The sequence below is a fragment of the Cupriavidus sp. CuC1 genome, assembly GCF_044627735.1.
GTDB classification, from domain to species: domain Bacteria; phylum Pseudomonadota; class Gammaproteobacteria; order Burkholderiales; family Burkholderiaceae; genus Cupriavidus; species Cupriavidus ulmosensis.
In genome coordinates this window covers 1-55877 of the sequence record NZ_JBIUHC010000048.1, presented here as the reverse complement: position 1 = coordinate 55877, position 55877 = coordinate 1, and the positions used below count along the sequence as shown (strand labels likewise).

Sequence of the window (55877 nt, the reverse complement as noted above, 5' to 3'; positions counted from 1 at the left end):
GGCGCACGCGGCCATCAGCAGGCTGTGCTGCGCGCTCGACTTCTCCCGGTTGAACCACACGAAGCGTTCGCCGGCGATATCGGCAAGCCGCCGTGCTTGCTTCGCTGGCGCGAAATGCTGCGCCGGCACGGCCAGCACAAAGTGCTCCCGGTACAGGGCGATGCCGCTCAGGCTGGCGTCGTCCGGCGTGCGCCACGCCATGATGCCGCCGTCCAGTTCTTCACTGCGGATCGCCTGTGCCTGCTGCAGTGACAACAGCGGCTCGATCGAGAGCAGTATTTCCGGGTTCTGCTCCCGGAAGTGCGCAAGAATCGCCAGCGTCACGGGCGAGGCCAGGTAGCTGGGCATGATGCCGAGCGTGAACGTGCCGGTCTGGCCCTGCGCAATGCGATGGGCCCGGTCACGTGCCTGTTCCAGTTGCAGCAGCGACTGCTTCGCGTCGTGCAGGAAGCTGGTGCCGGCATCGGTGAGTTGCACGCCCTTGGCATGCCGCTCGAACAATGGGGCGCCGATACCCGCCTCAAGATCCTGGATCTGCCGCGACAAGGCTGGTTGCGTGATGTTCAGTGCCCGGGAGGCCGCAATGATGCTGCCTTCTTCCGCGACGGCGATGAAGTAGCGCAAGTGCCGCGTTTCGATGTTTCGCATGCTTTGCCGGTTACCCTGTGAATATTGCTATGCCTTGCAAGTATAGCTTTCAGGCTTGATCGGCATTTGACCGCATAGGCGGCAGGCTTCTAGCATTCAAGGTTCTTCATGCCAGAACCAAGAAGCGCCACCATGCCCCATGCTGAAAAAGCCCTGCCCGTGAGCCTGCACATCGTCACGCCACTGCTGCGATCCACGTCCTGCTCGGCGCGGCTGGGGCGCTCGGTGTGGTTCAAGATGGAGGCGCTGCAGCCCCCGGGCTCGTTCAAGGCGCGCGGCATCGGCCATGCATGCCAGACCTACAAGGAGTGGGGCGCAACGCGCTTCGTGTCCTCCTCGGGCGGCAACGCCGGCATTGCCGTCGCCTACAGCGGGCGGCTGCTTGGCGTGCCGGTGACCGTCGTCGTGCCCGAGACCACCTCGGCCGCGGCGCGCGAGCGCATCGCGGCGGAAGGCGCCGAGCTGGTGGTGCACGGGCGTGCATGGAGCGAGGCCAACGAGCACGCGCTCTCGCTGATGAAGCCGGACTACGCGTTTATCCACCCCTTTGACGACCCCCTGCTGTGGGAAGGCCACGCGACGATGATCGACGAGGTGGCTGCCGCCGGCGTCAAGCCGGGCGCGGTAGTGCTATCGGTAGGCGGTGGCGGCTTGCTATGCGGCGTTCTTGCCGGGCTTGAACGCAATGGCTGGCACGATGTGCCCGTCATTGCGGCCGAGACCGTTGGCGCGGATTCCTACGCCGCCTCGCTGGCGGCCGGCGCGCAGGTCGAGCTGCTGCCCGCCATCACCAGCATCGCGACATCGCTGGGTGCCAAGAGCCCTTGCGCCAAGGCGGTCGAGTGGTCAAGGGTGCATCCGATCGTCAGCGAGGTGGTCACGGACAAGGAAGCCGTGGGCGCGTGCCTGCGCTTTTTGGCCGAGCACCGGATCGTGGTGGAGCCGGCGTGCGGCGCGGCGCTGGCCGCGCTGGAGCGCAAGCCCGCCGCGCTGATGGCGGCAAGCGACGTGCTGGTCATCGTCTGCGGCGGCGCCGGTGCCACTGCCGAACAACTGCAGGCCTGGGATCGCGCAGCCTGACGCCTGGCCGGCGGAGTTCACCAGGTACGCGCGGGCCAGTCGGGTTTCGCATGCGTGGATGGCAGCCGTGCAGCTATCCGTCTGCCCCGCATTCGCCCCGCATTCGCTACCCGCGCGGTTTTCTATTGTGAAAAATCCGACTGGAACCGAGACGTTTAATTCATCCCGGGAATGACTCGCCGTGACTACACTGTGGCCTGTACCGCGCTGCTCAACGCATCGAACGCGCAGTGCAGCTCAAAAGGCGAAACAGACGACATGCGGGACGCAAGAATCCGCCTATCCCGTTCCACACCCAGTGGAAAGTGCCGCCCAATCTGGAATCAAGCAGCAATCATGAATAAGAAGCGCTTCACGCCCCTTGTTTGCGCAGCCGCCTTCGGCGTCTGCCTCCTGGCCTCCACGCAAGCCAGCGCAACGGGTCCGAAAGATAGCACCAACGCCGGCGACAAGTACGGCTACGCACTCCACAACGGCAAGCGCGACCCCTTCACCGACGGCGCCCGCGTTGGCGACCGCCGCGACCCGTTCACCGATGGCGCCCGCGCTGGCGACCGTCGCGATCCGTTCACGGACGGCGCGCACGGCAGCGCCGTACTGGACCTCGCCGGGCGCGACCTGACCGGCGTATCGGCCCCGCCGGCGCATAGCGCGGCAGCCAGCCGCCAGGCCATCGCCTGATACAGCGGATACAGCGCTGCCGGTCCGGCCCCGGGACCCCTCCACCTGCGGCCGGACTGGGAAACATCAAGTTCCTCCACGCATTGTCAATGCCATTCCTGTCCAAAGACAAATCATGAAAACCATCGTGCTGGCGCTGCTGAGCGTCACGGCCATCGCTGCCTCGCTGCCCGCTTTTGCCGGTCCCGACTGGACCGTTATCGAACGCGCGCGCGCCCAGAAGCAGGCGCAGGCAAAGCAGCAAGCGCAGACGCCCTGCGCACTGAAGTCCAACCAGGCAACGGCCACGTCCGGCGCCGACGGCAAGCAAGGCTAAGCCTTACCTCTGCCTTTACCGCTTGCCCGGGGGCCGGCGCCCAAGGCGTTCATCGGAACACCAGCGTGCGGCCCCCATTGCGCAGCACGCGGTGCTCCGCGTGCCATTTCACCGCGCGTGCCAGCGCCACGCATTCCACGTCGCGCCCGATGGCGGCCAGCTGGTCCGCATCCATGGCATGGTCCACGCGCGACACTTCCTGCTCGATGATGGGCCCCTCGTCCAGTTCCGCCGTGACGTAGTGCGCGGTGGCGCCGATCAGCTTCACGCCGCGCTCATAGGCCTGGTGATACGGCCTGGCCCCTTTGAAGCTCGGCAGGAACGAGTGGTGGATATTGATCGCGCGCCCCTCCAGCCGGCGGCACAGGTCGTCTGACAGCACCTGCATGTAGCGCGCCAGCACCACCAGGTCGATCCGGTATTCGCAGAACAGATCCCACAAGCGCGCTTCCTGCGCCGCCTTGGTATCGCGTGTGGCTTGCAGCAGCGGCAGGTGGTGAAACGGAATGTCGTAGCTCGCGGCCAGCTGGTAGAAATCCTTGTGGTTCGACGCAATCGCCGCGATCTCGATCGGCAACTGGCCGGTGCGGTGGCGGAACAGCAGGTCGTTCAGGCAGTGCCCGATGCGCGACACCAGCAGCATCACCCGCGGCCTGCGCGCGGCATCGTGCAGGGCCCACTCCATCTCGTAGTCCGTCCCCAGCCCGGCAAACGCCGCGCGCAGATGCGTCAGCGCGTCGTCCGCGCTGCCGCCCGGGGGCAAGGCGCGCCGGAAGTGCACGCGCATGAAAAAGCGCGCGCTAGGCCGGTCGCCGAACTGGGCCGAGTCGAGGATATTCGCGCCCGCTTCGCACAACAGGCTGGCCACGGCGTGGACGATTCCCGAGCGGTCCGGGCACGACAGGGTCAGGATGTAGCTGGCGCAGTCGGATAGGTTCTCGGTTGCGTTGTCCATCATGCCTTGGCCCTGGCGCTGGTTGGGTCGTAAGGTGCGCGCAGGTGCACGCTGGCGGGCAGCAGCTCGCCGGCCAGGTCGACGTGGTAGGTGCCTTCGGCGATCCACTGGGCGTTGGCCGCGCCGTTTTCACGTTGCAGCAGCGCCATCCCCACCGGGCAACCCAGCGTATGCCCGAAGGCCGCCGAGGTGACGAAGCCGGCCGGGCGCACTGTGCCATCCGGGCCGGTGCGCAGCACGGCTTCGCCGCCCCACAGCATGGCCTGGCTGGCGCCGTCGAGCGTCACCACGGCCACGCGGCGCCGCGCCTGTGCCGCGCCGCCGGCCGCGCGCAGCTTGAGCAGCGCCTCGCGGCCCCGGAACGGGATCGGCTTGTCGAGCTTGCAGGCAAAGGACAGCCCGGCCTCGAACGGATTGATGTCGGTGGTCAGCTCGCGGCTCCAGGCGCGGTAGCCTTTTTCGATGCGCAGGGATTCAATCGCGTAGTAGCCGGCGTTGGCCAGGCCGAAGGGTTTGCCCGCGGCCTGCAGCGTCTCGTAGACGCCCACCGCAAACTCCACCGGCACGTAGAGTTCCCAGCCGAGTTCGCCCACATAGGTCAGGCGCGTGGCGCGCACCGTGGCGTAGCCCAGGTCGATCTCGCGCGAGCTGCCGAACGGGAAGGCTTCGTTGGAGAAGTCCGCGCGCGACACGCTCTGCAGCAGCTCGCGCGAGCGTGGGCCCATCACCGCCAGCACGCTGTACTGGCCGGTGACATCGACGATGGCGCAACGCTGGCCGGCGGGAATCAGGCGCTCGATGTAGTCGAAGTCGCGCGTGGTCTGGGCCGAGCCGGTCACCAGCAGATACTGGTCGTGCGCGAGCCGGGTCACGGTCAGGTCCGATTCATAGGTGCCGCGCTCGTTGAGCATCGCGGTGTACACGGTCTGGCCGGCGGGCACGGCCACGTCGTTGCTCATCAGGTGCTGCAGCACCGCCTCGGCATCGGCGCCCTTGACGATGTATTTGGAGAACGAGCTCATGTCGAACAGCGCCACGCCCTCGCGGCAGGCGCGATGCTCCGCGCCGCTCCACGGCAGCCAGTTCTGCTGGCCGAAGGAATACTCGATCTCAGGCGCGACGCCCGGCGGCGCGAAGAAGTTCGGCCGCTCCCAGCCCATCTTGCTGCCGAAGTTGGCGCGGGCGTCGCGCAGGTGCGCATACAGCGGCGAGCGGCGGAAGGGCCGCGCGGTATCCAGCTCGCGGTTGGGCCAGGGCATGGCGTAGTGCAGGCCCAGGGTTTCCTTGACGCGGTCGTGCAGCCAGCTTTGGTTGCCGTTGAAGCCGGCAAAGCGGCGGATATCGACCGGCCACAGATCCATGGTGGGCTCGCCCGCCACGATCCATTCGGCCAGCGCCATGCCAGCGCCGCCGGCGGAGGCGATGCCCATGGAGTTGAAGCCCGCGCCCACGTAGAAGTTGCGCAGTTCGGGGGCTTCGCCCAGGATGAAGTTGTTGTCAGGCGTGAACGATTCGGGGCCGTTGTAGAACTGCTTCACCTGGGCCGTCTCCAGCGCCGGCACGCGCTGCAGCGCGTTCTGCATCAGGATCTCGAACTGGTCCCAGTCGTCGGGCAGCAACTGGAACTCGAACGGCTCCGGAATGCCTTGCATGCCCCAGGGCTTGGCGTTGGGCTCGAAGCCGCCCATCACCAGCCCGCCCACCTCCTCCTTGAAGTAGATAAAGCCGTCGGGGTCGCGCATCACCGGCAGGTCGGGATGCACGCCGGCAATGCGCTCGGTGACGATGTAGTAGTGCTCGGCCGAATGCAACGGCACCGTCACGCCGCACAGCCGGCCCACCTGCCGGGCCCACTGGCCCGCGCAATTGACCACGATCTGCGCGCCGATGGTGCCTGAGGCGCCGTCCTTGTCTTGCCAGCTGACGCCGCTGGCGCGGCCGTCCCGGGTATGAATGGCCGTGACCTTGGTGTCCTGCACGATCATCGCGCCACGGGTGCGCGCGCCGCGCGCCAGCGCCTGGGTGAGGTCGGTGGGATTGGCCTTGCCATCGCCCGGCAGCCACACCGCGCCGTGCAGGTCGTCGGTGCACATCACCGGCCACAGCTCGCCAGCCTCGCGCGCCGAGATGACCTGGCAGTCCACGCCGTAAGCACGCGCCACCGCCGCGGTGCGCTTGAGCTGCGTCATGCGCTCGGCGGTACGCGCCACCGAGAGCGAGCCGCACTGCTTCCAGCCGGTGCCCAGCCCGGTCTCGGCCTCCAGCTCGCTGTACAAGCGCGTGGAGTAGCGGATCAGCTTGGTCATGCTCTCCTGCGCGCGCAGCTGCCCCACCAGCCCGGCCGCGTGCCAGGTGGTGCCGCACGAGAGCTGGCCCTGCTCGAGCAGGACGACGTCGGTCCAGCCGAGCTTGGTGAGGTGATAGGCCACGCTGCAGCCAATGATGCCGCCGCCGATGATGACGACGCGGGCGTGCTCGGGAACGGGGCGGCGGGGAGAAGCAGACATGGAGGCACCTGTGGAAAGATCGCGCCGGAAGGCGCTGGGCTTGTTTGCCACAGTTTGCCAATAAAAAACACAAAATGCAACATAACGAGACATGAAAAAGCCACGCCAGGGTGACTGGCGTGGCTTGGCTCAGTGGGATGCAGCGCGGCTCAGGACTCCAGGACGATGACCATCCACATCAGGCCAAAGCGGTCCGCCGTCATGCCGAAGCGCGGCGAGTAGAACGTCTTGCCCAGCGGCATCATTACCTGCCCGCCCTCGGCCAGGGCGTTGAACACGCGGTCGGCGCTGGCCACATCAGGCACGGTCACGGACAGCGAGAAGCCCTGGAAATCGGGCTTGCCCGTGCACCGTCCATCGGACATCATCACCGTGGTCTCGCCGATGCGCATCGACATGTGCATGATCTTTTCTTCAGTGCCGGCCGCGGGCGCGCAAGCGCCCTCGGGCGGGGGAGACTCCGGCGGGGGGGCCTCCTTGAAGCGCATCATCATGATCACTTCCGCGCCCACGGCGCGCTTGTAGAACTCAGCCGCCTCCTCGCAACGGCCTTCAAAGAACAGATAGGGTTGGACTAGCATCTTGTCTCCTTTCCACTTTCAGGGTTGAAACGCGTCAGGCGTTGAAACTCACCGGCATCGATGCGTGCTCGTGCACAACCAGCCATCGGCCGGCGATCTTGCGAAAACAAACGGTGGCGCGCACCCAGGCTTGCTGAGGGGCGCCGCCCTTGGGCGTGCTGCTGATCCGGCCGACGCTGTACCAAAAAGCCAGGTCCTCGCCGGCCGTCAGGTGCATCTCGGCCATCTCGAAACCGACTGGGCCTTCCAGGCTGTCGAACCACTGCTGCCAGCGCTCGCGGTATGGCGCCACGCCACGGGAGTGCACAGGCGGCACCACATCGAAGATGACCACGTCTTCAGCATAGTTGCGCATCATGACAACGGCGTCTTTCGCGCGCACGGCGTTGACCCACGTGTCGACCAGGGCACGCACCTCGGCTTCGCTGCCAGGGTGCGACGAGGGCTGGGAGGTGGAGGTATTTGCCATCCTTGCTCCTTGCATGAAGGGAACGCGGGGGTCGTGGCGACGATCCGGCCAATCATTGTGTACACTGTCCACTACAATAGTAAAGAAAATGGACGCTGTCCACATGGTGAGGAAATGACCGGCGCAAAGCGCTCTTCACGCATCCCGCGCATCGCGAGCTCGACGGATTCGGCCGATGCCAGCGGCACTGCCGTTCCTGCGGATTCGGCGGTATCCACCACCTCTGCCACCTCTGCCACCCCAACGGCCCGCAGCACCTACCGGCATGGCGACCTGCGCCGCGCGCTGCTCGACGCCGGCATGGAACTGGCGCGCGATGGCGGCCCGGATGCCGTCGTGCTGCGCGAGGCCACCCGGCGCGCCGGGGTCGTGCCCAACGCCGCCTACCGGCACTTCGCCAGCCGCCAGGACCTGTTGCAAGCGGTGCGTGCCGCTGCGCTCGCGGCGCTGGCGCAAGCCATCGAGGCCGAGCTTGCCGTGCTGGACGACAGCGCGCCGCCCGCGGATTTCGCCCGCGCCAGCCTGCGCGCGGTCGGCACCGGCTACATGCAGTTCGCACTCGCCGAGCCCGGGCTGTTCCGTACGGCATTCTCGGTGCCGGATGAGCTGGAAGGCGTGCCGGTCCCGGATAAGGCGGGCAACAGCGGGCTGAACCCCTACCAGTTGCTGGGCGCGGCGCTGGACCGGATGGTGGCGGCCGGCGTGCTGCCCGCCGCGCGCCGGCCCGGCGCCGAATACCTCGCGTGGTCCGCCGTGCATGGCTTGTCGATGCTGGTCATCGACGGGCCGCTGCGCATGGTGGCGATGTCGCCGGGGCAGGCGCACCAGATCGGGCAGCGGCTGCTGGAAATGGTGGAGAAGGGGCTGTAGGGTGCCTTGGCACTAATCACTAATCACTAATCACTAATCACTAATCACTAATCGAGCTGCGAGCCGCGAGCCGCGAGCCTCTAACCCATCTCCACCCGCTCCGCCAGAAAATCCAGCAACGCCCGCACCCGTGCCGGCAAATGGCGGCCCTGGCCAAGGTACACGGCGTGCACCGCTTCCAGGTCGCCGGGGTTGAAGGCTTCCAGCAGCGGCACCAGCCTCCCTGCGGCGATGTCCTCGCGCACCTGGAACACGGCCATCCTGGCCAGGCCCAGCCCGCCCAGCACGATCCGCCGCAGCGCGTCGCCATTGCTGGTCATGGCATTGCCGATTGGCGCCACCATGGTGGGTTGCCCGTCTTCCAGCATCGGCCAGCCTTCGATCGCGCGCGCATAGCCCAGCTTCAAGCAGTTGTGCCCGGCCAGGTCGGCGGGCACGCGGGGCGTGCCGCAACGCGCCAGGTAGGCGGGCGCGCCCACCACCACCATGCGGGTCTCGCCCAGCTTGCGGGCCACCAGTTGCGAGCTCTTCAGCGCGCCGGCGCGGATTGCTACGTCGGTGCGCTCCTCCATCAGGTCGATGACCTGGTCGGTCAGCACGATATCGAGCTGGATGTCCGGATACAGCGCCAGGAAGGCCGGCACCAACGGCAGCAGGAAGTGATCGCCAAAGGGCACGTTGGCGTTGATGCGCACGCGGCCATGGGGCGCGGCGCTGGCGGCGGCGCCGCGCTCAGCGTCGTCCAGGTCGGCCAGCACGCGCACGGCGCGCTCGTAGAAGGCGCTGCCTTCCGCCGTGAGCTCGATGCGGCGCGTGGAGCGGTTGACCAGGCGCGCGCCGAGCCGGGTCTCCAGCCGTGCCACCAGCTTGCTGACGGCCGACGGCGTCATGCGCAAGGCGCGCGCGGCGGCGGAGAAGCCACCCAGCTCCACCACCCGCACGAACACTTCCATCTCGCCGGAGCGGTTGACATCGAGCCTGGGCATTGTGAATTCAATTCATAAATGTTGTTCGTGCGGGCATTCTACCGCACCAATCTCCCCGTCCCCATACTCCGCTCCATGCTGCACCGACTTCCCGGGGCGCACGTAATCCGCTTCACATACTCCCTATGCCACTCGCTCTCTATGCCTTGACCGCCGGCGCCTTCGGCATCGGCGTCACAGAATTCATCATCATGGGCCTGCTGCTCGAGGTCGGGACCGACCTTGGGGTCTCCATCGCGGCGGCGGGCCTGCTGATTTCCGGCTATGCGCTCGGCGTGGTGGCCGGCGCACCGATCATGACCGCGCTGACCGCCCGCTGGCCGCGCAAGACGGCGCTGCTGGGCCTGATGGTGATCTTCACCATCGGCAACGCGGCCTGCGCGCTGGCGCCGAACTACGAGTTGCTGATGGCAGCGCGGGTGCTCACCGCGCTGGCGCACGGCACCTTCTTTGGCGTGGGCTCGGTGGTCGCCACCGGGCTGGTGGCGCCGCACAAGCGCGCCTCGGCCATTGCCGTGATGTTCACCGGGCTGACGGTGGCGAGCGTGCTGGGCGTGCCGTTCGGCACCTGGCTCGGCCAGGCCCATGGCTGGCGCGCCAGCTTTTGGGCGGTGGCCGCCGTCGGCCTGCTGGCGGTGCTGGTGATTGCCCTGGCAGTGCCGGCCGAGCGCGCAGCGCCGGAAGCCCCCGACCTGCGCCGCGACCTGCGCGCACTGATGCGCCGGCCGGTGCTGCTGGGGCTGCTGACCACGGTGCTGGGCTACGCCGGCGTGTTCGCGGTGTTCACGTATATCGCGCCGATCCTGACGCAGATCACCGGCTTTGCCGACAGTGCCGTCTCGCCCATCCTGCTGGTCTTCGGCGTGGGCCTGGTGGCCGGCAACCTGCTTGGCGGCAAGCTGGCCGACCGCCATCTGCAGGCCACCGTGCTCGGCAGCATGCTGGCGCTGGCCGTGGTGCTCGGGCTGATGGGTTTTGTCCTGCACAGCAAGGTGCTCTCCGTGATCTTTGTCGGCCTGCTTGGGGTGGCCGCCTTCGCAACAGTGGCGCCGCTGCAGATGTGGGTGCTGGAGCGCGCCAGCGGCGCAGGGCAGAGCCTGGCGTCGAGCTTCAATATCGCGGCCTTCAACCTGGGCAACGCCATTGGTGCGTGGCTGGGTGGCGTGGTCATTACGCGCGGACCGGGGCTAGGTGCCGTGACCTGGGTGGCGGCACTGGTGCCGGTGGTGGCAGTGGCGGTGGCGCTGCTGGCCATCCGGCTCGATCGGGGGACGCCGGCGAACGGTGGGGTCAAGCTGGCCTCGCAGCCCATGCATTGATTTCGGGGCACTGAGTCCAGGGCGGGACCTTGCATTGCGGTGGCGCGGAGGGTCGCTTATGCTGGCGGCTGTCCCGCCAATGGCCATCCGCCCTTCGTTCGATGCAAACCGCTCTGATCGTGATTGACGTACAACGTGGCCTGTTCGACGATGCGCCACGGCCGGGCGATGCCGATGTCGTGCTCGGCCGCATCAACGGCCTCACGCAACGGGCGCGCGCAGCCGGCGTGCCGGTGGTGTTCGTGCAGCACGAGCAGGCTGGCGGCGCGCTGTCGTTCGGTTCGCCGGGCTGGGAACTGGAGCGCACGCTGGTCGTACAGGCGCAAGACCATCTTGTGCGCAAGACCACGCCCGACGCCTTCCTGCATACCGAGCTCGCCGCGCTGCTTGATCGCTTGCAGGCCAGGCATCTGGTCATCTGCGGCTATGCCACCGAGTTCTGCGTGGACACCACCGTGCGCCGCGCCGCCGGGCTTGGCTATTCGATCACGCTCGCCGCCGACGCACACACTACGCACGACAAGCCGCACGCCAGCGCCGAGCTGATCCGGCGCCACCACAATGCCACGCTGTCGGCCATCACCAGCTTCGGCCGGCCGATCCGGGCGCTGGCGTCGGAAGTCATCGGGTTTGGCGGTGGCGCGGCGGGCGGCTGAGGCAAGAGAAGGCCGTATCGTCTGTGCAAGACCCACATCAACCGCACCACAGGATCACCAACCCAATATGATCACCTGCTACCTGCGCTATATCGTCGACCCCAACAAGCTCAGGGAATTCGAGCACTACGGCAAGCTGTGGATTCCGCTGGTCGAGAAATTCGGCGGCCAGCATCACGGCTACTTCCTGCCGTCGGAAGGCGCCAACAATGTGGCGCTGGCCTTGTTCTCCTTCCCCAGCCTTGCGCTGTACGAGGCGTATCGCAACAAGTCCTTCGACGATCCGGAGTGCCAGGCCGCGTTTCGCTACGCGCAGGAGACGCAATGCATCGTCAGCTATGAGCGTAGTTTCTTCCGGCCGGTGTTCGAGTAGTACGTGTCTTCGCCTGAGTTGAAGGGCCGGTGGAGATGGCGGGCGCTCGCTCCACGTGATGCGCCTCGCTCTTGCGATTGCCCGCCCTCTCCCCCAACCCCTCTCCCGCCGTGCGGGAGAGGGGAGCAAACAAGCGCATCGCACGCGCTGCCGTGATGCGCGCCATCACCGCACCATCGCTTGCCCGATCTCAGTCGCCAGCGCTCTCGGTCCGCTGAACCAGCGTCTGTTCAAAAAATTGCAGAAGGGCCTGCACGCGGGCGGTACGGCCCTTGCGCGTCGGAACAAGAAGGGTGACGGGCGCACTGTCGAACTGCCAGTCGGCCAGCACGCGCACCAGTGCGCCGCTAGCGATCGCCTCGGCGGCATCCCATTCTGACCGCAGAACCAATCCCATGCCTTTTTCCGCCCAGTGGCGAGCGACGCTTCCGTCGTTAGTGGTATAGGCTGGTGCGACGCGAAGCGTTTCTCCAGGGTTTTGCCGCCGGTGCGCATGTGTTGATGCCTTTCGGACATGCCACAGTGTCACGTCCTCATCGTTTTCGCGGATGCAGATGCAAGCATGCGTCAGCAGATCGCGCGGCACCCGGGGCACCCCGTGCGCGCTCAGGTAGCCAGGGCTGGCACACAGCCATCGCTCATTGGCGGCCAGCGTGCGGGCAATCCATGAAGATTCCTTCACTGTGCCGACGTGGACCACCGCGTCCGCGTCGTGGCGGTCCGGCCATGGTGTCTCCCGCAGGTCCAGTTGCAGCCGTAGTCCAGGATGGAGTCGCGCGAACCGCGCGAGCATCGGCGCGATGCGTTGGCGACCATAGCCAAAGGGGGCGGAGATTCGGAGAATTCCAGTCAACTGCCGGTCATCGCGCTGGAAGGACTCAGGCAGCGACTCCAACTGCCGTAGCAGCAGCTCGGCTTCGTGTGCGAAGCGCTCGCCTTCCGGGGTCAGGCTGAGGCGATGAGCGGTACGCGTGGCAAGTGCAAGTCCGAGCGTTGTCTCCAGTTTGCGTAGGCGCATGGACAGCGCCGGCGGGGTAACGTCGAGCGCGCGCGCTGCGGCGCTGAGCGATGGCGCCCTTGCCAACGCGGACACAAGCTGTAAGTCCTCGATGCGGATCATTCAATTCAGCTTAACAATTGATTTCCAGGCATTTAACCACGGAGAGGACTTGGCTGACTACAGTGGCTACATACTCACCGGTCTCACCCTCATCGCGCGCCGACGCCGCGACGGAGGACTTGGGCTCGCTCTTTACAGGCGTGCATTTCCGTGACCCACCAGCCTGCAACCGATTTTCCTTTTCGTTCGACATGTACTTTTCCCTTCACACCGTTGACACGCCTGCAGCGATTATTGACTTGGAGCGCATGCAGCACAACATCGATCGGATGCAGCAGCGCATGGATATGCTGGGCGTGCGGTTCCGGCCGCATGTAAAAACCAGCAAATGCACGCCTGTCGTGCGCGCCCAGCTCGCGGCCGGCGCGCTTGGAATCACTGTCTCCACGCTCAAGGAAGCCGAGCACTTCCTTGCCGCGGGTGTCACGGACATCTTCTACGCGGTTGGCATGGCACCGCACCGGCTTCCCCAGGCACTGGCATTGCGCCGGCGCGGCTGCAATCTGAAGATACTTACCGACGGCCTGGTATCGGCTCACGCGATTGCCGACTTCGGCAAAGCGAACGGTGAGGCCTTCGATGTGTGGATCGAGATCGACACCGACGGCCACCGCTCGGGTATCCAGCCTGAAGACCCCGTGCTATTGGAGGTCGGCCACGCATTGCAGGACGGGGGCATGCGCCTCGGTGGCGTGTTGACCCACGCTGGCTCGAGCTACGAACTCGATACGCCTGAAGCGTTGACGGCCTTGGCCGAGCGCGAACGCGTCGGCTGCTTGCGCGCGGCGGAGCGTCTGCGCGCGGCGGGCCTTCCATGCCCGGGGGTTAGTGTCGGCTCGACCCCGACGGCACTTGCCGCCGCGCAACTCCAGGGGGTAACCGAGGTGCGGGCCGGCGTCTATGTTCTCTTTGACCTGGTGATGAACAACATCGGTGTCTGCACTACGGATGAGATAGCGCTTAGTGTACTGACGACGGTGATAGGCCATCAGAGTGACAAGGGTTGGATCATCGTGGACGCAGGGTGGATGGCCATGAGCCGCGATCGCGGAACCCAGAAGCAGAAGCAGGACTATGGATATGGGCAGGTCTGCACGATAGACGGCACGGTGTTGCCAGGCTACCTGCTGAGCGGCGCTAACCAGGAGCACGGCATCGTGTCGCGCGAAGGTGGGCCCGACGCGGACATCTCCCATCGCTTTCCGGTAGGTACGCGCCTGCGCATTCTTCCGAACCACGCCTGCGCAACAGGAGCGCAGTTCCCCGAGTACCGAGCGCTCGCTGAGGGCGGAACGCTCACGACCTGGGAGCGTTTCCATGGCTGGTGAATTGCGCGGCGACGGACGCGCCGTCACTCCGGCAGGCTTGGCCAGCGTGGCCAGCCGCTGTGGCCCCCGCATCGATCGACTGGTGCAGGCGCGTTCAATCGCGCGGGGAGGAGGCCAATCCTGACACACAAACGAGTAGATCATTGCCCGGACCGCCTGCTTGTCACGAGCAATGGCAGGGAAAGACTTTAGGAAGAATCATGAAATTCAAGCGCCTCACCCACTTTTCTCCCGTAGATCGCATCATGCGATTCACGACCGCCTTCGCTGCTTTCGCTGCTTTCGCTGCTTTCGCCTTTGGTGCGGCCGGCAGTCTCACCTCGTCCGCCCAGGCGGCGGAGGACCCGTGGCCTCATAAGCCGGTCACCGTGATCGTTCCCTCTGCTGCCGGTGGATCGGGCGACGTACTAAGCCGCATTGTGCTGAGTCACCTCGCGAGAGCGACCAACGCCAACTTCGTTGTCGACAATCGCCCGGGCGCCGCAGGCAACATCGGCATGGCGATGCTCAAGCGCGCCGCGCCGGACGGGTACACGATTGGCTATGGCAACATCAACACCCTGGCCGTCAACCCCGGCCTGTTCAGAAAGCTTCCCTATGATGTGCAACGGGACTTTGTGCCCGTGGGCCGCATGTTCTCGATCTACAACCTGCTCGTGGTTCGTGGCGACTCCCCGATCAAGAACGTCGCCGAACTGATTGCGCTGGCCAAGAAAGAGCCCGGCAAGCTGTCATACGCCGCGGCGGGTACCGGCAGCAGTGGCCACATGGGCGGAGAGCTATTCAAGAAGATGGCCGGCATCGACGTGTTGTTCATCCCATACAACGGCGACCCGCCGTCCCTCACCGACCTCGCCGGCGGCCGGCTTGACTACACGTTTACCAATGCCTCGGTCGCATGGCCGCTCGTCAAAAGCGGCAAGCTGCGCGCGCTGGCGATCACCAGCCGCGAGCGTATTCCACTCTATCCCAATCTGCCGACCCTGGACGAGTCCGGACTGAAAGGCTACGAGAACGTCTCGTGGGGCGGTCTGGTATTTCCCAAGGGCACGCCACAGCCGATCGTCGACCGGGTTAGCGCCGCGCTGGAGAAAGTGCTGAAGACCGATGCCTTGCGCAAGGAGTTGACCGACGCCAACGCATCGGCAGGCACCGGCACCCGCGAAGAGTTCGCGCGATTCGTTGCCAGCGAGCAGAAGAAATGGACCGGCGTCATCGAATCCGCGCATATCCCAAAAATGAACTGAACATCCCGCCGACCATGTCTAGCCCCCGCATTGCAATCCTAGGCTTCGCTATCGAATCGAACCGCTTTGCCCCGGTTTCCACGCGGGACGACTTCGTGGACCGCGCTTACCTGGCCGCAGACGCATTGCTGGCCGATGCCCGCAGTCCCGCACCTGCCATGACGCCAGAGATCCCAGCCTTCGTCCGGCGCATGGATGCCAACGGTGCATGGACCCCCGTGCCGATCCTGTTCGCCAACGCAGAATCGGGTGGCCCCGTCGATCACGCTTTCTTCGCCGAGACGCTAGCTATCTTCGAGCGGGGACTACGTGCCGCTTTGCCGTTGGACGCTGTCTACATCTGCGAACATGGCGCCGCCATTACCACGGAGGAGGATGACCCGGACGGCCTCGTCTTCGAAATGGCGCGGTCCATCGTTGGCCCCTTGGTGCCCATCGTAGCCACCGTCGATCTGCATGCGAATGTGTCCGACCGGATGGTCGACCAGGTTGACACGCTCATTTCCTATCGCCGTAATCCCCATACCGACATGGCAGAACGGGGGACGGAAGCGGCCGAAGTGCTGATGGAACTGCTGCGAGGCATGCGCGTGACCGTGGCCCACGTGCGCATGCCCGTTTGCGCACCACCGACGCAGCTGTTGACCGCGCCCGGTACTGGGCCGTACGCGGACATGATCCACGCGGCAGAAGCATTGGATGATCCAAGAATCATCAATATTTCGGCCCTGGGCGGATTCGTCTTTGGAGACACGCCAAAGAATGGCATGACGGTGATCGTTTCGACCCGTAACGATGCCGAGTTCGCGCGTCGAACTGCCCTGGACCTGGTCACGCCCGCATGGGAAGGACGGGCTGCCTTCACGCCCGAGTTGGTGCCGCTCGAACAAGCTGTGGCTTTGGCCCGGACGGCGGGCCGCTCGCCGTCACTGCACGCGGTACTCTTGGCCGATGTGGCCGACAACCCGGGTGGGGGAGGGCGCGGCAACACGCCATTCCTGCTGCAGGCGCTGTTGGAAGGGGACGTCAATAACGCGATCCTGGGCGTTGTCACGGATCCGTCACTGAGCGCAGAGGCGCATGCGCTTGGCGTCGGTGCTTCGTTCACCGCTCGCTTCAATCGCGCGGAAACCGCCACATACTCGGTGCCGTTCAGCGCGCCCGCTACAGTGCTGCGCTTGCATTCCGGAAAAGGCGTCGGACGGCGGGGGCAGTTGGCTGGCTGCAGCTTTAACCTGGGCCCCTCGGCCTTGCTGCAGGTTGGCGGCGTGCAGGTGGTGGTGATCAGCAACCGTCATCAATGCCACGAGCCCATGTTTTTCGAGATGTTCGGCATCGACATCGCGGCGGCGCGCACTGTGGTGGTGAAATCGCGCGGCCATTTCCGCGCGGCATTCGACGAGTTTTTCGAGCCAGAGCAGATACTCAGTGTGGACGCCCCCGGGCTGACATCGCCGGTATTGTCCCGTTTCGACTTTCAGCGTCTGCCCGGTCCCGTTGTTCCCATTGATGCCATGACGGAATGGACGCCGCGCGTCCGTCTGTTGTACAAGCCGGAAGACAGGCAATGAGGCTTGCAGGCTATGCCCGTCGCACGCGGGTAGGGCGTATGTGGATGATAGTCAACGCTTTCGACGCCAAGGTCCTCTACAATGGCGGCGATCTGTCCGCAATGGCGGACGCGCGAGCGACATCCACTCCATGCCAACGAAAAAGACACCTTCGAAGAAGGCCCCCGTGAAACCGCTGCAACCGGCGCTGACGGCCATTGTGGCGCGGATCGAAAGCATCCGCGACACGCTGGGCGCTACCGGCCAGCGCATTGCCGACTTTATCGCACAACATCCGGCGGAAGTGATGCATATGTCGGTCAGCGAAGTGGCTGAGCGCACGGGCGCCAGCGAGGGTAGCGTGGTCGGCCTGTGCAAGACGCTCGGTGCCACGGGCTTTCAGCAGTTGAAGATAGTGTTGGCGCAGGAGACTGTGCGGCCCGTGCAAATGATTCACGAAGACCTGGAACCGAACGACAACGCTGCCGCTGTCGTGCGCAAGATTTTCCAGAGCAATGTGCAGACCCTGCACGACACGCAGTCAACACTCGATGTAGGGGCGCTGGAGCGTGCGGTGCGCATCCTGAAGAAGGCCAAGCGCATCGAGATCTACGGCATCGGCAGTGCGGCAACGATCGCCGAAGACGCGCACTACCGCATGCTGCGAATCGGCCTCAACGTTAAGGCCGTTATCGATTCGCATATGCAGGTAATCAGCGCTGCGCTGACCGGGCCCGATGTCGCCGTACTGACCATCTCCCATTCCGGCAGCACGCATGAAACCGTGACTGCGACGCGACTGGCGAAGGAAGCCGGCGCGCATACCATTTGCATCACCAATTTCGGTAAATCGCCGATCCAGGCCTTCTCCGACGTGGTGCTGCTCACGATGGCACGCGAAACCCAGTTTCGCACCGAGGCGATGACCAGCCGCCTGGCGCAGCTGGCGATCATCGATGTATTGATCGCGTGCCTCGCCCTGAGCGACTACGATCGCGCGGTCAAGACGATCCGCCACACCTTCGACGTACTGTCGCTCAAACGCTACTGAGACCGGGTTGCAGGTGCGTACGCCCAGTGCCCCATGTCTCAAGCAACTGCGCGGGCGTTTCCGCTTCCGCCTCAGGCCCCGTTCCGAGGAGAAGATAGGACATACCCATCGCCACAGCGCCCGCAGCATCGGTTGCCGGATTGTCGCCGATCATGAGTGTCTGCGCCGGGGTCGCCCGCAACCGTCGCAAGCCCTCCCGAAACAGCACATCTGAAGGTTTGCCGATAATGCACACGGGACGCACGTCGGCGCAGGCCATTACCGCCGCCAGCAGCGTGCCGGTTTCCGGCACGCGCCAGCCGTTCCCGCCGGGATGGCTGAGATCGGGGTTTGTGACGATCAACCGTGCGCCGGTGCGCAGCACGTTCACCGCTAGCAGCAATTTGCGGTAGTTGAAGGCGCGGTCGAGCGCCAGCAGCACGACGTCCGGGTCTTGCTCCACCAGCCGGCAGCCCACCCGCTGGGCATAGCGTCGCAATACCGGGCTGCCAAGCAAAAACACACGCGCGCTGGGGGAGGTTTGCCACAGGCAGTTCACAGTCATCTCGCCCGCCAGCACAAGCTGCGCGGGCGCAACGACAAGGCCCATTTTCCGTAGCTTGCGTGACATGCCGACCGCCGTGTCAGTGGAGTTGTTCGACACGATTGCGTAGCGCCCGTGCAGCGCCTCAAGCAGCGCAGCCGCGCCCGGCATCGCCGCGCCGTCGCGGATCAGCGTGCCGTCCAGATCGATAATGTAACGCCATGCCGGGTCGTGCCAAGGTGACCGCACCGCGGGCGCGAAGCCCGAAACGGGGGACGTACGATTGCCCAAGGACGAAAGTCCGTTATCTGTCATTGCTACATGCATTGGAATTGAAGAAACTGCGCCCTTCACGTTTGGCCGCGTCTTTAGTCCTGCATGGCGGCCAATTGGATGCCATGCAAGACAAAAAGCAGTTGTGTCAGGTCACCGCCGATACGGAACGCTGCATCCCGGGAAGAAGCTTCCTTGACCCATATGGGTCCTCACAATCAGACCTATAGGTGAAGTGCCATGGCGGGATCGCTGACGCTGGGCTTGCCGGTTTCGACGCGGCCCGAGAATCGGCGCTCGAAGTTGGCGGCCGTGACGGTAAAGTCGTACCAGCGGCCGCTTTGGCCCAGGTCCCAGTTCAGCACACCAGTCGCGCCTGCTGCCACATCCAGAGTCCACGGGCCGTCGGTGCGGTAGGCGTTGGACTGGACCGTCGCCGTGCCGCCCTTGGGGCCGGTGTTGTGCACCTTCACATAGACCTGGCCATTGACCGGCTCGTAGCAGACCTGGACTTCGGGCTGGAAGTCGGCCGCGCTACTGGCGAGTGCATCGCCCTTGAAGGTGCGCACGAATCCGTTGGTGCCATATACCCACAGTTCATACTTTCCGCTGTCGGTCGCGCTGGTGTTCCAATCGTCGGTCAGCATCTTGCCGGCTTCCACGGTGTAGCGGCGGGGAATTCGGTCGAGGTGCAGCTTGTCGTAGACGTGGAACACCGCGCCCTGAGTGCCGGTGTTACTGAACGTCAGCGACACCAAGCCGTTTGGTTGGATGCGTGCGCTGGTGTGCAACTCGTAGGGTAGCGCGCGCGAAAAGCGGGTGCCTTGTTCCTGGAACAGCGGCTGTGGCGTGGCCGGTGCGTTCGGAGTGGGCAGCGAGCTCTGCGCGGCTAGGACTGCGGCGTAATTACTCGTGTCGGGCAATGCCGGCCACTTCGGATCGTTGGGCGACACGAAGTCAAAACAGGAGGTCAGGTCGCCGCATACTGCGCGGTGCCACGGGCTGATGGCGTCGACGGTGACGCCGAAACGCTTCTCGAGAAACATGCCCACGGAGGTGTGGTCGAAAACCTGCGAGTTGACCCAGCCACCCTTGCTCCATGGTGAGATCACATACATTGGTACGCGTGCGCCCAGGCCAAACGGGCGCACGGTACCGCTGATGGTGTCACTGGCGAGGAGTTTGGCGCGTGTCGGATCGGAGAAGTACTCGCCGTCGAGCGGCAACGTTGCCTTGCCGGCAAGCGTGCCATCAGCGTTGTACGAGGGTGGTGCCGGCGCCGGCAGGTGGTCGAATAGGCCATCGTTCTCGTCATAGGTGAGGAAGAACACGGTTTTGGCCCAGACCTCGGGGTTGGCAGTCACGGCTTCAAGCACCTGCGCCGTATAGTTAGCGCCGATCGCCGGGTCGCTGGCGCCGGAGTGCTCGGAGTTCGCGGCCGAGCACAGTATCCACGAGACCGCGGGCAGCGTGTCATTGACCACGTCGTTGCGCAAGTCGGCTATCGAATAGTCCGTCATGCCCTTCACATACAATGCCGAGCCGGGCTGCGCATTGCGGAAGCTCTGGAATGCCAGGCCGCCGTGCATGGCGCCGGTCCAGTTGTCGTTGGTATTCTGGTAGATCTTCCAGCTCACGCCAGCGTTCTGGAGCACGTCCGGCAACGTTAGCCAAGTGAGTGCGTTGTCCGCATAGGTGTAGCCCGGGTTCGGCATAGTGCCGGTGATCCAGCAGCGGTCGTTGTCGGGCTCCGAGGTCCGGTCGTTGCTGTTGATGCCCTGCTTGGCTAGCACAGGGTCGAAGCTGGAGCCTGAGAAGAAGACCACGCGGTTGGGGTCGGTGCCGCTGGTGACGGAGCAGTGGTAGCCATCGCAAATTGTAAAGGCGTCGGCCAGCGCGTACTGGAAGGGGATGTCTTCACGGCGAAGGTAACCCATCGTGTACTGGGTCTTGAAGCGCGGCCAGAACCCCATCTTGCCCTGGTCCCAGGCGGCCTGCGAGTCCTTGAAGCTGTGCGGCGTGCTCGGTGATTGCAGCGCCTTGGTCGTGGTCCTGTCCATGTGGTAGGGCGGAATCTCTTTCGTACCGTCCGACTGGAACCAAACGTCCTTACCGCTCTGGAGCGGTATCGGGAAGCGGTCGCCATAGCCACGTACGCCACGCAGGGCGCCGAAGTAGTGGTCGAAGCCGCGATTCTCCAGCATCAGAATCACGATATGCTTGACATCCTGGATGGTGCCGGTGTCAACCGCGGCGTTGACGGCGAGTGCCTTCCGGATTGAGGCAGGAAGCATGGACAGGGCCGAGACCGCGCCAACGGCGCTGGCGGATCTGCGTAGGAAATCGCGTCGGTTAGTCATGATTGGTGTCAATGGATGGATGGTGGGTGGAAGACGTCTCTTGTCAGGGCGCGCAATGGAGCGTTGGTGCCGCTTGCGGGCCAGGGCTGGCGGGGGGCTGGTTGGTCGGTGGTGCGGAGGAGTCGCCGCCGCCGCCGCAGGCGGTCAGAATCAGGCACAGGAGTACGGCCGCGACAGCCAGGCCGTTACGGGACGAACTTGTTTTCATGGAGTTTTCCTTGAATGTAACCATGGGGAAGCAAAGCCGGCAGGCTTGGATGTGGCATGGCGCACCGGCTCAGGGAAGAGAAAGCAACAGGGGAAGGCGCGTCGTGCTCGAGCGCATAGAGCCCACGATAGAATTGAGCGCCCCTCCCATCGCACAATCCCGGCAATAGTTAGTGTCAGGCCAGCTTGCGGCGCATCCGCGCGGCAAGTTGATCCAGCAAGAACACGGTTATGAAAATTGCCACGAGGATCGTGCCCACATGGGCGTACTGGTACATGTCGTAGCGCCCTTTCAATTCCTGGCCGATGCCCCCCGCGCCCACCAGGCCGACAACTGTGGCCATGCGCACGTTGCGATCCAGGATGTATAGGGTGTACGCGATGAATTGGGGCATGACCTGAGGACCCACTCCATACGCCAGCACTTTTAGCTTGCCGGCCCCGATCGCGCGCAACGCCTCCTGTGGTTTGGGATCGGCAGTCTCAATGTCCTCCGCGTAGAACTTACCCAGAAAGCCCATTGAATGGATCGCCAACGCGAGCACACCCGCGATGGGCCCAAAGCCGTAGGCCAGTACCAGGAATAGCGCACTGATCAACTCCGGCATGGAGCGAAACAAGCTGACGAGGCTGCGTGCGGTCACGTAGAACGCACGATTTGGCGTATAGTTTCGGGCGCTAAAGTAAGCCAGCGGCAGGCTCGCGCCTATCGCAAGCAAGGTGGCCCAGATCGCGATCTCGAAGGTCTCGATCATCTTCACCGCCACCTGCCACAAGTAACCCACGGGCTCGACCAGATACTCACGCGGCGCTACGATCGTTTCCATGCGCAAGGTATCGGGATTCAGCTTTGATTCACTAACCCCAACGGTTTCCAGGTGAGCCAGCCAGGGCAATTGCGTCGGATCGAAATTTTCGATGCGAGCTACCTCAACCCGCTCGGATATCTGGATGGGAAACAGGCTGTGCGCCAGATGCCCGAGACCCGTGGTCACCTGCGACTGCGGCTTTATGCCCACCGAAGCCAGCAAGCCATCTGCGGTTAGCGCCACCATCTTGCCCATTTCCACGCGTTGCCCCACGTATAGGCAGAGAATCAGCGTCACAAGCAAGGCAAGCACGGTTTTGGCGCCGTAGGGATGGCCAAGGTTCCAGCGTGTGTCGGATGCGGGGTTTTGCATCACACCTCCTGCATTTGCAAATTGGCCACCGACGCGGCGGGCGAGGCCGCAACCGGTGCACGAGCGTCCTGGCCGGCGGGCGCGATGCCCGCCTCGTACAAGGAATGCGCGATCGTGTCGTCAAACGCCGTGGCGGGGCCGTCAAACATCACCTCGCCGCCACGCAACGCCACGATGCGGTCGGCGTACTCGCGTGCCAGGTCGACCTGGTGCAGGCTGCAAAGCACCGTCGTCCCGCGCTCACGGGCTTGCGTGCGCAGCAAGGAAAGTATCTCCCGGCTGATGCGCGGGTCCAGGCTAGCCACAGGCTCATCGGCAAGCAATAGCGGCGGATTCAGCATGAACGCTCGCGCAATACCGACCCGTTGCTGCTGTCCGCCCGACAGATCGCTCACCCGCCGATGCAGATGCTCCGGTGCGAGCCCAACCTGCTCGATGAGTTCGCAGGCCCGGGCACGCACATCGGCAGGAAAGCGCGCCAGCAAGGCGCGCCACGCCGGCAGGACCGGCAGCGCGCCACAAAGCACATTCATCGCCACCGTAGCTCGCGCGACCAAATTGAATTGCTGGTGCACCATGCCTATGCGCGGGCGCACAGCGCGCAGCGTCCTGGCGTCCAGTTGGACGCCGTCGACACGCACCGTGCCCTGCGTTGGCACGACCAGGCCATTGGCCATGCGCAGCAAGGTTGACTTACCCGCGCCCGAGGATCCCAGCAGCACGCAAAACTGTCCCCGCTGCACCAGCATCGACACGGACTTGAGCGCCGCGGTGCCGTCGGCATAGCGCATGCCAACTGATTCATAACCAAGCATTCCCATCTCCGTCTGAGCGCGGTTCAACGCTGCGAGGCCTTGTTCAGTATCTCGGCCTTGATCTCGTCGGAAAGCAGGGTCATCTTGGATGCGGGGCCGGCGAACTGCGCTTCGGAGAACTGAGTGTCGTAGCGCTGGATCTTGGCACCGCCGTATCCTCGGATCATCTCTGGCGTCACGCCAGGCGCTTTGTGCACGTTGGCGAACGCCTTTTTCAATTCGGCCTTGAGCGCCTCGGGGAGCTTGGTGTTCATGGCCAGCGGCGGATACGGAATCGGTTCGCTCTTGAAAATCACCTTGACGGTGGACGGATCCACCGCACCTTGGCGTACCGCCTTGTCGAAGGAATCGAACGACAGGGCTGCGGCATCAACCTGCCCTTGCACCAGCGCTGCCAAGCTGCTGGCGTGGCTGCCAGTCAGGCGCAACTCGGCCAGGTCGCGGGCCGGATTCATGCCATCGCTCAGCATGGATGCCATCTGGAATGTGAAACTGGATGCCGAGTTCACGTCGCCGAATGCCGCGCGCTTTCCCTTGAGATCCCGCAGGCTGTTAATCGGTGCGTTCGACTTGGCAAACATGCCCGCGTAGTAGATGGACTGCCCATTCTCGACCCCCACGGCTAACAGCTGCGCGCAGCCGCGCTGGTGCGCCTGCACATAAGAAACCGGGCCGAAGAACGCGATCTCCGCCAACTGGTTGCACATCCCTTCCACGACTGCGCCATACGATTGACCGACTTTCAGATCGAAATTCAGGCCCGTGCTGCGGGTAATGGCATTGAAGACCGGTGCATAGTCAGCCTTGGTTCCCGATTCGGTGCCGCCATCGGCGGGGATCAACAGCACGCGCAGTGGGTGTGCCTTGGACCCATCGGCAGCCGATTGAGCATGGACCTGGATGCTTGCGGCCATCACTACGGTGGCGAAAAGCGCAGCAACCGCGCGGGGGAGAATCGTCTTCATTGCAAATCCTTGTGTGCCGATGGCGTTTGTGCGCTGTTGCCCAGGAGCGGGGTAAGCGCTTGAGACGCAAGGTTAGACAAGGAACGTGACAGTCAGATGAACAATGCTCAATAATATTAAGCTATCGATTGAGCGAAGTTCAGTTTTGGGGCGGCTATCGGGATAGGGCGATCGGGATAGGCGTAGGATTTGCTAGCCGCTGCGGATCTTGCGCTCGATACGGAACACAAGGTGCAACTCGGCTATACAACGCCGAGTGTCGGTGGGGCGACGAGGCGCATTGAGGCTGGCCCGGTGCCCATATGCGGGGGCGGGCGCTTGCCGATCTTGGAGCGAGGGCTCGCGCCACCGGCCGAAGGTACTGTCCGCCAAGCCATGCTGCAAGAGAAGGGAGCCAGGATGTTCAGCGCGCCGGGGTGGTATTGCTTCGTGGGTGTGCCACCTCCCAAAGAGGTTGGGCATTGTCCAGCGCCAGTGGAAGGGCGTTGCAAAAGTGGAGGGGGAGATCGGTTTGAGACATGATTGTCAGGGAATGAAGCCGCCGAAGCGCCTTGCGGTCAGCATTCCGGCACGGTGAGACCAAACTCGAAGGACAACAGACGCTGAACGTCTTCGGAACCGATGAGTGTTTGCTCGGTGTGACCATTCGTAATGATCTTCAGTGTATTGCCGAACAGCAGCTTGCGGCCAGCCTCATTGTGTTGGATCACCAGCAGCTTCTGTACAAAGATCGCGTCCGGGTGCGTCGAATTCAGGTAATTTGCGGGCACAAAATCGATCCACTCCTGTGCAGACAGGTCGAACGCATATTGATTTTCCCATCGTCCGTCAACCAGCGCCTTCAGCAGATACGCTTGTTCACTTGATCTGGTCAGCATGAAGGTGTCGAAATCCTGTTTGACCTCAGCGTCGAGTACATCCAGACGTATCGGAGCCCTGATCCCATAACTGCCGAAGCCCAGATCACACAACCATTGCGCGTCGTTCACGGTTAGCACGAGTGCCATATGGGTCTTGGGTCTCCTGACCGGGTAAAACATCGGTCTGGCCGCAACGAACTGATATGGAACGCCAAGCGCTTGTAGGGCCATGGCGAAGATTCCGTTCACCTCGTAGCAGTACCCGCCTCTCTTGCGATGGAGGATCTTCTCAACGATTTCTTCGGGAACCAAGGAAACGCCTTTCCTTGCCTGTACATCCAGATTTTCGAACGGAACAGTGAATAGCTGGCGCCTCATCATCCCGGTGATTGTTGCAATGTCCACCGCTGCAGGTACTTCGAAACCTATCCGGTCAAAGTAGTGCCGCAACGTAAAATTCTCAGCCTTCATTGTTCGATTGCCTTGGTTTAGCGTGGTTGCTTGAAGCGTCTCTCTTCAGTGATCGCAGCAGCGATGGAAATGGTCGGCTCGCGCGAGATGGCCTGCCCTCACCGGGCCATGGTGCCGGCCGTTTTGGCTGCGAAAAAGTCGCTGGCGGCAGCGAGCGCGGTTCCCACCGCTTCCTTGCCGACGTCGAGGTGCGTGACCCAGCGCTGCTGGGTTGCGCCGTACGCGGACGTGACGCCGATGCCCTGTCTGGCGAGGTGCTCCGCGAAGGCCGACGCGAACTCCTTGGCGACATTCACGAAAACGATGTTCGTGTCCGGCATGGAAACGGTCAGGCCCGGCAGCGCCGAGAGGCCTTGCGCGAGGGTGTGTGCGTTGGCATGGTCCTCCGCGAGTCGCTGCACATTGTGTTCCAGCGCGTATAGCCCGGCCGCAGCGAGAATCCCCGACTGCCGTAGTCCTCCACCGAGCATCTTGCGCAGGCGTCGTCCTTTGGCAATGATGGGCGCGGAACCGACTAACAACGAGCCGACCGGCGCCCCGAGGCCCTTGGACAAGCACACTGAGACGGTGTCGAACGGTCGCGCCAGCGTGTCGGCGCAGACACCCAGTGCCACGGCCGCATTGAACACGCGGGCGCCGTCCAGATGGCAGGCAAGCCCTTGCCGGCGTGCCACCGCCGTCGCCGCGTCGACGTAGGACTGCGCAAGGACCTTCCCGCCGATCGTGTTCTCGAGTGCGAGCAGACGCGTGCGTGCAAAGTGCGGATCGTCTGGCTTGATCGCCTTCTCGATATCCGCCAGCAGTAGCGTTCCGTCGGCCTGGTTGGTCAGCGGTTGGGGCTGGATGCTGCCCAGCACCGCCGCACCTCCCGCCTCCCAACGGTAGCAGTGCGCCGCTTGGCCGACGATGTACTCGTCACCGCGCTCGCAGTGCGCCATGAGCGCGATGAGGTTCGACTGGGTGCCCGACGGCACGAACAGTGCAGCCTCCTTCCCGAGCATGTCAGCCATCCGGGCTTCCAGTCTCTTTACAGTCGGGTCGTCGCCGAAGACGTCGTCGCCCACCTCCGCGGCAGCCATTGTGGCGCGCATGGCCGGCCCTGGCCGGGTGACGGTATCGCTACGAAAGTCGTGTCGAACTGCGGTATTCATGGCATTTCCCTTAAAGAGCGCCCATGGTGACATTCCGGTTTCAGCCCGGCTATATACAACGGCGACGAATCTGTTGCGTAACAGATTTGCGCGTTGGGATGACGAACATGCAGGCAACCGAACTTGGGGTGCCGCCATACCGGCTGCTAGCGAGGTGGGATCGCGTCGGTGCCAACGTCGGGGGAAAGGGTCACCCGGACCTGCTGAGATATAGTCGCCTGAAGCAGGGGGTGCCGCGGGGGGCATTGCGCGGCTTGGCGTGATGCTGGCTATTACGGATCGATCACCGAGAGGTAAGCCGCAGCCTCTTCAATCTGCCGCTCGTTCAGCGTTGCCGCCACGGCCGTCATTGTTCCGGGTGATGGTGTTCCCGCCTTCGCGCGGGCCTGGAACTCGTGAAGCCGGTTGATGACAAATGCCACCGGTTCGCCGGCAATGCTCGGATAGCGCGCGCCATTGCCTTTTCCATCGGCCGCATGGCAACTGAAGCAAGCCGGAACGTCCGGAGCGGCGCCCAGTTCAGCCAGTTCCTTGCCGGCCATCACCAGGGCGGGCGGGGGCGGGTGTTCGCCCTGGACGCGCGGAGGATGTTGGGTTGAAAAGAACACCGCAAGGCTGCTTATTTCGCTATCGGAAAGGTCATGTGCAACGCTTTGCATGACAACACTCGCACGTGTTCCTGCCTTGAACATGGACAGTGCATGAGCAAGATAGTCCGGATTCTTTCCCGCGAGCCTTGGCGCGCCAGTTGCCGTGCCGGCCCCCGATACACCATGGCACGAGACACAGCTGCCAAGGGAAGGCGCTAGCGCGCTGAGAGCGGGATCCCGCGCAGTGGCTGCAGTTTGCGCGTGACAGATGCCGGAAACAGCGATAAGCGCTACCAGACCAGACCGCAAACGGTAGCCCCGCAGGGTGGGAAGGCAGGGGGCAGTCATATGCGTCATCCCGATATGGTGATGGTAAGCGTCGTCCGAACAATGATTGGCATCACTATGCAGCGGCGATACTGACCAATGAGTGACGGGTGAATTACGAGATTGTCATTTTCGTCGCATGATTTGTGCTCCCGGCTCGGGGGCGCCAGATCACTGCGGCTCCCGACGGGCGTGAAGTGCAGCCATTTGCATACGCGTTTGATACCCGCCATTGCCGATGAGGTTGCATTGGGGCGGCACCCCGGGGTGGGTGGCTCGCTATCGCGAAGGACGCTCAGATCGGTCCACGACCGGCCAGGCAGGGTGGGCCGGTCAATCCGACCCGTTTTAGGGCATTCCGGAGGTCCTCACAAGAATGCTATTCTGTGCCGTTGCGCCGCGGTATCGCCGCGCACTTCGCCGGCCCCCTGGGGTGCGTTGCCTATTTCGCTATCAATCCGATGCAACACTTGACTTACCTGCCAAGCAAGTTTTCGTTCCAACCGCCGATCCACGCTTTCAATGCGTTACGCGCGCCGCTTGGGAGCGCCAAGAACCAACGCATGGACTTGGAAGCGTCGCCAGTGGGGTCGGGTCCGCAATGATCGGCGAAGTGTCGCGCTCTCAACTTGCGTATCACAGCCTGCGGGACGACATCTTTGCGTTTCGCTTATTACCTGGTGACCGCTTTACGGAAAACGATGTTGCGGAGCGTTTCGGCATTTCCCGCACGCCCGTGCGCGAGGCGCTGCTTCGGCTCCAGACCGAGGGGCTGGTACGCGGCTATTATCGCAATGGATGGGAAGTGGTGCCAATCGACTTGGCTCGCTTCGAGGCACTCTATGAGCTGCGCACCCTACTGGAAACGCATGCCGCCGCCCGCCTGTGTGAGCAGCCTGCTTCGCCGCGCGTTGACCGTACGTGCCTGGCGGTGCTGGACGCGATTTGGCGAGTTCCCCCCGCGCAACGCCTGAGCGACGGTAACCAGGTCGCCGACCTGGATGAGGCCTTTCATCGGGCAATCGTATGCGCAGCAGGTAACCCGGAGGCAGCCGCGGTTCATCAACAAGTGACTGACCGCATCCGAATCATCCGCCGACTCGACTTTGCCTACGGCGACCGCGTCGATCTGACTTATGAGGAACACGCACGCATCCTGGTTGCGCTGGCTGCTTTCGATACCGCGCAAGCGGTCGAACTTTTGACCGGCCATATCGAAGAAGGGCGCGTCGAAGTCAGTCGGCTCAGCACCGAGCGATTGGAGCAGGCCCGCACCAGCCTGGGGCGTCCACCGACTACTGATGCACCGCAGCGACGCAGGCGTTTCGGTTGATACCCGATACGGTGCAGCCCTGCGCCGTAGGCTTTCACCTTGAGTCCCCCTCATTAGCCAGAGAAGTTTCCCGCCGCTGCCATCCCCTGCTTGGCTGGGACGGCGCTGAATGTCGCCGGCGCAGTGCGGTCCGTTCGCGGGCATGTAAGTTGCTTCATCCACCGTAAATTTATGTATACATAATTTACGGTGGCTTAGCGTGACATTTCATCGGAACCCGATTCGTGGCAGTCGCGGCATGGCCGTGGCGCCGCATTCCTTAGCCTCTCAGAGTGCATTAGCTGTCTTGCGAGAGGGCGGTAACGCGGTTGAAGCGATGATCGCTGCAGCAGCAACCATCGCAGTGGCCTACCCACACATGAACAGTATCGGGGGCGACAGCTTCTGGCTGATCGCTAGGCCGAACGAGGCGCCCAGAGGCTTGGAGGCATGCGGCGCGGCGGCAGGTGCCGCCAGCATCGAGCGCTATCGCCAAGCGGGCCTGACCTCGATTCCTTTTCGGGGCGGCCTGGCGGCTAACACCGTGGCCGGCACGGTATCCGGCTGGAGTGCCGCACGCACCTGGTCGCGCGAGGTGCTCGGAGGGCGGATGCCACTCTCGCGGTTGCTTGCAGACGCCATCGGCTATGCCAGCGACGGGGTGCCGGTCACGCATAGCCAGGCCACCTGCGTTGCCGCCAAGGCCGGTGAACTATCTGGAATTACCGGATTTTCCGAAACATTCCTCGCGGACGGCGTGCCGTTGCCAGGAGCGCGCTTTTGCCAGCCGCGCTTGGCGGCTACATTTCGGCAACTGGCGGAGGCAGGCCTCGACGATTTCTACCAGGGCGACCTTGCCCGGAGCATTGCGCGCGATCTGGCGGCAGTTGGCAGTCCGCTGAGCCTGAAGGATCTTTCAGACCATCGCGCGGTATGGAAGGAGCCGCTCGCTCTGGCGCACTCTCGCGGCATGGTCTATAACATGCCGCCGCCTACCCAGGGCCTGGTCTCACTGCAGATCCTGGGCCAGCTGGACCGCCTGCTGGGCAGTGGAATGGACGAGACCGGCGCGCCGTTCGTCCACGCCTGTGTGGAGGCAACCAAGCAAGCCTTCCTTGCGCGCGACCGCCATATCACAGACCCCGCGTTCATGGACGTGGATCCGCGGGACCTCCTGACACCGGCTTGGCTCGATGCCGCGGCCGCGCGTATCCGGCCCGACCAAGCGCTGCCCTGGGGGCAGGGCCTAGGGCCAGCCGATACGGTCTGGATGGGCGTGATCGATGGAGACGGCGTCGCAGTTAGCTTCATCCAGAGCATCTATCACGAGTTCGGCAGCGGGATCGTGCTGCCTGGCTCCGGCATCAACTGGCAGAACCGCGGCTGCAGCTTCTCGCTGGACCCGGCCGCGCGCAACCCGTTGACGCCGGGGCGTAAGCCGTTCCATACACTGAACCCGGCGCTTGCCCGCCTCGCCGACGGGCGCACCCTCGTCTACGGAAACATGGGCGGCGACGGTCAGCCGCAATCGCAAAGCGCGGTCTTCTCGCGCATCGTGCATTTCGGCATGAATCCGCAGGCAGCCATCGACGCACCTCGCTGGCTGCTGGGCCGCACCTGGGGCCAGACGACCGACACCCTCAAGCTCGAAGCGCGGTTTCCCCAATCCACTTGCGACGCCCTGCGTGCGCTTGGCCATGAGGTCGAGCTATTGAAGCCTTACGACGAGACCATGGGGCATGCCGGCGCTATCGTGCTGCAAGCGAACGGGCTCTACGAGGGCGGCTTCGATCCCCGCAGCGATGGCGCCGTTGCTGCCTGGTAATGCGCGCCCGGATGGTGCATGGGCCCGCGGCCTCGCGGGGCAGTCTTAGTCGCTTGTTTCTTTGTTCCCAGGAGTAGATTGATGAATACCGTTGCAGAGAGTGCAGCCACCGGCGCCACAGTGGCCTTGCCGGCGGCGCGCGTGCGCTGGATTCAGCTGGCACTTGGCATGCTGTGCATGATGGCGATTTCCAGCCCGCAGTATGTCTGGACACTGTTTACGAAGCCGCTGGCAGCCAAGCTGGGGGTTCCGCTGTCGGAGTTGCAGATCACGTTCTCGCTGCTGATCGTGCTGCAGACATTCTTCTCACCGTTCCAGGGGGCACTGATCGAACGCTTCGGGCCGCGCAGGCTGATTGCGCTCGGCACGGTGCTATCCGGTCTGAGCTGGGTCCTGGCAGCGCAGGTGCACAGTGTCGGTTTGCTGTATCTCAGCTATGGCGTGGTAGGCGGGCTGGGCACGGGCATTGTCTACGTCGGTGTGGTGGGTCAAATGGTGCGCTGGTTCCCCGATCGGCGCGGGCTTGCCGTAGGCATGGTCGCAGCGGGATACGGCATGGGCGCCATCGCCACGACCTTCCCGATCGCCTCGGCGTTAGCCGAGAAGGGGGTCGAAGCGACCTTGTGGCAGTTTGGCCTGCTGTTCGCCTTCATCGGGTTCATCGCCTCGCAGGGCTTGCGTTCACCGCGTGGCATGGCGCTATCGGAGCACGCCCCCGCCCGTGAGATTGCCGGGCCGGCCGCCCGCGATGTACCGACCCGTCAGATGCTGCGCACGCCGTTGTTCTGGCTCCTCTTCGGCATGATGACGATGATGTCCACGTCGGGGCTGATGGTGACATCGCAGATGGCCACGTTCGCCAAGGACTTCGGTGTGGCGGGCATAACCGTGCTCGGCATGGCCGCGCTACCGCTGGCACTCACGATCGATCGGTTCACTAACGGTTTGACACGCCCACTGTTTGGCTGGGTGTCCGACCGGTGGGGCCGCGAAAACACGATGTGCTTCGCCTTCGCGCTGGAAGGAGTGGCGATGGCGCTGTGGCTCCTGACCCGCGAGAACGCCGTGCTGTTCGTGCTGTTGTCCGGCGTCGTGTTTCTCGGCTGGGGAGAGATCTTCTCGCTCTTTCCGTCCACGTTGACCGATACGTTCGGCACGCGCTATGCAACCACCAATTACGGCTGGCTCTACATCTCCCAGGGCATTGGTTCAATCCTGGGCGGACCGCTCGCTGCCCTGATGCACGAAAGACTCGGTAGCTGGATGCCGGTATTTGGTGTCGCCATTGCCCTCGACATTTCGACAGCATTGCTGGCTATTGCTGTGCTCAAGCCGGCACGCCGACGCTACCTCGGATAAGGCCAGCGTGGCCAATCCTTCGGGACGCTTTATTTTTTGTGGTTCGATTAAATGTTTATCCTTCCCTGTTAACCTTGATAGAAGCATTCTGATGAAGCAGATCGCAGTCAATACAATGGTAGTAGTATCCGGGTTGCTACCTTTAGCAGCTTATTCAGCGGACAAGCCATTTAATATTATGGAATCGTCCGTTGCCCAGATCCATGAGGCAATGCAGGCAGGAAATTTGACATGCCATGGACTTGTAAAGCACTATCTGGATCGAATTCAGGCTTATGATAAACAGGGCCCGGCATTGAACGCCATGCTCTACATTAATCCGGACGCTCTTGCGCAAGCAGATGCCATGGATCTGGAATTCAAGCGCAGTGGAAAAATGAAACCATTGCACTGCATTCCGACAGTCCTCAAGGATAATTACAATACTGCAGACATGCCAACCACTGGGGGCTCCGCTTCGTTGGCTGGGGCGCGGCCCGCAGAAGATGCGTTTGTTGTAAGTAAACTAAAGAATAATGGTGCATTGATTCTTGGAAAGACTAATCTTCAGGAGTTTGCGCTAGGCGGCGTTACTGTGAGCTCCCTGGGCGGGCAGACAAAGAATCCCTACGATCTAAAATTGACTCCCGGTGGCTCAAGCGGCGGCACTGCGGCGGCACTGGCTGCAAATTTCGCAACGATCGGTACCGGATCGGATACGGCAAATTCGCTTCGTTCGCCGGCTTCTAGCAATAGCCTGGTTGCAATTCGGCCGACGCTTGGATTGGTCAGCAGATCTGGCATCGTGCCGGTTTCCTTCACTCAAGATGAAGCGGGACCTATTGCGCGTTCGGTGGGCGATGCCGCCCGCATGCTGGACGTCATGGCGGGGTATGATCGAGCCGATCCAGTGACTGCATTTAGCGTCGGGCACATCCCCAAGACGTATACCGATTCCCTGCGCAAGGAAGGGTTGAAAGGGGTGCGGATCGGTGTAATGCAGACTCTTTTCGGAAATGGGCCAGACCATCAGGATGTCAATCGCGTCATGGCGAATGCGATCGATATTCTGAAGAAGAAGGGAGCAATTATTGTGCCCGTCTCAACGCCGGAGATGGATACTGATAAATTGAATGCTGGCCTTGATGTGCAGAAGTATGAATACAAAAGCAGCATTAATGCCTACCTCAAAACGGGCGGAAAAAATTATCCCGCACATTCACTGGATGAGATCATCGCCAGTGGAAAAACGCATCAATCGCTGAGTAAATTCTTGCTGTCCGCCCAAGGTCTGGAAAATGGCCTGAATGAACCGGACTACAAGGAACGGATACTAAAGATCGAAGCGCTTAAGATGAGTCTTGCAAACTTGATGGCGGAAAATCGGCTGGATGCGATGATTTATCCACACCAAAAACGCCTGCCTGTGCCGATTGGAGAGTATGACCAGAAGGAACGCAATGGTATTCTGGCTTCGCTAACAGGTTTCCCCGCCGTTGTTGTTCCTGCCGGGTTTTCTTCTCCAACCGGGGATGCTCCGCGCGGCGTGCCCGTCGGCATGGAGTTTCTCGGTCAGCCCTGGAGCGAGGCTCAACTGATCCAGTACGCGTATGGTTTCGAGCAGGCTGCCCTCGCGCGCAGGGCACCAGCGTCCACGTCCACGGCGCGCTTGGCACGCGCCGACTGAAAAGCCATTTCTTGAAGAGATGGCCGCGCAGCGTGGAATGCTGGCGCTAGCCAGCCTGCGCCTCGCCCCGGTGGGGGCGCTGCCGAAACCAAAATAATCTTTTGGTTAATCGGTCTGGGGATCGCTTCTTCTTATCTTCCGTCTTCGTCAAACTCCGTACATGACGCACCCCCCGCCAGGGGTGCGCCGACAACAAGAAACCGGAGACGACATGGAATTCCCCATCACCAATGCGACTCGCAGAACCCTGCTGCGGGCCGGCCTGTTGGCCCTTGCCGCCATGACCGCTTTCACCCTTGCACCGGCCGCGTTCGCGGCCTATCCGGACAAGCCGATCCGGCTGGTCGTGCCTTATCCGCCGGGCGGCGCTACGGACGTGATCGGTCGCATCGTCGCCACCCGCCTGGGCGAAGTACTGGGCCAGCAAGTGGTCGTTGACAACCGGGGAGGCGCAGGCGGCAACATTGGCGCTGAAGTGGTCGCCCGGAGCACGCCAGACGGCTATACGTTGCTCATGGGCGCACTCACGTCTCACGCCACCATGGCCACCCTGGAGAAGGGGCGCTTGCGTTACGACATCATCAAGGACTTCACCCCGGTGATGGTAGTCGGCTCCGTGCCATTGGTGGTGGTGGTCAATCCCAAGGTGCCGGTCAGTACGCTGCAGGAACTGGTCAAGTACGGCAAGGCCAATCCCGGCAAGCTTAACTATGCCTCGTCGGGTGCCGGCGCCCCGCAGCGCATGGCGGCCGAGATCTTCAAGAAAGACGCAAACATCGACATGACCCATGTGCCGTACAAGGGCAGCGGCCCCGCCATGACAGACTTGGTGGCCGGCCAGGTCAACATGATGGTGGAGACCGTGCCGGCCGCGCAGCCGTTCATCAAGGCGGGACAGTTGCGCGCGCTTGCCGTGGCGGCGCCGACGCGCATCTCGATGCTGCCGGACGTGCCCGCTGCCGCCGAGAGCGGCATGCCCTCGCTGGACGTCAGCTCCACCTTCGGCGTGCTGGCACCTGCGGGCACGCCCGCACCGGTGGTCGAGCGCCTGAATGCGGCGCTGACCAGGATCCTGGCAATGCCCGACGTCAAGGCACAGTTTCTGAAGCAGGGTGTCTATGCCTTGCCGCCGACAACCCCTGAAAAGGCGGCCGAGCGCCTGCGCATCGAGGTCACCCGCTGGGAAAAGGTAATCACCGACGCCCATATCAATTCCGATAGCTGAACGATAGCTGAACGATAGCTGAACGATAGCTGAACGATAGCTGAACCGACTTCTCCCCACGACCATGACCCCTACCAAACCGAAAGGACCGGACACTTCCGCCGCAGACACAGGCCTTCGCAAAGGACTGACCAACTATGGTGACCTTGGGTTCTCGCTGTTCCTGCGCAAGGCCTTCATCAAAGGCTCAGGCTATACCGATGCGGCGCTCGACCGCCCGGTGATTGGCATCGCCGATACCGGTAGCGCATTCAACCCGTGCCACGGCAACATGCCGCAGCTGATCGAAGCGGTGAAGCGCGGCATCATGCTCGCCGGCGGGTTGCCGATGGCGTTCCCGACCATCTCCATCCACGAGAGCTTTGCCGCGCCGACCAGCATGTATCTGCGCAACCTGATGTCGATGGATACGGAGGAAATGATCCGCGCCCAGCCGATGGATGCCGTGGTGCTGATCGGCGGCTGCGACAAGACCGTGCCGGCGCAGCTGATGGGCGCGGCCTCTGCCGGCGTGCCCGCGATCCAACTGGTCACCGGTGCCATGCTGACGGGCTCGCACCGCAGCGAACGCGTGGGTGCATGCACCGACTGCCGCCGCTACTGGGGCAAGTTTCGCGCCGGGGAGATCGACGCGGATGAGACCGCGCAGGTCAACAGCCAACTGGTGGCCAGCGTCGGCACCTGCTCGGTGATGGGCACCGCCAGCACCATGGCCTGCCTGGCCGAAGCGTTGGGCATGAGCCTTCCGGGCAGCGCCACGCCGCCGGCCGTGACCGCCGACCGCATCCGCATTGCCGAGGAGACCGGCGCACGCGCCGTGGCGATGGCGCGCGAGCGTCTGACCATTGACAGCATCCTGACGCCGGCTGCGTTCGAGAATGCCATGCGCGTGCTGCTGGCCATCGGCGGCTCGACCAACGGCATCGTGCACCTGGCGGCCATCGCCGGCCGCATGGGCCTGGATATCGATATGCAGGCGCTTGACCGCATGGGCCGCGAAACGCCGGTGCTACTCGATCTGAAGCCGAACGGCCAGCATTATATGGAGGACTTCCACAAGGCCGGCGGGATGGCCACTTTGTTGCGCGAACTGCGCCCGCTGCTACGCCTCGATGCGCTGACCGTCACCGGCCGTACGCTAGGCGAGGAGTTGGATAATGCCGGCCCGGGCTTCGCACAGGATGTGGTGCGAAGCATGGACAATCCGATCTACCCGCAAGGCGGCATCGCCGTGCTCGCCGGCAACCTGGCGCCTGGCGGCGCAATCATCAAGCAGTCCGCGGCGAACGCGGAGCTGATGGAGCACGAGGGCCGCGCGGTGGTTTTCGAGAGCGCGCAGGACCTGATCGAGCGCATCGACCTGGACGACCTGGACGTTAACGCCAACGACATCCTGGTGCTGAAGAATATCGGCCCCAAGGGCGCGCCGGGCATGCCCGAGGCCGGCTATATCCCGATCCCGCGCAAGCTGGCGCGGGCCGGCGTCAAGGACATGGTGCGGATTTCCGACGGACGCATGAGCGGAACCGCGTTCGGCACGGTGGTGCTGCATGTGACCCCCGAAGCCGCCGTAGGCGGGCCGCTGGCGCTGGTGCAAACCGGCGACCGCATCCGCCTGAGCGTGAGCCGCCGCGAGCTCGCCCTGCTGGTATCGGACGAGGAACTGGAGCGCCGCCGCGCGGCTTTCCCCGTGGTCGAGCCGAGCGCGCCGCGTGGCTATCTGAAGTTGTTCCTGCAGACCGTGACGCAGGCTGACCAGGGCGTCGACTTCGACTTCCTGCGCGCGCCCGAAACGCGCGGCAAGGCGCCAGAGTGAGGAGGGGTGGGCATGACAAGCGATACACGTGAGCCGGTGCTGCGCATCGGCCTCTTCGACGCTGTGCAGCAAGACGTCATCGACGCCGATTTCCGCTGCGTCTGCGAGGCCGAGATCGCGGCTGACGGTGCCTTGCGCGGCGCGGTGCGCGCCATCGTCACGCGTAGCAATTACCAGGTGCGCGCGGAGGTAATCGACCGCCTGCCTGCGCTGCGGGTGATCGCGACCTCGGGCGTGGGCTACGACGGCATCCCCGTCGCCCATGCGGCCAAGCGCGGCATCGTGGTCACCAACACGCCCGGGGTGCTGGACGCGGCCGTCTGCGAACTCGGCATCGGCCTGTTGCTGGCTCTGCTGCGCCAGATTCCCGCGGCCGACCGCCATGTGCGCGGCGGCGCCTGGCGCGAGCACAACTTCCCGCTCACCACCAGCCTGGCCGGCAAGCGCGTGGGCATCGTCGGGCTCGGCCGCATCGGCATGGGCATTGCGCGGCGGCTGACGCCCTTCGGCGTGGATCTGGCCTACACCGGCACGCAGCGCGCAAGCCTGCCATACCGCTATTGCGAAAGCCCCCTCGCGCTCGCCGCGTCGGTAGACATCCTGATCCTCACCTGCCGCGCGACCGAGCAGAATCGCCACCTGGTCGACGCCGCGATACTGGCTGCGCTGGGGCCGAACGGCTACCTGCTCAATATGGCGCGCGGCAGCGTGGTCGACGAGGCCGCACTTGGCGAGGCCCTGAAGGCCGGCACCATCCGGGGCGCGGCGCTCGATGTGTTCGAGTCCGAGCCGCTGGCCGATTCGCCGCTGAGCGCGCTGCCGAACGTGTTGCTCTCTCCGCACGCGGGTTCGGCCACGCGGGAAACGCGCGCGGTAATGCTGGGGTTGATGCTGGATAACGTGCGAGCCGTGCTGGGCGGGCGCGCGGCGTTGACGCCGGTGGCCGTGGTGTGAGCGCCGGGCTGCTCTCAACCCGGCAGGCAACCGAGAAGTGTCAATCCAAGTTCAAGTTTTTCAGGTTTTTCAGGTTTTTCATGTGAGGCATTCATGCAATTAGGAATTGAGGGCAAGGTAGCTCTGGTGCTGGGCGGCGGTGGCGGCCTGGGCACCGCCATCGCGCTGGCGCTGGCAGCGGAGGGCGCGAAGGTCGTGGTCGCAGACGTCAATGAGCAAGCAGCAAGCCGCACCGCCGCTACGATCACCGCCAAGGGCGGCGCGGCGCTAGCGCGCACCTGGGATCTCGCGGACCTGGCGTCGATCGAGACCCATGTCGCCGCCATCGAGGCCCGGTTCGGCCAGGTCGATATCCTCGTCAACAATACCGGCGGGCCGCCGCCCACCACCGCGTTCGGCCAGGAAACGGCACTGTGGCGCAAGCACTTCGAAAGCATGGTGCTGTCGGTGATCGCGATTACCGACCGGGTGCTGCCCGGCATGCGCGCCAGGCAGTGGGGGCGCATCGTCACCAGCACCTCATCCGGCGTGGTCGCGCCGATTCCGAACCTGGGCATTTCCAATGCGCTGCGCTTGACGCTGGTGGGTTGGTCCAAGACGCTGGCGCGTGAAGTCGGCCGTGACGGCGTGACGATCAATATCGTGCTGCCGGGGCGCATCGCCACTGACCGCATCCGCTTCCTGGATGAAGCCAAGGCCGGGCGCGAGCATCGCCCGGTGGCGGACGTGTCGGCCGAAAGCACCGCTGCCATCGCCGTGGGCCGCTACGGCCGCCCGGAGGAATATGCCGATGCGGTGGCCTTCCTGGCCAGCGACCGCGCCGGCTATATCACCGGCTCGACCATCCGCATCGACGGTGGCCTCATCCAGAGTATTTGAACCCGTGCGCAAGTACGTGATGATGCGCCGCGGGATCCTCACCTGCGCGGCGCAAGCCAGCGGCGGCCATGTCGGCCACCGCCCGGCACGAAGTCGACCACCTGCTGCGGCGTCTGGCAAGGCATGACGGGCGTGCGGCACTGGCTGATTCAACCCCAAACCCAATGAAAAAAGGAAACATCATGGCGACCGCATCGCTTCCCCTCGACGAGAGCGTGGTCAAGGCTCTGCAAGGCGTGACCACCGCCACCCTGACCACCGTGCTGCTCAAGCACGGCCTGCGCAACATATGGCTGCGCGGCACGCAGCCGCTGGCACCCGGCCAGCCACGCCTGGTCGGCCGCGCTTTTACCTTGCGCTTCGTGCCCGCTCGCGAAGACCTTGCGACGCCGGCCTCGTGGGGTTCGCCGATTTCCACGCGCGCGGCCATCGAGGACATGCCGGCCGGTTGCATCGCGGTGGTGGGTGCGCTTGGCGTGACCGACGCCGGCATCTTCGGCGATATCCTGTGCGCGCGCCTGCGCAAGCGCAGTGTGGCCGGGCTGGTGACTGATGGTGTGGTGCGCGATGTGGCGGGGGTGCTGGGCACGGGATTGCCGGTGTGGTGCCGGGGCGTAGCGGCATCGCCTTCGGTCGCCGGCCTGACCTTCGTCGGCTGGCAGGAGCCCATCGACTGCGGCGGGGTCGCGGTGTTCCCCAACGATGTCATCGTGGTGGATCAGGACGGCGCGGTGCTGATTCCTGCCGCCATGCTGGACGAAGTGATTGCCGCCTCGGTGGAGCAGGAGCGTCTGGAGGGCTGGATCATGCAGCAAGTGGAGCGCGGCGCGCCGTTGCCCGGCTTGTATCCGCCCAACGAGGAGAACAAGGCGCGGTACAAGGCCTGGACGGAAGGCCAGGCGGCCGAGCGCTAAATGCTGTGGGCGCCACCGCGCGTGCGCACCGCGATGGCGGCGGCCGCGCGGTCAGCGTTCCCCCGCCCGGCGCGAGGAGGCCAAGCCGAAATCCAGGAATGCCTGCGACAGGGCGGCGTGCGCTCCGTGTGGCGACCACAGGAACCCCACCTTGCGCACCGGTGCCCGCCCGGGCAGCGGGATCCGCGCCAGCTTCAGGCCCTCGGGCCACGGCGGCGTCCAGTCCGGTACCAGCGAGACGCCGATGCCCTGGTGGACCATGGTGGCGATGGCATTGAGCGCATCGATCTCCAATCGCTCTTGCGGCACGATGTTGTGCTCCTGCAGGTAGCGGTCTGCCACCATCCCCCCCCACATGCCGCGGTCGTAGCGAATGAATGGCTCGCTGGCGAGCAGGTCATGCGCGCCGCGGCCAGCCATGGTTTGCGATGCCAGCACGATAAACGGTTCTTCCACCAGCACTTGCCAGGCGAATGCCTTGGGAATCGTGAACTGCGGCGCCACGATGATGCCAGCGTCCAGGTCGCCCGAGACGATGCGCCGGTACAGGTGCGAAGAGGCGCCCGGCTCCACGAAGATCTTCAGCTGCGGATGCGCCGCGTAGAGCCCCTCCAGGATCCGCGGCAACAGACCGGTCAACGACGAAGTCGACACGCCCAGCCGCAATTCCCCCAGCAGGGTGTCGTCATGCGCCACCGCGCTCAGGTCGCGCACGTCGCGCACCACCGCGCGCGCCTTGGGCAGGACGCGCAAGCCCGCCTGGGTTGGCTGGACCGTGCGGCCCGCTCGCTGGACCAGGGGGGTATCCAGCGCGTCCTCCAGCGCCTGGACTCGCGCCGCGATTGCGGCTGCCGTGAGGCCGAGGCGACGCGCGGCTTCCGCGAAGGAACCGTACTCAACCACGGCAACGAAGCTCTGCAGGTAGCGGGTGTCCATAACAAAAAAATTCTATTGATTGAACGAGGCGGTCAATGCTGTTTTTGCATTCTGCCAGTTTCTACAATCTGTCTCAATTCGAATCAAGATTCCCCCAGGAGACGACCCATGAGCAATGTTTCCCGCCCCCGCGGGGTTTTCTCTCCCGTGCTAACGCCGTTCGGGGCCGACTATGCGCCGGATGCCGAGCGCTTCGTCCGCCATTGCCGCTGGCTGACCGCGCAAGGCGTTGGGCTGGCGGTGTTCGGCACCAACTCGGAAGCCAATTCGCTGTCGGTCGATGAAAAGCGCAGCTTGCTGGACGTACTGCTCGAGGCTGGTATTCCTGCCGCCCGGTTGATGCCCGGCACGGGCGCCTGCGCGCTGCCGGATGCCATCGCCCTGACTCGCCACGCCGTGGCGGCGGGCTGCGCCGGCGTGTTGATGCTGCCGCCGTTCTACTACAAGGGCGTCAGTGACGATGGCCTGTTCCGTGCCTTTGCCCAGGTGATCGAGGGGGTGGACGATGCGCGTTTGCGGGTCTACCTGTATCACATCCCCGCCGTGAGCCAGGTGCCGCTCGGCCTGGACTTGGTCGACCGCCTGTTGAGCGCCTATCCCGACATCATCGCCGGCGTGAAGGACAGCTCGGGTGACTTCGCCAATACGCGCGCCATGATCGAGCGATTCGGCGCCCGCGGCTTCGACGTGTTCTCCGGCACCGAGGCTCTCCTGCTGGAAACGATGCGCGCCGGCGGCGCCGGCTGCATTACCGCCACCGGCAACGTCAACCCCGCGCCCATCGTGGGCCTATACCGCCACTGGCGGGATGCCGACGCCGACGAGCGCCAGGCAGCACTCAACCGCACCCGCGCCGCCTTCCAGCAGTTCCCGATGATCGCAGCCATGAAGGAGGCCATCGCCGCGCAGAGCACGGACGAGGCATGGCGCATCGTGCGCCCGCCGCTCACGGAGTTGCAGCCCGGCCAGCGCCTGGCCCTGGCGCAGTCGCTGGACGCGCTGGGCTTCGTGATGCCGGACGCGCAACTGCTGGCGGCCTGAACCGACAACGGGACCATCGGCCCATCCGTGGACAAAGAACCGCGATGGACCGGTGCTGAAAACAAGACATAACAACCGGGAGACAACCATGCCAACCACCCCCTTCAGCCACCAGTCCAACCATGAGCGCCGGCGTATTGTGCTGTGCGCAGCGATTGCCGGCATCGTGGCGATACTCTGCGCCTCGCCTTCAAGGGCCGCCGACGCTTATCCGAGAAAGACCATCCGCATCGTGGTGGGCTTCGCCCCCGGCGGCGGCGCCGACATCGTGGCCCGCCAGATCGGTGCCCAACTCGCCAAGCAGACGGGCCAGACTGTGATCGTCGATAACCGGCCCGGGGCCACCGGCACCATCGCCGCGACCAACGTGGCCCAGTCGGCCGCCGACGGCTATTCGATGATGCTGGCGTCGCAGTCGACCATGGTCATCGCGCCGAGCCTGTACGCAAATCTGCCATTCGATCCGCTGAAGGATTTCATGCCGGTGACGCAAGTGGTATCGATGCCGCTGGTGATGGTGGTGCATCCGTCGGTGCAGGCCCGCACGGTGCAGGATGTGATCGCGCTCGCGCGTGCCGACAAGCTGGGCAGCTATGCCTCGTCGGGCGCTGGCGGACCGCAGCACATTGCCGGTGCACTATTCGATTCGATGAGCGGCATCAAGCTGACGCATGTGCCGTACAAGGGGGAGGCGGCGGCGCTGACCGACGTGATGTCCGGCACCGTGCCCCTGATGTTTGCCAATGTGCCGGTAGCCGCACCGTTCATCAAGAGCGGCAAGCTCAAGGCCATCGCGGTGTCCAGCCTGGCGCGCGCCCCGGCGCTGCCGCAGGTGCCAACAATGTCGGAGGCGGGGTTGAAGGACTTCGAGGTGCTGACCTGGTATGGCCTGTTCGTGCCTGCCAAGACGCCCAAGCCTGTCGCCGGCAAGATCAGCGCCGAAGTCGGCATAGCCCTGAAAGAACCGGGGTTGCGCGCCAAGTTCACCGAGCAGGGGTTCACTATCCTCGGCACCAGTCCCGAACAGTTCAGCACGTTCATGACCACCGAAGTCCCCAAGTGGGGCGGCGTGGTGAAAAGCGCCGGCATCCAGGCCGAGTGAGCGCCTGGCCTTTATCCGATTCCGCATTCCAGGAAACGTAGTATGGAAACCCAGCAAAAGAGCATCATTGGACCTTGCATCCGCCTGCATCCCGCGGACAACGTGTTGGTCGCCCGCATGAATGTGGCCATCGGCGCGCAAATGCCGGGGGAAACCTGGGGGGTGCGCAGCCAGGTGCCCGCCGGCCACAAGATCGCCGCCCGCTTTATCAAGGCCGGCGAGCCGATCCTGAAGTACAACGTCTGCATCGGCTTTGCCGCAGCCGACATCCAGCCGGGCAGCTACGTCCATTCGCACAACGTCAGCTTTCAGGAATACGAGCGAGACTACGCCTTCAGCCGCGATTACCTGCCCGTGGTCCCGATCGAAGCCGACCGGCAGGCGAGCTTCGACGGCATCGTGCGCGATGACGGCCGTGTGGGCACGCGCAACTATCTCGGCATCCTCTCTACGGTGAATTGCTCGGCCACCGTCGTACGCAAGATCGCGGAGTGGTTCACGCCGCAGAGGCTCGCCGACTTCCCCAACGTCGACGGCGTGGTGGCGTTCAGTCACTCGCTGGGCTGCGGCATGGAGATGACCGGCGAGCCGATGGATCTGCTGCGCCGGACCATGGCCGGCTATGCGCGCCACGCCAACCTGGGCGCCGCACTGGTCGTAGGGTTGGGTTGCGAACGCAACCAGCTAAAAGGCCTGCTCGACACGCAGTCTCTGGAACCCGGTCCCTTGCTGCGCACCTTCGTCATGCAGGAAAGTGGCGGCACGCGCAAGACCATCGAGGCCGGCATTGCCGCGGTCAGGGAATTGCTGCCGCTGGTCAACAGCGTGGAGCGCCGTCCTGTGCCGGCCAGCCACCTGACCGTGGGCCTGCAGTGCGGCGGTTCGGACGGGTTTTCCTCCATCACCGCCAATCCGGCGCTGGGGGCGGCTGTGGATCTGCTGGTGCGCCACGGCGGCACCGCCATCCTGTCGGAGACCCCGGAAATCTACGGGGTGGAGCACACGCTGACCCGCCGTGCCGCCAGCCGCGCAGTCGGCGAGAAACTGCTGGAACGGGTACTCTGGTGGAAAGAGGACTATTCCGTCGGACGTGACGTGCAGATCAACGGCGCGGTCAGCCCGGGCAACCAGATGGGTGGCTTAGCCAACATTTTCGAAAAGTCACTGGGCTCGTCGATGAAGGGCGGTACGGGTCCGCTGATGGAGGTGTACCGCTACGCCGAGCCGGTCACCCAGCACGGGCTTGTATTCATGGACACGCCGGGCTACGACCCGGTCTCGGCCACCGGGCAGATCGCCGGCGGCGCCAACCTGATCGCCTTCACCACCGGACGCGGCTCGATGTTCGGCGCCAAGCCTGTACCCAGCCTCAAGCTGGCCACCAATTCGCCGATGTACCGGCGGCTTGAGGAAGACATGGACCTGAACTGCGGCACGATTCTGGACGGCGAGAAAACCATCGAGCAGGTCGGCGAAGAGATCTTTCAGCTGATGCTGCTTACCGCTTCGGGCAAGGCGTCGAAGAGCGAACTGCTAGGGCTCGGGGACAACGAGTTCGTGCCCTGGCATATCGGCATCATGAGCTGACTGCCGGCATACGGGAACAGCAAGAAGGAAGGTACGTCATGTGGCAACCAAGTGCACGATACCCCGATCCTCGCATTCAGGTGCTGGATCCGGAGTTCGAGAAATACCGGATCGCCTACGCCGCGGTGGAGCAGATCGCAACTGGATTTCGCTGGGCGGAAGGGCCAGTCTGGTTCGGCGATGGCCGCTTTTTATTGTGGAGCGACATTCCGAATAACCGAATGATGAAGTGGGAGGAGGAGACTGGCGCGGTCAGCGTGTACCGGCAACCGTCCGGCTACGCCAACGGCAACACGCGCGACCGGCAAGGACGATTGATCACATGCGAACACGGCGGGCGTCGCGTTGTGCGTACCGAATACGACGGTAGCCTCACGGTGTTGATCGACCGCTTTGAGGGAAAGCGCCTCAATTCGCCCAACGATGTCGTCGTCAAATCTGACGGTTCCATCTGGTTCACCGATCCGCCAATGGGAATACAGGGCAACTACGAAGGTCGCGCCGCGACCCCGGAACTACCGCACTCGGTCTACCGGATCGATGCCGGGTCGGGCTCGCCGACGGTCATGACAACTGAGTTGAAGGGGCCCAACGGCCTGTGCTTCTCCGCCGATGAGCGCATCTTGTACGTCATCGAATCGCGTGGGACGCCAGGGCGCAAGATTTGGGCCTATGACCTCGTCGACGGTGGCACGCAGATCGCCAACGGAAGAATCCTGCTCGATGCGGGCGCAGGAACCATCGACGGCATGCGCTGCGATATTCACGGAAACCTATGGTGTGGTTGGGGCATGGGCAGCGACGATCTTGACGGTGTCATGTGCGTGTCGCCCGAGGGAAAACTGATCGGCCGGATCGCGCTTCCCGAACGCTGTGCCAATCTCTGTTTTGGTGGGCTGATGCGCAATCGGCTCTTTATGGCTTCTTGCCAGTCAGTCTATGCCTTGTATGTGAACACGCAGGGCGCCGTAGGCGGCTGAGTCTTCGATTTGCCGTACAAACTTCCTCCTCTGCGCATCAAGATGCATTCGTCGTAGTGAACTCTCTTTTCCGCTTCAAGTCTGCCCCCCATAGCTGGAAGTGTTCCGAGCAGGAAAGGACGGTGCCGAGCAGGCACGCTTTCCTCCCACCCCTGTTGCTTGAAGATTCCGGTCCTTGAATTCGCAATTAGTTTTCATAAGCGTATTCATGAACAGAATAAAGTTTTGGAGACAATCATGTCTGGAAGATATCGATACGTAGTAGCCGGTTTGTTATTTGCGGCCGGGATGATCAACTACATGGATCGCGCGGCACTGGGCGTCGTTGCCCCGATTATCAGCAAAGAGCTAAACATCTCCCCGTCGCAGCTCGGCATTATCTTTAGCAGCTTCTTTTTTGGATATTCCATCTTTGCGTTTGTCGGCGGCCAGCTTGCTGACCGCTATGGGCCTCGGCGTGTCTTCTCCTGGGCGATGGGAGGTTGGTCACTGCTGTGTGGACTCACCGCGGGGGTGACGGGCTTCACCACGCTTCTCATGGCGCGCGCGTTATTCGGTTTCGGGGAAGGGCCGATGAATTCGACAACCAACCGGACCATTACCAATTGGTTTCCGCGTAATGAAACCGGCAGGATGATCGGCTTCTCCTTCTCGGGGCAGACGCTCGGCAGTGCAATCGCCGGCCCGATTGTCGGCCTGGTGGCAATCGCCTTCGGGTGGCGCATATCGTTTGTCGTGATTGCGCTGATTGGCTTCATCTGGATCGGCTTCTGGCGCTATTTCGTTACCGATACCCCGGTGCAGAACCGCCGTGTGGCCGCGGATGAAGTGAAGCTGATCGAACAGAGCCGCAGCGCCGCGCACCCAGCCGAGGAGGGCGAGCACGGGACGACGCTGCGCGAGTATCTGTTCAAGCCCAGCATACTGGCGCTGGGCACCGGCTTGTTTGCGGTGAACTACACCCTGTTCATTTTCGTATCCTGGCTGCCGAGCTACTTCACCAATGCGCTGCACCTCGACCTGAAACAGATGAGCATCCTGAGCACAATTCCTTGGGCGTGCGGCGCAATCGGCTATTTCGGCGGCGGCATCCTGTCCGATTTCATCTACAAGCGCATGAAGAATCCGCTGAATGCACGCAAGCTCTCTGCGGTGTTGCCACTCGCCTTGTCGGCACTCGCCATGCTTGTCGTGAGTTTCGCTACGAAAACCGCCACGGCAGTGGCTCTGGTGGCGGCCGCAGTGCTATTCCTGACTGCCTCCTCGCAGGCTTGCTGGGCGCTGATGCACGAACTCGTTCCGGGGAAGCATCTGGGCGGTGTCAGCGGCTTTGTGCACCTTCTGGGCAATATTTCCGGCATCGTTGGCCCCACCGTTACTGGCTTCGCGGTTCAGTACTTCGGCGGATACAGCAGTGCATTCGCGCTTGGCGCAACGATTGACCTGGTGGGTGTTCTGGCCATGGTGTTCGTGATCAATAGCCGGACCACAATGAGCCAACCGGCGGTGAGCAGTTCCGCTGCATAGCTGGTGCATAGCTGGTGTTCACCGACGCATCAGAATGGATGGCGACTATCCGTCCTTTCCGTTAGAAGGTTTGCTTCTCGAAGCAGGCCGACCACGCAATATATAGGAGAAGTTCATGAAGCGCGTCTTGATTACCGGTGCTGCCGGTCACATCGGCCGTGTGCTGCGCAAAGGGTTGCAAGGGCATTACGAACTGATACGGCTTGCCGATGTCGCACCCCAAGTGCCTGCTGGTGCCGGCGAGGAAGTCGTGACGACTGACATTACCGACATCGAACAACTTGTTCGAGCGATGCAGGGAATCGATTGTGTAGTTCACCTGGCCGGCATCCCAGAGGAGGACACATGGGACCGTATTCGCCGCCTGAACATTGAAGGTTGCTACAACGTGTTCGAGGCTGCCCGCATGGCTGGCGTCAAACGCGTGATTTTCGCAAGCTCGAATCATGCGGTTGGCTTTCATCGCCGCGATCGGATGATCGACGACGAAGTCATGCCGCGTCCGGACAGCCGCTATGGCGTGTCCAAAGTCTTTGGCGAAGCGCTTGGCCGCCTCTACGCGGACAAATATGGCCTGTCAGTGGCGTGTCTGCGTATCGGGTCATTTCGTCCCGACGACCAACCCAGTGTGGAACGCCACCTTTTCTCGTGGATCAGTCATCGGGATACTGTGCAGTTGACGCGCCGAGCGATCGATGCACCGAAGTACCACTTCCTTATCGCATATGGCGTTTCGGCCAATGCGAGAAATCGCTGGGACAATGCCAACGTGCGCTTCCTTGGTTATGTACCCGAGGACGATGCGCAGCGGTACGGAGACAAAATCCAGGAATCCGGTGTCCGTGAGGATGAACGCGAAGCTCTGTTCCATGGCGGCTTTGGCTGTCTTGTCGAATTTACGGGACGGCTTGAGGATATCGATTGACCGCGCATTCTCAGATGACTTCTTTGGAGATGAATTTCGACAGCGACAGCAATGCTCTGGACGTGGCGGTGAGGCGCCTGCGCCCCAAGATGGATGACGATTTCCAGCGCAAGCTGATCCATGGCGTACACGGCATTGGCTATGTGCTTGAGCGCCGGCAGTCCTGAGGTGCAGGCTCACTCGCTCACCGCACCATCGCCTGCCCGATCAACTGCCCCAGCAGCTTCACCCCTTCCTCGATCCGCTCTTCCGCAATGGCCGTATAGCCCATGCGGAAGTGCGGCGACGGCACATCAGTCGAGAAGAACACATCCCCGGGCTCGATGATGACGCCGTGGGTGAGCGCGATCGCGGCCAGCTTGCGGGCGTCGAGCCCGGGTGGGCCTTCCACCCAGAACGATGACGCGCCCGGCGAGTTGTGCGCGCGCGCCTGCGGCAGGTGGCGCGCCAGCATGGCGCGCAGGATCTCGGCGCGGCGCTGGAAGATGGGCGCCACGCGCCGCAGCAGCGCGTCGTGGTGGCCCAGCGAGATGAACAGGGCCGTGGCGCGCTGGTTGTTGGCGGGCGGATGGCGCAGCATGAAGCGGCGCAGCGCGCGCGCCTGGCGGATCACGGCGGCGGGGGCGACGATGTAGCCGAGCCGGATGCCAGGCACGAAGGACTTGGACAGGCTGCCCACGTAGATCACGCGGCCGTCGCGGTCCAGGCTTTTCAGTGCGGGGATGGGCTGGGTCAGCGCGGGGTTCTCGGTGTCGTAGTCGTCCTCGATCAGCACCACGTCGTGGCGGCGGGCTTCGAGCAGCAGCGTCTCGCGCCGTTCCAGCGGCATGGTGACCGTGGTGGGGCACTGGTAGCTGGGCGTGATGAAGGCGTAGTCGCACTGGGCCAGCGCGTCGTCCGGGCACAGGCCGGATTCGTCCACCGCCAACGGCACCACCTCGCGCGCGCGCATGCCGAAGATGTGGCGCGCATCGTTATAGCCCGGCTCTTCCAGCCCGACCCGCGCGCCTCGCATCAGCAGGTCGGCCAACAGGTAGAGCGCGTTCTGCGCGCCCATGGTGACCATGATCTCGTCGGGGTTGGCCCACACGCCCCGGCGCGGCAGGATGTGCTTCTGCAACTGCTCGATCAGCAGCGGATCGTCGCGGTCGATCAGGTCCGACGCCCAGCCGCGGATCTCCAGCACGGCCAGCGCCATGCGTGAGCATTCGCGCCAGTCGGCGGTGGGAAACAGGGCGGGGTCGAACTGGCCGTAGATGAAGGGGTAGGGATAGTTTTGCCACTCGGTGGGCTTGACGATGGCGCGCTTGCCGGTCATGTCCGGCAGCCGCGCGCCCCAGTCCGGGCCGCCTTCCCCTGCGTCCTCGGGGGCGGCTGCGCCAATGGCCCGGGCCTGCGCTGAGCCAGGCTTGGCGGCGCTGGGCAACTGTTCCACCACAAAGTAGCCGCGCCGCGGCTTGGTCTCCAGGAAGCGTTCCTCGACCAGTTGCTGGAAAGCCAGGATCACCGTATTGCGGGCGATGCCCAGCGTGGCCGCCAGCTCGCGGCTGGAGGGCAGGGCGCTGCCTTCCGGCAACTGCCGGGCGAGAATGGCCGACACCAGCTGCTGGCGCAACTGCGCCTGCAGGCTGACGCCGGAATCGGAGGACAGCTGCAACAGCCGGTTCCAGAAAGTATTCGCCTTGCCTACGCTTGCCATGCCGCTCCCGTTGCTGTGGCCGACGCTGTGGACGCCTTTGTGGACGTTCGCCGGGCCGTTGTCGTGTGCGGCAGATTATGGGCGAAGCCGCGCGCCGGCGAAATGCGGGTTGCCCGCAGTCCGGCGCCGCGGCCCCTCAGCGGCCGAGGATCCACCCAGCCAGGCTTTGCAGGTCTTCGCTGGAGAGCGCTGCATAGCCTGGCATCGGCACCTGGCCCCACTTGCCCGCGCCGCCGGCACGGATGTTCTGTGCCACCAGCGCTGCGGCGCCCGGCTGGTTCGCGTACTTTGCCGCGACCTCCTTGAACGCCGGCCCCACCACTTTCTTGTCGACGGCATGGCACGCGGTGCAGCCATTGGCCGTGAGCAGGGCCTGGGGATCATGGCTGCCGCCTGCGATCGTGGCAGGGGCGGCTTGCACTGCGGGCGCGGCGGCGTAGGCCGTGCGCTCCGCGCCGTAGGTCTTGGTCAGGTAGTCGACCATCGCCGGGATGTCTTCATCCGCGAACGGTGCGCCGAAGGGCTTCTTCATCTTCCTGACCGTGGCGTCCCAGTAGCTGCGCGGCGAGGATGGCGGTTGCGTGAGCACATACTGCGCGGAGTGGCAGGTCATGCAGTTCTGCTGCACCAGGCGATAGCCGGGCAGGTCGCTCGGCGTATAGCGCGCGGTCTCCGGCGGCAGCGTGATTTCCAGCGCCTGCGCGGCGGGCGCCATGCCAGCGGCGCACAGGGCAAGGGCGAGGATCCGGCCATGTCGGCCGGAAGGCTTGGCGAATTGCATGGCGGCCTCCTTCATGCTGCCACCACGCGCGTGGTTTCCACCACGTTGCGCATATAGCCGGCGGGGTTCCACAGCGCGGTGAGCGGCTGGCTCTGGCCGATGCGGTTGCTGGCGCGCACCTTCAGTTCGTACTCGCCTTTCTTTGGCGGGGTGAACGCCGCCGTCCATTCGCGGAAGGAGTAACGGCCCAGGTCCTTGCCCAGTTGCGCCGCACGCCAGGTGCGGCCGCCGTCGGTCGACAAGGCCACCTCGTCAATGCCATAGCCGCCGTCGAAGGCGATGCCGCGCAGCACGGTCTGGCGGCCGGTCTGCAGCCTGGCGCCATCGGCCACGCTGGTGATGAAGGAGCGCACGTTGAAGCGGTTGATCGGCACCGTGCGCGTGGGCGCCGTGCCGGGTGCCACGCAGGCGCAGGGATTGTCCGGGATGCGGTAGGCCGCGTTCATCCAGAACCCCTCGAACGGCTTGTCGAGCACCTGGATGTCGGCCAGGTGCTTGACCCAGTAGGTGCCGTAGTAGCCGGGCACGATCAGGCGCAGCGGATAACCGTTGAGCATGGGCAGGTCCGCGCCGTTCATGGCCCAGGCAAGCATGACCTCGCCATCGAGCGCGTGGTCGATGGCCAGCGCCTTGACGAAGTCCGGGCCGCCTTCCAGCGGCGGGCGGTCCATGCCGTCAAAGCTCACCTGCATGGCGCCGGCCTGCACGCCGGCCTTCTCCAGCAGCGCTTTGAGCGGCACGCCGGTCCAGCGCGCGTTGCCCATGGCGCCGTTGCCGAGTTGCCCGCCGTTGGCGCGCGGCGAGAAAAAGCCCCGGCTGTTGCCCGAGCACTGGTTGACCGCCACCAGGTCCACCGGGGTGGCCAGGCGCTTGATCTCGTCGAGCGAGAGTTCCAGCGGCGCATTGACCTTGCCGCCCACGCGCAGCCGGTAGGTTTGGGGGTCGATGCTGGTGGGAATGCCGCTCCAGTGATAGCGCACGAAGAAAGCATCGTTGGGCGTGATCGGGCTGTCGTTGAAGACGCCGAACGGTGTCTCCAGCTGCGGTGGCCGGCTGGTCAGCAGGATCAGCGGGCGCTTCTGGGGAAAGGCCACCAGTTCGCGCTCTCCGTTCTCGAACGGCAGCTCGATGCGCGCATCGGCGGTGGTGGCCGCCAGCGCCCGCAGCGCCGGATGGGTGAGCGCGGCGCCGGCGCCCAGCGCACCGAGCGAGCGGAGCACGCCGCGGCGGCCCGGCTGCGGGGGGACGGAATATTGGCCTCGGCCCATGCCTGGCTCCTTGTGTTTTAGTGGGGGTTACGGTTCTTAGGCGACGCCGCTTTCCAAAACCTTCAACGTTCGAGCTTCCGATCTCAGATCACTTCGTCCTTCATGTGATACCAGCGATACAGGAACCACTGCCCGAAGCGGCGGAACGGCGCGAACGCCTGCGCTTCCACCATCTCGCGCACATTCGGGAACGGCAGCGCCGAGCGGAAGATCGGCAGTTCCGGCCCCGCACTCTTGCCCGCGATCAACGCCGCCATGCGCTTGCCCGCTTGCGCGGAGTACATCACGCCGTTGCCGCCGTAGCCCATCGCGTAATAAATGGTCTGGGCCGGGTCCGGCTGGAAGATGCGCGGCATCATGTCATGGCTCACATCGACCCAACCCCACCAAGAATAGTCGATCTGGATGCCTTCGAGCGCCGGGAACTTGCGGTGCAGGTCGGCAATGAGCTTGTCCTTGTACTTATGCTGCGGCGCATCGTTGCCGGTGATGGCGCTGCGGCTGCCGATCTGCAGGCGGCCGTCCGGCATCAGCCGGTAGTAGTGCCGCAGGATGCGGGTATCGGTGATGACCTGCGTCGTGCGGAAATTGCATGCCTCGCGCTCCGTGGGCGTCAGGGGGCGCGTGACGATGGAGTTCGACAGGATCGGGAACAGCCGGTTCTTGAGTTGCGCATGCAGGCTCGGCGAGGTGTAGCCGCCGGTGGCCACGCCCACCGCGCGGGCGCGCACGATGCCGCCCGGCGTCTTGAGGTAATGCACGCCGCCGCGCGTCTCCCAGCTCAGCACCGGGCTGGACGGATGCACCTTGGCGCCCAGCGCGCGCGCTTTGCGAAGGTAGCCGAAGGCCAGTTTGCCGGCGTGGATGCCGATGCCTTCTGGCTCGTGCATGGCGCCCGCGGCTTCCTTGTCGTCGACGTATTCGCGCTTGACGGTGTCGGCATCCAGGATGCGCGCGTCGTACTTGAACACGTCGCGCAGCACCTTGGCTTCCTTTTCCAGCGCGGGCATGACCTTGGGCCTGTGGGCGATGTACAGGTGGCCGCCGGGCTGCGGTTCGCAGTCGATGTCCTTGATCAGGCCCTTGAAGGTCTCCATGCCGTCGCACACTTCCTCATGCAGCCGCAGCGCGGTATCCAGGCCGTAGCGCTGGATCCACTGCGAGCGCTTGAGCCGGCCCGAGGCGCATTGCGCCTGGCCGCCGTTGCGCGTGCTGCAGCCCCAGCTCACGCGGTTGGCCTCCAGCACGGTCGCCTTGATGCCGTGCTCCTGCGCGAGGAAGATCGCGCAGGTCAGCCCGGTGAAGCCGGAGCCGATGATGGCCACGTCCACGTCGATGTCGTGGGTGATCGGGCCATCGTCCGGGGGCGGCTCGCCGGCCGTGCCGATCCAGTAGGTGGGGGCGTACTCGCGGCCCTGGCCGGGCGTGGGCGCGACCAGCGGGTCGTAGGCCGGGTCGTACGGCTTCGAAGGCGCGGTGGCGTGGCCTTCGGGCAGGATCAGTCTTGCGGCGGTGGCGTCCATGTTTGTCATCCTCAAATGCCCTCTGGCGGGGCTGGAATCAGTTGGCGGCACCGGAGACGGCGACGGCAACGGGCGGGCGATCCTTGCGGTACGCGTTCTTCACCGCGATCTTGCCGTCGCGGAAGGTGAACACATCCACCATGCGCGCCTCGATGCGCGTGCCATCCGCCTTGGTGCCGCGGAACGTGGATTCGCTGACGCCGCGCTCGCCCGCCACGAAATGCTCGCCGTCGAGCCACGCGGCGTCGGGGAAGGCCTGCCATGCCAGCTGGAAGCCTTCGCGCACCGCCGCGCGGCCTTCGAAGCTGCGCCCGAACAGCTCGCTGCCGGCCACGGCGTGGAACACGCAGTCATCGGCCATGAAGCTCATCAGCGCTTCGATGTCGTGGCGGTTCCACGCGTCGCTGAAGGCTTGCAGGGTGTCTGCGGTGACCTGGGGGTTTGCCATTTGAGTCTCCTTGATGGTGTTGGTGATTCGCTCGCCGGACCTGCGCGGCCTATGACTGCAGCATAGAGAGGTGACGCGCAATGCAGTAGGGCCAGATCCCATGAATCGTTTGGGCCAGTGGCGCTGCCGAAAAGCTGCGCATCAGGTACACGCCGGGCAGGCGAAGGCAGGCCGCCGCGCAAAGGTGGCCGCGGCGGCCCGCAAGGCATTGGGAGGGAAGCAAGCCCGCGATGCCACGCATCGCGGCAAGGCGGCTGGGCCGATGGGCGTGTCAGTCAGCCCGCCGCACCTCGCCCAGCGGCGCGGCGGCCGCGTGCTTTCGGATCTGCTGGCGCACGCCGTACGCCAGCACCAGGATGCCAAGGCTGGCCACGCCGAGCAGCAGCGGGGTGCGCTGGTCGGGGATAAAGGCCATGGCGACCACGATCCCGACCATGCCGGCAATGGCGATCCAGGTCAGGTAGGGGAAGGCCCACATCCGCACCTTGAGCCGGTGCGGCGCCTCGCGCTCCAGCCGGGCGCGCAGGCGCAGCTGCGAGATGGCGATCAGGATGTAGACGAAGATGGCGACGGTGCCGTAGGAATTGACCAGGAAGGCAAAGACCTTGTCCGGCGATACGTACGACATCACCACCGCGCCGTAGCCGAACAGCGTGGCGAACAGGATGGCTCTGACCGGCACGCCGTTGCGGCTCAGCTTGGCCAGCGCCTTGGGCGCATCGCCGCGCTTGGTCAGCGCGAACAGCATGCGCGACGAAGCATATAGCCCCGAGTTCAGCGCCGACAGCACCGCGGTCAGCACCACGGCGTTCATGATCTGCGCCGCGGCAGGGATACCCATCGCATTGAGCGCGCTGACGTACGGCCTGGCGATGCCGACGGAGTTCCACGGCACCAGGCACACCACCAGCAGCACCGAGCCCACGTAGAACACCAGCACGCGGGTAATGACCGAGCTGGTGGCCTTGGCCACGGCCTTTTGCGGTTCGGCGGTCTCGGCCGCGGCGATGGTGACGATCTCGGCGCCGAAGTAAAACCCCGTGGCCGCCACCGCGCCGGTCAGCACTGGCATGATCCCGTTCGGCGCAAAGCCGCCATGCACGGTAAGGTGCGCCACGCTGGCGGTGGCGCCGGGCCACATGCCGAGCACGAACAGGGCGCCCAGGAAGAGGAACACTACGATGGCGGCTACCTTGATCGAGGCGAACCAGAACTCGAATTCGCCGAAGGACTTCACCGAGATCAGATTGGTCAGCGTGAGCATCACCAGCAGCACCAGGCTGATGCTCCAGGCTGGCACATCCGGTAGCCAGAAACGCACCAGGTCGGCGCCGGCCACGGCTTCGAGCGCGACCACGATCACCCAGAAATACCAGTACATCCAGCCGGTCAGGAAGCCGGCCAGCTCGCTCACGCCAGGGCGGTCGCGCCAGGCCTCGCGGGCGTATTCGTAGAAGGAGCCCACGGTGGGCAGCGCGCATGCCATTTCGCCCAGCATGCGCATGACGAGCACCACCAGCAGGCCGGTGATGAGGAAGGAAACGACGGCGGCGGGGCCGGCGGACTTGATGACCACGCCGCTGCCGACGAAGAGGCCGGCGCCGATGACGCCGCCCAGCGCGATCATGGTCATGTGGCGCTGCTTCAGCCCGTGCTTCAGGCCGCTTGATTGCTGCTGCTCGGTAATCACTTTGCTTGTCTCCTGCACTGCACAGGGTTACGCGCCACGGTTTCTATAGTAGGTCGGCGATTGGCTCGCCGCCTGGGCCCGTGGTCGCGCGGGTGTGGATTGCGGCAGGCGTTGCATATCGTTGCAGATCATTGCGTATCGCATGCGGCGCCTGCCGCGAGGGGCGGATAGTCCACTGCCCGGAATGCCCGGGCAACGGACTATCGCGCGCTTACATACTTAGTCCACAGGCTCTCAGACGTAGTCCTTGTACTTGTCGAGCATGCGCACGGGCTTGGCCAGCGCATCGCGGCGGAACGGGTCGCCGAGCTCGCGGGTGCACATGATCTCGATGATGGTGGTCTTGCCGTGGTTCATTTGCAGGTCGATGGCGCGCTTGAGTGCCGGGCCCACGTCCTCCAGCTTGTCCACCACGATGCCTTCGGCACCCATGGCGCGGGCGATCTCGGCAAAGCTCTGGTTGTCCAGCTCGCCCGCCACGAAGCGGCGGTTGTAGAAGTCCACCTGGTTCTTCTTCTCCGCGCCCCACTGGCGGTTGTGGAACACCACGGCCGTCACCGGGATGTTGTGGCGCACGGCGGTCATGGTCTCCATCAGGCTCATGCCCCAGGCGCCGTCACCGGCGTACGACACGGCCGGGCGATGCGGTGCGGCCACCTTGGCGCCCATGATGGTGGGGAAGGCGTAGCCGCAGTTGCCCCAGCTCATGGCGGCAAAGAAGCTGCGCGGCTTGTTGAAGCGCAGGTAGCTGTTGGCCACCGAGTTGATGTTGCCGATGTCGGTTGCCACCATCACGTCTTCCGGCATGGCCTTTTCCAGCTCGCGCAGCACCTGGCGCGGATGCAGGTAGTGGCCGCCGGTGGGCGTGCGCTCCTGCTTCTGCTCCTCGATCATGTCCAGGCTGTACGGGTCGCGCTCGTGGGTCCACTCGTCGAGTTCCTTCTCCCACGCGGCCTTCTC

At 64.1% G+C, this 55877-nt stretch carries 51 protein-coding genes and 1 pseudogene (1 of these 52 running past the window's edge); 27 read left to right on the top strand and 25 right to left on the bottom strand.

The window, feature by feature from the left end; translation table 11 throughout:
* Positions 1-648, bottom strand: partial view of a LysR family transcriptional regulator gene (locus tag ACGLHR_RS21250; RefSeq protein WP_400096224.1) — the 5' portion only. It extends 279 nt beyond the left edge of the window; 648 of the gene's 927 nt are visible here — the first part of the coding sequence; its start codon is at positions 646-648; the stop codon falls past the left edge of the window.
* 159 nt (positions 649-807) lie between these two features.
* On the opposite strand from ACGLHR_RS21250, the gene ACGLHR_RS21245 reads away from it, so the two are divergent.
* From ACGLHR_RS21245 to ACGLHR_RS21235, 3 genes are all read left to right on the top strand, one after another.
* Entirely contained in the window at positions 808-1728 is a 921-nt protein-coding gene (locus tag ACGLHR_RS21245; protein WP_400096235.1) for a pyridoxal-phosphate dependent enzyme, read from the top strand.
* Positions 1729-2064: 336 nt separating this feature from the next.
* Positions 2065-2409, top strand: coding sequence for a hypothetical protein (locus ACGLHR_RS21240; protein ID WP_400096223.1), 345 nt, complete (start codon positions 2065-2067; stop codon positions 2407-2409).
* Positions 2410-2524: 115 nt separating this feature from the next.
* The gene (locus ACGLHR_RS21235; RefSeq protein WP_400096222.1) at positions 2525-2725 is read left to right on the top strand and encodes a hypothetical protein; all 201 of its coding nucleotides are present in this window, start codon (positions 2525-2527) and stop codon (positions 2723-2725) included.
* A gap of 49 nt (positions 2726-2774) precedes the next feature.
* Here ACGLHR_RS21235 and purU read toward each other — a convergent pair whose 3' ends face one another.
* The 4 genes from purU to ACGLHR_RS21215 all read right to left on the bottom strand — a co-directional run bounded on the left by purU (position 2775) and on the right by ACGLHR_RS21215 (position 7237).
* Positions 2775-3680, bottom strand: coding sequence for a formyltetrahydrofolate deformylase (gene purU, locus ACGLHR_RS21230; RefSeq protein WP_400096234.1), 906 nt, complete (start codon positions 3678-3680; stop codon positions 2775-2777).
* A complete protein-coding gene (locus ACGLHR_RS21225) occupies positions 3680-6187 on the bottom strand; it encodes an FAD-dependent oxidoreductase (protein ID WP_400096221.1) in 2508 nt (835 codons plus the stop codon). The genes purU and ACGLHR_RS21225 overlap by 1 nt, the downstream gene beginning before the upstream one ends.
* A 149-nt stretch (positions 6188-6336) precedes the next feature.
* On the bottom strand, positions 6337-6768 hold the full coding sequence (locus ACGLHR_RS21220; RefSeq protein WP_318236496.1) for a VOC family protein: 432 nt from the start codon (positions 6766-6768) through the stop codon (positions 6337-6339).
* A 34-nt stretch (positions 6769-6802) separates the two neighbouring features.
* Positions 6803-7237 carry a YybH family protein gene (locus ACGLHR_RS21215; protein WP_400096220.1) on the bottom strand — a complete coding sequence of 145 codons (435 nt, stop codon included), beginning with the start codon at positions 7235-7237 and terminating at the stop codon, positions 6803-6805.
* A gap of 114 nt (positions 7238-7351) precedes the next feature.
* On the opposite strand from ACGLHR_RS21215, the gene ACGLHR_RS21210 reads away from it, so the two are divergent.
* Positions 7352-8107 carry a TetR/AcrR family transcriptional regulator gene (locus ACGLHR_RS21210; protein ID WP_400096219.1) on the top strand — a complete coding sequence of 252 codons (756 nt, stop codon included), beginning with the start codon at positions 7352-7354 and terminating at the stop codon, positions 8105-8107.
* An 80-nt stretch (positions 8108-8187) separates the two neighbouring features.
* Here ACGLHR_RS21210 and ACGLHR_RS21205 read toward each other — a convergent pair whose 3' ends face one another.
* The gene (locus tag ACGLHR_RS21205; protein WP_400096218.1) at positions 8188-9093 is read right to left on the bottom strand and encodes a LysR family transcriptional regulator; all 906 of its coding nucleotides are present in this window, start codon (positions 9091-9093) and stop codon (positions 8188-8190) included.
* 125 nt (positions 9094-9218) lie between these two features.
* Here ACGLHR_RS21205 and ACGLHR_RS21200 point away from each other — a divergent pair, with 125 nt between their 5' ends.
* From ACGLHR_RS21200 to ACGLHR_RS21190, 3 genes are all read left to right on the top strand, one after another.
* Entirely contained in the window at positions 9219-10412 is a 1194-nt protein-coding gene (locus ACGLHR_RS21200) for an MFS transporter (RefSeq protein WP_400096217.1), read from the top strand.
* A gap of 101 nt (positions 10413-10513) precedes the next feature.
* On the top strand, positions 10514-11068 hold the full coding sequence (locus ACGLHR_RS21195) for a cysteine hydrolase family protein (RefSeq protein ID WP_400096216.1): 555 nt from the start codon (positions 10514-10516) through the stop codon (positions 11066-11068).
* Positions 11069-11135: 67 nt separating this feature from the next.
* Positions 11136-11441 (top strand): NIPSNAP family protein, encoded by a 306-nt coding sequence (locus ACGLHR_RS21190; protein ID WP_400096215.1) that lies wholly within the window; start codon positions 11136-11138, stop codon positions 11439-11441.
* A gap of 190 nt (positions 11442-11631) precedes the next feature.
* Here ACGLHR_RS21190 and ACGLHR_RS21185 read toward each other — a convergent pair whose 3' ends face one another.
* Positions 11632-12561 carry a LysR family transcriptional regulator gene (locus ACGLHR_RS21185; RefSeq protein ID WP_400096214.1) on the bottom strand — a complete coding sequence of 310 codons (930 nt, stop codon included), beginning with the start codon at positions 12559-12561 and terminating at the stop codon, positions 11632-11634.
* Between the two features lie 191 nt (positions 12562-12752).
* Between ACGLHR_RS21185 and ACGLHR_RS21180 the strand changes: the two genes are divergently transcribed.
* The 4 genes from ACGLHR_RS21180 to ACGLHR_RS21165 all read left to right on the top strand — a co-directional run bounded on the left by ACGLHR_RS21180 (position 12753) and on the right by ACGLHR_RS21165 (position 17737).
* Complete coding sequence (locus tag ACGLHR_RS21180) at positions 12753-13889, top strand: DSD1 family PLP-dependent enzyme (RefSeq protein WP_400096233.1); 1137 nt, start codon at positions 12753-12755, stop codon at positions 13887-13889.
* Between the two features lie 200 nt (positions 13890-14089).
* Positions 14090-15136 (top strand): Bug family tripartite tricarboxylate transporter substrate binding protein, encoded by a 1047-nt coding sequence (locus tag ACGLHR_RS21175; RefSeq protein WP_400096213.1) that lies wholly within the window; start codon positions 14090-14092, stop codon positions 15134-15136.
* A complete protein-coding gene (locus tag ACGLHR_RS21170; protein WP_400096212.1) occupies positions 15091-16707 on the top strand; it encodes a M81 family metallopeptidase in 1617 nt (538 codons plus the stop codon). Before ACGLHR_RS21175 ends, ACGLHR_RS21170 begins: the two co-directional genes overlap by 46 nt.
* A gap of 196 nt (positions 16708-16903) precedes the next feature.
* The gene (locus ACGLHR_RS21165; RefSeq protein WP_400096232.1) at positions 16904-17737 is read left to right on the top strand and encodes a MurR/RpiR family transcriptional regulator; all 834 of its coding nucleotides are present in this window, start codon (positions 16904-16906) and stop codon (positions 17735-17737) included.
* Here the strand turns inward: ACGLHR_RS21165 and ACGLHR_RS21160 are convergent.
* From ACGLHR_RS21160 to ACGLHR_RS21115, 10 genes and pseudogenes are all read right to left on the bottom strand, one after another.
* Positions 17724-18551 (bottom strand): HAD-IIA family hydrolase, encoded by an 828-nt coding sequence (locus ACGLHR_RS21160; RefSeq protein WP_400096211.1) that lies wholly within the window; start codon positions 18549-18551, stop codon positions 17724-17726. The genes ACGLHR_RS21165 and ACGLHR_RS21160 overlap by 14 nt on opposite strands.
* 206 nt (positions 18552-18757) lie before the next feature.
* Positions 18758-20893: a phosphocholine-specific phospholipase C gene (locus tag ACGLHR_RS21155; protein WP_400096210.1), complete on the bottom strand. Its 2136-nt coding sequence runs from the start codon at positions 20891-20893 to the stop codon at positions 18758-18760.
* Between the two features lie 43 nt (positions 20894-20936).
* Positions 20937-21101 (bottom strand): hypothetical protein, encoded by a 165-nt coding sequence (locus tag ACGLHR_RS21150; RefSeq protein WP_400096209.1) that lies wholly within the window; start codon positions 21099-21101, stop codon positions 20937-20939.
* Between the two features lie 175 nt (positions 21102-21276).
* The gene (phnE, locus tag ACGLHR_RS21145) at positions 21277-22281 is read right to left on the bottom strand and encodes a phosphonate ABC transporter, permease protein PhnE (protein WP_400096208.1); all 1005 of its coding nucleotides are present in this window, start codon (positions 22279-22281) and stop codon (positions 21277-21279) included.
* Positions 22281-23096, bottom strand: a complete 816-nt coding sequence (locus ACGLHR_RS21140) for a phosphonate ABC transporter ATP-binding protein (RefSeq protein ID WP_318236483.1) — start codon at positions 23094-23096, stop codon at positions 22281-22283. Before ACGLHR_RS21140 ends, phnE begins: the two co-directional genes overlap by 1 nt.
* 23 nt (positions 23097-23119) lie before the next feature.
* Positions 23120-24061, bottom strand: a complete 942-nt coding sequence (locus tag ACGLHR_RS21135) for a phosphate/phosphite/phosphonate ABC transporter substrate-binding protein (protein ID WP_400096207.1) — start codon at positions 24059-24061, stop codon at positions 23120-23122.
* A 557-nt stretch (positions 24062-24618) separates the two neighbouring features.
* Entirely contained in the window at positions 24619-25392 is a 774-nt protein-coding gene (locus tag ACGLHR_RS21130; RefSeq protein ID WP_400096206.1) for an arylamine N-acetyltransferase, read from the bottom strand.
* A 98-nt stretch (positions 25393-25490) separates the two neighbouring features.
* Entirely contained in the window at positions 25491-26543 is a 1053-nt protein-coding gene (gene ltaE / locus ACGLHR_RS21125; protein ID WP_400096205.1) for a low-specificity L-threonine aldolase, read from the bottom strand.
* 272 nt (positions 26544-26815) lie between these two features.
* A complete protein-coding gene (locus ACGLHR_RS21120) occupies positions 26816-27202 on the bottom strand; it encodes a c-type cytochrome (RefSeq protein WP_400096231.1) in 387 nt (128 codons plus the stop codon).
* An 18-nt stretch (positions 27203-27220) separates the two neighbouring features.
* Positions 27221-27481: pseudogene (locus tag ACGLHR_RS21115) on the bottom strand (c-type cytochrome); the annotation flags it as partial.
* 580 nt (positions 27482-28061) lie between these two features.
* Between ACGLHR_RS21115 and ACGLHR_RS21110 the strand changes: the two are divergent.
* From ACGLHR_RS21110 to ACGLHR_RS21070, 9 genes are all read left to right on the top strand, one after another.
* The gene (locus ACGLHR_RS21110) at positions 28062-28793 is read left to right on the top strand and encodes a GntR family transcriptional regulator (protein ID WP_400096204.1); all 732 of its coding nucleotides are present in this window, start codon (positions 28062-28064) and stop codon (positions 28791-28793) included.
* A 238-nt stretch (positions 28794-29031) separates the two neighbouring features.
* A complete protein-coding gene (locus ACGLHR_RS21105; protein ID WP_400096230.1) occupies positions 29032-30597 on the top strand; it encodes a gamma-glutamyltransferase family protein in 1566 nt (521 codons plus the stop codon).
* 81 nt (positions 30598-30678) lie between these two features.
* A complete protein-coding gene (oxlT, locus tag ACGLHR_RS21100; RefSeq protein ID WP_400096203.1) occupies positions 30679-31956 on the top strand; it encodes an oxalate/formate MFS antiporter in 1278 nt (425 codons plus the stop codon).
* A gap of 7 nt (positions 31957-31963) precedes the next feature.
* Positions 31964-33622, top strand: a complete 1659-nt coding sequence (locus tag ACGLHR_RS21095; protein WP_400096202.1) for an amidase family protein — start codon at positions 31964-31966, stop codon at positions 33620-33622.
* 211 nt (positions 33623-33833) lie between these two features.
* Positions 33834-34847, top strand: a complete 1014-nt coding sequence (locus ACGLHR_RS21090) for a tripartite tricarboxylate transporter substrate binding protein (protein ID WP_318237295.1) — start codon at positions 33834-33836, stop codon at positions 34845-34847.
* Between the two features lie 64 nt (positions 34848-34911).
* Positions 34912-36663 carry an IlvD/Edd family dehydratase gene (locus ACGLHR_RS21085; protein ID WP_400096201.1) on the top strand — a complete coding sequence of 584 codons (1752 nt, stop codon included), beginning with the start codon at positions 34912-34914 and terminating at the stop codon, positions 36661-36663.
* A 12-nt stretch (positions 36664-36675) separates the two neighbouring features.
* Complete coding sequence (locus tag ACGLHR_RS21080) at positions 36676-37617, top strand: 2-hydroxyacid dehydrogenase (protein ID WP_400096200.1); 942 nt, start codon at positions 36676-36678, stop codon at positions 37615-37617.
* Between the two features lie 93 nt (positions 37618-37710).
* Positions 37711-38496, top strand: coding sequence for an SDR family oxidoreductase (locus ACGLHR_RS21075; RefSeq protein WP_400096199.1), 786 nt, complete (start codon positions 37711-37713; stop codon positions 38494-38496).
* Between the two features lie 182 nt (positions 38497-38678).
* A complete protein-coding gene (locus ACGLHR_RS21070) occupies positions 38679-39410 on the top strand; it encodes a ribonuclease activity regulator RraA (RefSeq protein WP_400096198.1) in 732 nt (243 codons plus the stop codon).
* A gap of 51 nt (positions 39411-39461) precedes the next feature.
* Here the strand turns inward: ACGLHR_RS21070 and ACGLHR_RS21065 are convergent, their stop codons facing one another.
* Positions 39462-40346, bottom strand: a complete 885-nt coding sequence (locus ACGLHR_RS21065) for a LysR family transcriptional regulator (protein WP_400096197.1) — start codon at positions 40344-40346, stop codon at positions 39462-39464.
* Positions 40347-40454: 108 nt separating this feature from the next.
* Here ACGLHR_RS21065 and ACGLHR_RS21060 point away from each other — a divergent pair, with 108 nt between their 5' ends.
* The 7 genes from ACGLHR_RS21060 to ACGLHR_RS21030 all read left to right on the top strand — a co-directional run bounded on the left by ACGLHR_RS21060 (position 40455) and on the right by ACGLHR_RS21030 (position 47675).
* Positions 40455-41387, top strand: a complete 933-nt coding sequence (locus tag ACGLHR_RS21060) for a dihydrodipicolinate synthase family protein (protein WP_400096196.1) — start codon at positions 40455-40457, stop codon at positions 41385-41387.
* 88 nt (positions 41388-41475) lie between these two features.
* On the top strand, positions 41476-42489 hold the full coding sequence (locus tag ACGLHR_RS21055; protein WP_400096195.1) for a Bug family tripartite tricarboxylate transporter substrate binding protein: 1014 nt from the start codon (positions 41476-41478) through the stop codon (positions 42487-42489).
* Between the two features lie 42 nt (positions 42490-42531).
* On the top strand, positions 42532-44076 hold the full coding sequence (locus ACGLHR_RS21050; RefSeq protein WP_400096194.1) for a UxaA family hydrolase: 1545 nt from the start codon (positions 42532-42534) through the stop codon (positions 44074-44076).
* 38 nt (positions 44077-44114) lie between these two features.
* On the top strand, positions 44115-45056 hold the full coding sequence (locus tag ACGLHR_RS21045) for an SMP-30/gluconolactonase/LRE family protein (RefSeq protein WP_400096193.1): 942 nt from the start codon (positions 44115-44117) through the stop codon (positions 45054-45056).
* 237 nt (positions 45057-45293) lie between these two features.
* Positions 45294-46583, top strand: coding sequence for an MFS transporter (locus ACGLHR_RS21040; RefSeq protein ID WP_400096192.1), 1290 nt, complete (start codon positions 45294-45296; stop codon positions 46581-46583).
* Positions 46584-46698: 115 nt separating this feature from the next.
* On the top strand, positions 46699-47508 hold the full coding sequence (locus tag ACGLHR_RS21035; RefSeq protein WP_400096191.1) for an NAD-dependent epimerase/dehydratase family protein: 810 nt from the start codon (positions 46699-46701) through the stop codon (positions 47506-47508).
* A 14-nt stretch (positions 47509-47522) separates the two neighbouring features.
* Positions 47523-47675, top strand: a complete 153-nt coding sequence (locus tag ACGLHR_RS21030; protein ID WP_400096190.1) for a winged helix-turn-helix domain-containing protein — start codon at positions 47523-47525, stop codon at positions 47673-47675.
* A 17-nt stretch (positions 47676-47692) separates the two neighbouring features.
* Here the strand turns inward: ACGLHR_RS21030 and ACGLHR_RS21025 are convergent, their stop codons facing one another.
* The 7 genes from ACGLHR_RS21025 to ACGLHR_RS20995 form a co-directional block, all read right to left on the bottom strand.
* The gene (locus ACGLHR_RS21025; RefSeq protein WP_400096189.1) at positions 47693-49207 is read right to left on the bottom strand and encodes a PLP-dependent aminotransferase family protein; all 1515 of its coding nucleotides are present in this window, start codon (positions 49205-49207) and stop codon (positions 47693-47695) included.
* Between the two features lie 136 nt (positions 49208-49343).
* Positions 49344-49988 (bottom strand): c-type cytochrome, encoded by a 645-nt coding sequence (locus tag ACGLHR_RS21020; protein ID WP_400096188.1) that lies wholly within the window; start codon positions 49986-49988, stop codon positions 49344-49346.
* A gap of 11 nt (positions 49989-49999) precedes the next feature.
* Positions 50000-51256 carry a molybdopterin-dependent oxidoreductase gene (locus tag ACGLHR_RS21015; protein WP_400096187.1) on the bottom strand — a complete coding sequence of 419 codons (1257 nt, stop codon included), beginning with the start codon at positions 51254-51256 and terminating at the stop codon, positions 50000-50002.
* An 83-nt stretch (positions 51257-51339) separates the two neighbouring features.
* The gene (locus tag ACGLHR_RS21010; protein WP_318237280.1) at positions 51340-52779 is read right to left on the bottom strand and encodes an FAD-binding oxidoreductase; all 1440 of its coding nucleotides are present in this window, start codon (positions 52777-52779) and stop codon (positions 51340-51342) included.
* Positions 52780-52816: 37 nt separating this feature from the next.
* A complete protein-coding gene (locus tag ACGLHR_RS21005) occupies positions 52817-53227 on the bottom strand; it encodes a nuclear transport factor 2 family protein (RefSeq protein ID WP_400096186.1) in 411 nt (136 codons plus the stop codon).
* A 271-nt stretch (positions 53228-53498) separates the two neighbouring features.
* A complete protein-coding gene (locus ACGLHR_RS21000) occupies positions 53499-54860 on the bottom strand; it encodes an amino acid permease (RefSeq protein WP_400096229.1) in 1362 nt (453 codons plus the stop codon).
* Positions 54861-55151: 291 nt separating this feature from the next.
* Positions 55152-55877, bottom strand: a 726-nt coding sequence (locus tag ACGLHR_RS20995) for a thiamine pyrophosphate-dependent enzyme (protein WP_400096185.1), incomplete at its 5' end; no start/stop codon positions are given.

What these genes read in the sequence shown, in the direction of transcription:
- ACGLHR_RS21240 (WP_400096223.1), top strand. Translation starts at nt 2,065, where the DNA reads ATGAATAAGAAGCGCTTCACGCCCCTTGTTTGCGCAGCCGCCTTCGGC.
- ACGLHR_RS21235 (WP_400096222.1), top strand. Translation starts at nt 2,525, where the DNA reads ATGAAAACCATCGTGCTGGCGCTGCTGAGCGTCACGGCCATCGCTGCC.
- purU (WP_400096234.1), bottom strand. Translation starts at nt 3,680, where the DNA reads ATGGACAACGCAACCGAGAACCTATCCGACTGCGCCAGCTACATCCTG.
- ACGLHR_RS21225 (WP_400096221.1), bottom strand. Translation starts at nt 6,187, where the DNA reads ATGTCTGCTTCTCCCCGCCGCCCCGTTCCCGAGCACGCCCGCGTCGTC.
- ACGLHR_RS21220 (WP_318236496.1), bottom strand. Translation starts at nt 6,768, where the DNA reads ATGCTAGTCCAACCCTATCTGTTCTTTGAAGGCCGTTGCGAGGAGGCG.
- ACGLHR_RS21215 (WP_400096220.1), bottom strand. Translation starts at nt 7,237, where the DNA reads ATGGCAAATACCTCCACCTCCCAGCCCTCGTCGCACCCTGGCAGCGAA.
- ACGLHR_RS21210 (WP_400096219.1), top strand. Translation starts at nt 7,352, where the DNA reads ATGACCGGCGCAAAGCGCTCTTCACGCATCCCGCGCATCGCGAGCTCG.
- ACGLHR_RS21205 (WP_400096218.1), bottom strand. Translation starts at nt 9,093, where the DNA reads ATGCCCAGGCTCGATGTCAACCGCTCCGGCGAGATGGAAGTGTTCGTG.
- ACGLHR_RS21200 (WP_400096217.1), top strand. Translation starts at nt 9,219, where the DNA reads ATGCCACTCGCTCTCTATGCCTTGACCGCCGGCGCCTTCGGCATCGGC.
- ACGLHR_RS21195 (WP_400096216.1), top strand. Translation starts at nt 10,514, where the DNA reads ATGCAAACCGCTCTGATCGTGATTGACGTACAACGTGGCCTGTTCGAC.
- ACGLHR_RS21190 (WP_400096215.1), top strand. Translation starts at nt 11,136, where the DNA reads ATGATCACCTGCTACCTGCGCTATATCGTCGACCCCAACAAGCTCAGG.
- ACGLHR_RS21185 (WP_400096214.1), bottom strand. Translation starts at nt 12,561, where the DNA reads ATGATCCGCATCGAGGACTTACAGCTTGTGTCCGCGTTGGCAAGGGCG.
- ACGLHR_RS21180 (WP_400096233.1), top strand. Translation starts at nt 12,753, where the DNA reads ATGTACTTTTCCCTTCACACCGTTGACACGCCTGCAGCGATTATTGAC.
- ACGLHR_RS21175 (WP_400096213.1), top strand. Translation starts at nt 14,090, where the DNA reads ATGAAATTCAAGCGCCTCACCCACTTTTCTCCCGTAGATCGCATCATG.
- ACGLHR_RS21170 (WP_400096212.1), top strand. Translation starts at nt 15,091, where the DNA reads ATGGACCGGCGTCATCGAATCCGCGCATATCCCAAAAATGAACTGAAC.
- ACGLHR_RS21155 (WP_400096210.1), bottom strand. Translation starts at nt 20,893, where the DNA reads ATGACTAACCGACGCGATTTCCTACGCAGATCCGCCAGCGCCGTTGGC.
- ACGLHR_RS21150 (WP_400096209.1), bottom strand. Translation starts at nt 21,101, where the DNA reads ATGAAAACAAGTTCGTCCCGTAACGGCCTGGCTGTCGCGGCCGTACTC.
- phnE (WP_400096208.1), bottom strand. Translation starts at nt 22,281, where the DNA reads ATGCAAAACCCCGCATCCGACACACGCTGGAACCTTGGCCATCCCTAC.
- ACGLHR_RS21140 (WP_318236483.1), bottom strand. Translation starts at nt 23,096, where the DNA reads ATGCTTGGTTATGAATCAGTTGGCATGCGCTATGCCGACGGCACCGCG.
- ACGLHR_RS21135 (WP_400096207.1), bottom strand. Translation starts at nt 24,061, where the DNA reads ATGAAGACGATTCTCCCCCGCGCGGTTGCTGCGCTTTTCGCCACCGTA.
- ACGLHR_RS21130 (WP_400096206.1), bottom strand. Translation starts at nt 25,392, where the DNA reads ATGAAGGCTGAGAATTTTACGTTGCGGCACTACTTTGACCGGATAGGT.
- ltaE (WP_400096205.1), bottom strand. Translation starts at nt 26,543, where the DNA reads ATGAATACCGCAGTTCGACACGACTTTCGTAGCGATACCGTCACCCGG.
- ACGLHR_RS21120 (WP_400096231.1), bottom strand. Translation starts at nt 27,202, where the DNA reads ATGCAAAGCGTTGCACATGACCTTTCCGATAGCGAAATAAGCAGCCTT.
- ACGLHR_RS21110 (WP_400096204.1), top strand. Translation starts at nt 28,062, where the DNA reads ATGATCGGCGAAGTGTCGCGCTCTCAACTTGCGTATCACAGCCTGCGG.
- ACGLHR_RS21105 (WP_400096230.1), top strand. Translation starts at nt 29,032, where the DNA reads ATGGCCGTGGCGCCGCATTCCTTAGCCTCTCAGAGTGCATTAGCTGTC.
- oxlT (WP_400096203.1), top strand. Translation starts at nt 30,679, where the DNA reads ATGAATACCGTTGCAGAGAGTGCAGCCACCGGCGCCACAGTGGCCTTG.
- ACGLHR_RS21090 (WP_318237295.1), top strand. Translation starts at nt 33,834, where the DNA reads ATGGAATTCCCCATCACCAATGCGACTCGCAGAACCCTGCTGCGGGCC.
- ACGLHR_RS21085 (WP_400096201.1), top strand. Translation starts at nt 34,912, where the DNA reads ATGACCCCTACCAAACCGAAAGGACCGGACACTTCCGCCGCAGACACA.
- ACGLHR_RS21080 (WP_400096200.1), top strand. Translation starts at nt 36,676, where the DNA reads ATGACAAGCGATACACGTGAGCCGGTGCTGCGCATCGGCCTCTTCGAC.
- ACGLHR_RS21075 (WP_400096199.1), top strand. Translation starts at nt 37,711, where the DNA reads ATGCAATTAGGAATTGAGGGCAAGGTAGCTCTGGTGCTGGGCGGCGGT.
- ACGLHR_RS21070 (WP_400096198.1), top strand. Translation starts at nt 38,679, where the DNA reads ATGGCGACCGCATCGCTTCCCCTCGACGAGAGCGTGGTCAAGGCTCTG.
- ACGLHR_RS21065 (WP_400096197.1), bottom strand. Translation starts at nt 40,346, where the DNA reads ATGGACACCCGCTACCTGCAGAGCTTCGTTGCCGTGGTTGAGTACGGT.
- ACGLHR_RS21060 (WP_400096196.1), top strand. Translation starts at nt 40,455, where the DNA reads ATGAGCAATGTTTCCCGCCCCCGCGGGGTTTTCTCTCCCGTGCTAACG.
- ACGLHR_RS21055 (WP_400096195.1), top strand. Translation starts at nt 41,476, where the DNA reads ATGCCAACCACCCCCTTCAGCCACCAGTCCAACCATGAGCGCCGGCGT.
- ACGLHR_RS21050 (WP_400096194.1), top strand. Translation starts at nt 42,532, where the DNA reads ATGGAAACCCAGCAAAAGAGCATCATTGGACCTTGCATCCGCCTGCAT.
- ACGLHR_RS21045 (WP_400096193.1), top strand. Translation starts at nt 44,115, where the DNA reads ATGTGGCAACCAAGTGCACGATACCCCGATCCTCGCATTCAGGTGCTG.
- ACGLHR_RS21040 (WP_400096192.1), top strand. Translation starts at nt 45,294, where the DNA reads ATGTCTGGAAGATATCGATACGTAGTAGCCGGTTTGTTATTTGCGGCC.
- ACGLHR_RS21035 (WP_400096191.1), top strand. Translation starts at nt 46,699, where the DNA reads ATGAAGCGCGTCTTGATTACCGGTGCTGCCGGTCACATCGGCCGTGTG.
- ACGLHR_RS21030 (WP_400096190.1), top strand. Translation starts at nt 47,523, where the DNA reads ATGACTTCTTTGGAGATGAATTTCGACAGCGACAGCAATGCTCTGGAC.
- ACGLHR_RS21025 (WP_400096189.1), bottom strand. Translation starts at nt 49,207, where the DNA reads ATGGCAAGCGTAGGCAAGGCGAATACTTTCTGGAACCGGCTGTTGCAG.
- ACGLHR_RS21020 (WP_400096188.1), bottom strand. Translation starts at nt 49,988, where the DNA reads ATGCAATTCGCCAAGCCTTCCGGCCGACATGGCCGGATCCTCGCCCTT.
- ACGLHR_RS21015 (WP_400096187.1), bottom strand. Translation starts at nt 51,256, where the DNA reads ATGGGCCGAGGCCAATATTCCGTCCCCCCGCAGCCGGGCCGCCGCGGC.
- ACGLHR_RS21010 (WP_318237280.1), bottom strand. Translation starts at nt 52,779, where the DNA reads ATGGACGCCACCGCCGCAAGACTGATCCTGCCCGAAGGCCACGCCACC.
- ACGLHR_RS21005 (WP_400096186.1), bottom strand. Translation starts at nt 53,227, where the DNA reads ATGGCAAACCCCCAGGTCACCGCAGACACCCTGCAAGCCTTCAGCGAC.
- ACGLHR_RS21000 (WP_400096229.1), bottom strand. Translation starts at nt 54,860, where the DNA reads ATGACCATGATCGCGCTGGGCGGCGTCATCGGCGCCGGCCTCTTCGTC.